The organism is Acidisoma cellulosilyticum, assembly GCF_020621385.1.
Lineage (GTDB): Bacteria > Pseudomonadota > Alphaproteobacteria > Acetobacterales > Acetobacteraceae > Acidisoma > Acidisoma cellulosilyticum.
This window is the reverse complement of record NZ_JAESVA010000008.1, coordinates 1-57,671: the sequence shown is the minus strand read 5'-3', so window position 1 is coordinate 57,671 and position 57,671 is coordinate 1. Positions and strand designations below refer to the sequence as shown.

The following is a 57,671-nucleotide window of genomic DNA, read 5'->3' as shown; positions in this document are numbered from 1 at the left end:
GATGAGCGAGGTGGATCTGTTGCTTTGCCCCGGCGCTTTCCATGTCGCGCCGTCAGCGGATGACGCGGAGCGGATCACGGCCTTTACGGCCGATACCGCCATGACGCCCTTCAATATGAGCGGACATCCGGCGATAACGCTTTGCAGCGGTTTCGACGGTGATGGTCTGCCGACGAATATTCAGCTTGTCGGACAATGGTTCGGTGAGGCCGCTTTGCTGCGCGCGGCCTATGCCTATGAACAGGCAACGCCCTGGCGAGCGCGCTTTCCGGAGGTGACATAATGGACCGCGATATCGTGCAAGTCGTTTTGCCGGAAGGGCTTTCGGAGGAGCAGAAGGCGCGCTACGCGGTGATTGCCGCCGTCGCGCGCCGCACGGCTGACCGTTTGCCGCGCGGCTTGGATGAGGCCATCGAACCCGCGCATAGCTTTACCCTTCATCTCAGGTGAAGTCCTGCGGCTCCCGCTTGCGGACGAGCTGTGACAGGGCAACGGCCAAAACCAGCGCGCCGCCATAGAACAGATTCTGCACGAAGGTCTGGATGCCGAGCATGGTGAGACCGGTAATGCCGATGACAAGGAAATAGACCGCGATAAGCGTGCCCCAGGCGTTGAAGCGCCCGGGGGTGATGCTGGTTGCACCCAGGAACGCCGCGGCGAAAGCTGGCAGCAGGAAGGTGGTGCCGGAATTCGGGTCCGCCGCGCCGATGGTGCCGGCATAGAGAATGCCGGTGGCTGAACTGATCACCCCTGAGGCGATCAGGCAAAGAAACCTGACGCGATCGACCCGGATGCCGGAGAGACGCGAGACCTCGCGATTGCGGCCGACGAACAGCAGCCTGCGTCCGGCGGTGGTATAGCCAAGAAAATACCAGATCGCGACGCAAAGGAGCAGGGCATAATAGAAGGCGAGCGGAATGCCGAAGATATGCCGCACGACGACCCAGGACACCAATCCGTCGTCGATGCCGCTGATCGTGTTCGCGCCACTGATCCACAGCACCACGCCACTGATGAATGTGCCGGTCCCCAGCGTCACGATCAGCGACGGAATGCGGAAATACAGGATGAAGCCGGCATTGATGACGCCGACCACAGCGCCAGTCACGATGGCGACGGCCATCGCCGCATAGATCGACCAGCCCAGTTGCGCGTTGAGCACTGCGATCAACATCGACGACAAAGTCAGCATCGATGCGATCGAAAGATCAAAATCACCCGCCGTGAGCGGAATGATGAGCGCCAGGCTCAAAACGACCAGCACGGCCTGCGAGCCGAGCATGGTCGAGACATTGGCCCAGGACAGGAAGGAATGCGGCATGAGGATGCCGAATACCGCCGCCAGCGCGATAGTGGCCGCGAGAAGTGCGAAGGATTCGGCGACACGCGCGATATTCATCTTGCGAAGGGCAGGGCCGGCTGAGCCGCCGGGCGAAATTCGGGCGCCGGCATCGGCTTGATTGGGGGCTTGGCTCATGCGGCGACCACCTCCGGAACATTGGAAAACGCGCTTGTGCCCAGGCTCAACAGACAGCGCTCGGCGATGGCGTCCTTGCTGATGGCGGCGCCCGCAAGCACGTCGACGACCTGGCCGCGGGCGAAGATAAGCACCCGATCACAGATCTGGGCAAGTTGCTCGTAATCGGTACTGGCGACCAGGATCGATGTGCCCTTACCCGCCGCGTGGTCGAGTGCCGCAAAAAGCTGCTGGCGCGCACCCACATCGACGCCCTGTGTCGGCTCATCCAGCATCAGCAGCAGCGGTGCCGTCTGCAGCCACTTCGCCATCAGCACTTTCTGCGCATTGCCGCCGCTGAGCGACGACAGGGTCTGGGCGGGTCGATTGGGCCGGACGTCATATTGCTTGCCGAGTTCGCTGGCGCGCCCGGACATCCGCGACCAGTCAAGCCGGAACCAGCGGACGAAGTCCTGCAGCACGGGCAGAAGCATATTCTCGGCGATGGTCAGGTTGCCGACGCCGGCCGCACCCAGCCGATCCGACGGGAGCAGCGCGAGCTTTGCCTCCAGCGCTGCCGGCGGCGACATTTTCGACAAGGGCTGAGACTTGCCAAGGATCTCGACCGTCCCCGCGCTTGCCGGCCGCGCACCGTAAAGCGCATAGGGCATTTCGTCGAAACCGGAGCCGATCAACCCGGTCAGCCCGAGGATTTCGCCGCGATGGATGTCGAAGGACACGTCGCGCAGGATCTCGCCGGTCACATTGCGGGCGGAAATGGCGACCGAAAGCGCCGTCACATCCCTGACGGCGGTCTTGTACAGGCTCACCCGCCGCCCGATGATAAGTTCGACGAATTCATCGGCCGTCGCATCGCGCGACGTCAGCGTGCCCGCCAGATTGCCGTCCCGCAAAACCGTGGCGCGATCCGTGATCTCGCGAATCTCGTCGATATCATGGGAGACGAAGATGACGGCCGTACCTTCCTTGACGATGGTGCGAACCAGATCGAACAGCTTGTCGACACCGAGTTTCGGCAGAAAAGGGGTCGGCTCGTCAAGGATGAGGACACCCTGGCCATGGCTTGAGGCGGTGCGGATATCCTCGAAAGCGCGAACGATTGCGACCAGCGCGCGTTCAACCTGCGGCAGGTCCGCGATGCGGGCGGTGGGATCGATGGTGAGACCAAAGCGCGCGAAGGTCTCGCGCGCGCGGGCGGCCTCACGACGCCAATCCACCCGCCAGCGATCTTCCGACGCGATTGCGCCGATGAGCAGATTTTCCAGCACGCTGAGCGACGGAACCAGACCGAGATGCTGGTGGACGAAGGCGATGCCGCGCTTGCGGGCGGCACCGGCCGGCATCGGCAAAGGGACGCTCTCGCCATACATGATCAGCTCCGCGCCCGGCTCCGGATCGTGGAAGCCGGCGAGGATCTTGATGAGCGTCGATTTTCCCGAGCCATTCTGGCCGAGCAGGCCATGCACTTCTCCCGGCATGACCTCCAGCGTCACGTCATTCAGGACCAGCGAAGAGCCGAAGCGCTTCGATAGATGCGTCATCGCAAGTGCGGGCGCTTCGCCAGGATAGCGTCGCGCAACAGCGCTCACTACTGCATTCCCCACAGTTTCGCGTAACCGGCGACATGCTTATCGCCATAGCCCCGGTCGAAGTCGGCCGGGATGCCGGCGTCCTTGGCATTGTCCTTGTCGAATATATAGAGCGGGACATAGAGCGTCTCGCCGATCGACGGCAGGCCGCACATGTTCCGCATCTCACCGTCGAGGATGGAGCGCGCAATCCAGCCGAGGCTTTCGCCGATATCCATCTCCACATCGCCGCGGCGTACCATGTCGATGATGAAGGGCGTTCCGTTGAAGGTCGCGATCTTCACGTTCTTGCGGTGGCCTGTCAGGGTCAAAGCCGGGATCACGAACTGCGACATGCTGTCATAGAGTGGCACGATATAGTTGATGGTCGGATCCGCGATCAGTGCGCCCTGAACGGTTGTCTGGATTTTAGTGGACCATGTCGGGACCGTCACCGTGACATAGCGATGCTTGCAGCCGGGCCCGCAGACCTTGTCGAGCGTCGCGCCGAGCATGTCCGCATAGGGCTTGCTCGGCAGGATGTCGCTGGAGCCGACGATCAGAACGTTGGCGTGTCCACCAGTTTTGAGCGTGATCCAATCGGCGATGATCTCTCCGACCTCGTGGAACGGGATGCGCAACGTGACGGCGACGGCGGGGTCGGCCGGCTGCGTCGTGTCCGAATAATGGGTTGCGAAGACCTTCACGCCAGCCTTATTGGCTGCGGCCACTTGCGGGGCGAGCGCGTTCGGGATGATGCCGCCCATCAGGTCGATGCCGGTGAATTTGTTGTCAATACCGAAGGCCATGCCCTGAACCCACTGGGTAGGCTGGCCTTGGTTCTTCCATTGCTGGAATTTGAACCCGACCTGTTTGGCGACGCTGCCCATGGAGTTTTCGATGCCGTCGACGAAGGGGATCGAGCTTGACGTCGGTATCGACAGCAGGCTTTTGCCGGCCATGCATTTGCGCGCGTCGAAGGGCGGGCCGGGCGGCACGAAATCGGGAATTTGGGAATGCGCGTTGATGACGGCTTGCGCCTGAGCGAGATCGGGTGTCGCAGCCTTTGCTTGGCTTCCCGCCAAGGCCACAAGCAAGCTGCCGAATACGGCGACCGAACCCACAGCAAATTTCCGCAATATCGCCTCCTCCAACCGGATTGGAATTCTGAAGCTCCAGCCGCATCATTCAGCCGATAGGCCGAAATATGCATATGTCCGTACTAGAATAGGGTAACATGGAGCGGTGGCGCCACTATTGTCAGACGCCGAGGCAAGCATTTTTTGAGCGTTTATGCCATAAGTGCATATAATTTCGGCAGATGTTGTTGCGATGCACAAAAAGAAAGCGAAGCTGATGTTTCCGGCACGGCTACATCCGTATGCCGACCTCCTGTATAGGCAGCGCCAGCGCCTGGTCGGCGGTGATTAGGATTAGGGAGCGAACTCGGTATGGCGGCGAAGCTTAAGGTTGAGCGGACGACCTTACCGACGGTCCTGGATGCGGTTGATGACCCTGATTTGCTGGCAAAGGGTTCTTCCGCGACACCGCGCTACCTGCTTCTTGCGCGCACGCTGTACAACGCTATCCAAAGCGGCGCGCATCCCGTCGGATCACTTCTGCCGACCGAACTCGACCTGGCATTGCAGCACGGGGTAAGCCGGCAGACTGTGCGTCAAGCCATGGCGCAGCTGCGTCAGCAGGGGCTGGTGAGTGCGCGCAAGGGTGTCGGTACAAGAATCGAAGCGAAGCAACCGCCCAGGCGGTTCAGCTACTCCGCCATGTCAGCCAGCGATCTTGTCGAGGTGGCCGAGGGAACCGAGCTGTCGATCCATGCCACCAAGATCGTCGCCGCGCGCGGCAAGCTTGCCAGCGAACTCGGGTGTCGCGCCAATCATCGTTGGCTTCATATCTCCTGCAGCCGCACGGTGGACGGCGAAAGCCGGCTCCTGTCCTGGATCAATGTCTATGTGGACGGTCGGGTCTCGTCTGCGCTGAAGCTGCCGTCGGTCCTGCGCGCCGCTCTGTTTGCCCTGGTGGAGAAACAGTCGGGCGAAACCTTTGTGGAAATCCAGCAGGAGATCCGGGCGACCAATCTCGATGCCGAATTGGCCAAGCGCCTGGACGCGGAGGAGGGAAGTGCTGCGCTGGAAATTACCCGCCGCTATTTCAGCACGGGGCGGCGCCTCATCATGATCTCAATCAACACGCTGCCATCGGATCGGTTTTTCTATTCCGTCGCCATGACGCGCGACTGAGGCTCTATTCAGCTTGCAGCCTAGGATACGATAGCTTATGTACGGACATATGGATTGCTTGTCCTTATGAGTTTTGCCGCCGGAGAGGCTGCTGCACGGCGCCCGAGCCTGTCCGCGACACTAGCAATCTGCACCGCCTCCCAAGCACTGGCCACCTCATCCATCCTTGCCTTGGCGGCCATTACGCCGATCGTTGCCCGCAGTCTTTCCATCTACAGCTATTGGATCGGCTATCAGGTCAGCCTGATCTATTTCGCTGGGATTTTCGCATCCGCCGTCTCCGGCAGCCTCATAAAACGGTGGGGGGCGGCGCGGGTCGGGCAGATCGGTTTGCTCTGCGCCGCTTTCGGATTGCTGGGGCTGGCCACCGGCAAGGTGCCGGCGATGATTGTGTCATCCTTGTTGCTTGGCGTCGGCTATGCCTGCAACAATCCCAGTTCGTCCCATATGCTGCAGCGACTGGCTCCATCGCGGCTGCGCAACGTGATCTTCTCGATCAAGCAGGCCGGCGTGCCCTTGGGTGGTGTCCTGGCCGCCCTTTCCATGCCGCCGCTGTCGGAAGCAGTGGGTTGGCAATGGGCTTTGATTATCGCGGCCATCCCTTGCCTGGTTCTAGGCATGACCTTTGGCCTGCTGCGAGAATGGTGGGACGATGACCGCAAGCCGCAAACCCTTGTGGGTGTTGGTGCGGTCTGGGAGGGCCAAAAACGCGTCTGGGCCCGTTCCGATCTGCGGCTGGTCTCGATGCTCGGGATGCTCTACGCGGCGGTTCAACTTAGCGTTTCGGCGTTCACGGTCACTATGCTGGTGAGTGAACTTGGTTGGACGACCGTGCAGGCAGGGGCGGTTGCGGCGGCGGTCCAGGTCTGCGGCGCCATCGGACGTGTGGTTTGGGGCGTGGTGGCTGACCTGCTGGGCGCGGGATTCCTGGTCCTGGCGCTGCTCGGCTTGATGATAGGGCTCTGCTGCATCGCTCTCCTCTGGAGCCATGGCCTGACCGTCCGCGCGGACATCGCTATTCTTTGCGTTTTGGGCGCCAGTGCCATCGGGTGGAACGGCGTCATGCTGGCCGAGACAGCGCGACTGAGCGCTCTGTCGGCAGCGGCCGGGTCCGGCACTCTGACCGGGGATGTCATGGTTTATACATTCATCGGCGTTGTCATCGGCCCCTCGGCCTTTGCCTTTGCCTACGGCCATATTGGAAGTTACACGATCAGCTTTGCGCTGTTCAGCATTCCGGCCTTGGTCGGCGGAGTAATAGCGTTGTGGGGCCATCTGCGATCGCAAAGCCTCGTGAGGAGGCGATCCTAATCAAGTGGTTTTCCAATGACTGTGTGGAATGGGGTCTGTCGCGAATTGTGTGAAATGATCATGCAGTAACCGGCAGCATTCTGGCGCGCAGGTGTCAATTTGCTCCTTGTCCGGATGTTTTCCTTGTAGGCGCTCGTTTACACCGAGAGTGAGTCAGAGTCTTAAATGCTTCGCTGCGGCAGCCTGCGAACCTGCTCTGTCGCTTCCAAGAACCCGGCGTCCATTACCCGCAGGAGACTCTTGACCGAGAGCCGCGCGTGCCTGCTCAACCTCGGCGCCCGTCACCCGCAGAGGCGCATAGGCAAGCGCTTCCCAGGTGAGGCAAGTATCGGGCTCGGTGATCCCTTTAGCCTCGAATAGCGGATGCAGTTGTATCGGGCTTCCGCCACCTGCAAAGGCCGTGCGATTGCCCACATCCAGGAAGGTCTCGGCCGCAAGTCCCTCGGCGAGAACGATATCATGCGTGGCAAGTTCGATGTGAAAATAGGTTACACTGGTCATGTCAACCTGCGTCACCCAAATTCCATCGATGAGATGCTTGATCGGTATCAGAACGCCATCGAAGAGAATCGCGTGGTCGGGCGACAGAAACAAGGGGCGCGCCGGCCTGTGAGGCCCGAAGGCATGTGCTGCGATGCGCACCGGCCGGATTTTATCTGGCGATGGGTGTCGCGCGATATCGACGCGACGATGGCCGATCCACTGGACTGGTCTTTGATTCCCGCTCGCCGTCGTTATCAGGTCATTGACGCGCAATGCTTCCACACGACATTCGCCGTGGGGCGTTGCCAACCGCGTGCCGGCGGCGAAACAGGCCAATTCCACCAGCGTGCCGCCGAGCCCATCCGACTGCACGACGAAAGCATTCTCTGCAAAGCTCCCTGACAGGTTCAGCATGATCGACGTCTCATGCGTTGTGATCGTCAGCGTGTCGGCATTCCACACGGCAGCGGTGGCATCCGTGCTCGCAAGCTCCAAAGCGTCGCCTAGCGTGAATCCAGAAATCGTCCCTTCGAAAGCCAGGACGTCATTCAATGTTGCGCGGGCGTCGTCGCCCAGCGTCAAGGTCTGGCCAGCGCTGACGGCGGCCTGAAGCGTAAGGTTCGCATCATTTTCGGCTGCCAGTGCGCCGATGCCGGTGATGGGTCCATATACCAGAAGCGATCCACCTGCGGCAGTAATGGCACCGTTGTTTGTGATGTCGCTCAGCATCACCGTTCGGTTGCCGCCGCCATCGCCGGACACCGTGCCGGCACCGGACAATGCAGCGCCGGTATCCAGCATGATCGCGCTCGCCCGCAGCGTCGCCGAGGAGCCGCCGAGCGCGACCGCGCCACTGGCCCCGACCGTGAGTGTGCCCAACAGCGCCAGCAGACCGGCATCGGTTGGGGTTTGGCCGATGACTACGGCTCCGGCGCCTGTGCTGCCGCCGATCGTACCGCTGCCATCGACCAGAAGCGACGCGCCGCCGCCGATCGCGACGAATCCGGACCCTCCGGTCATGCCCCCTACCGTCAGCTTGCCCGTATCGTCGATCAGGTCGGTGACGGGAGAGGCTCCGCCTTGGACCGGCGGTTCCACCACCATCGCTTCCGCGACGCCCACTGTCGCATTGCTGCCGTCGGTCAGGGTGAGCGTGCCGGTCCCTGCGCCGCCGACGGCAAGCGTGCTGGAGGCGGCGACCTCGTCGGCAATCAGCAGGTCCCCGCCGTTCAACGTGACCTTGCCCGCTCCCTCGCTCTGGGCGCCGATTGTCCCGTCATAGGCGGTCACTTGCCCGGTGATGCCGTTCGCCGCCCCGGTGACCGTTACCGACCCGGCGCCGGCATCGCCCACCGTCAATATCCCGTCCGTCGCCCATTCGCCGCCATCGACGGCGACATGGCCCGACGCGCTGGCGCTCTGCCCGATATCGGCCCCGCCGTCGGACACCGACGACGCGGCGCCGAGCAGTTTCAGGGTTCCATCACCGGCCATGCCCACGACGATCGTGCCATCGGCTTCGATCTGCTCGATATTCAACACCGTTCCCTGGCTATCGGCGTTCATGCCGATGATCAGAGAATTTTCTGACGGGCCGGCGGCGGTCATCGTCAGGGCCCCGTCCGCGATGGTCAGAACGCCGTCGCCCGATAGCCCGACGACCGTGGTGGCGCCGGCCGTCAAAACGGCTCCGGCGGCGAGGGTCAGGGCGCCATTGACGATCACGGCATAGCCCTGCCCGACGACGTTCTGATCAGTGAGACCTTGGGCCATGACGGCGCCCGTCAGCGTGAGCGACCCGTCGACGGTCATGCTGCCGATGGCACCATAGCCGCCGACCGTGAATGTTCCGGGGTTGAAGAGGACGCGATTGGCGCCACCGGGTGCGGTGATGCCACTTCCGCCCTGCCACGCGGCAGGGTTGCTGAAGACACCAGCGGCCCCGCCGCCCCATACGTATTCAGCACCCGTAGTGCCGTTGTTGGTGACGGCGATCAGCGCGGTCGCCGAGGTCCCGGCATAGTCCGATACCGTGATGCCGATACTGTCCGTAGGCGCCGCGCCGCCCTGATAGGACAGGCTTTGCAGGCTGGTTTCGACTGCCCCGAGGGAGCCGGCCAGGATCAGCGTTTGCGGGTTAATCTGCGTGATCGTGGTTTGCCCGTTATCCGAGCCGGCGGCGAGCGCACCGGTTTGGGCTGAAACCGTAACGATGATCGTGCTGTTGTCGCCGGGCGCGGCGGGCAGCGGCGTGGACAATGTGATGTTCGGGATCAGGACGGGCGATGCCGATGCGGAGGTGGCTTCAAGCGTGGGCGGTGCGATGACGCCCGGTGGGCCGCCCAGGGCGACCGCAACGAAGCTCACCGAGGTTGTGGTGGCCGTACCGGAACCGGTTACCGCGAGGGTCGGCGTGAGGCCGCTCAGATCGCCCTCAAGGGCAAAGGTAAGGGTCGTTGTGGTTGGGGCATCGGAGGCCTTGGACGGCGGAATGGTCCCATCCAGGGTGAGTGTGCCGTCGCTGTAGAAGACATTCGTGGCGGAAAAATCCTCGACCACCAGATCGTCGGCCCAGGAGAAGCCCGTGATCGCGGCATTGAAGCCGGCCGGCGTTTGTAGAATGAGCGAGGTCGGGGAATAGGGGTCATCGGAAAGCTGGTCTATGTCCGGCGGCGCGAAGGCGATTGTTTCAAACGGCCCGATCGATAAATCGAGAATCAACGTTGCCGCGGCGTCGATCAAAATTGTGCCGGTGCCTTCGACCGCGGAGGCGAGGGTCAGTTCCTGTGCGCCCACCGTTTGATCGGCCACAGCATCGATGGTGCCGTCATTCAGGATGCCGCTGCCGCCCTCGGCGGCCAGCGTGCCGTCGCCGCTGATCAGGCCACCGCTTGCCACGGTCACCCCATCCGGATCGAGCGCGCCGGTGAACCGTACGGCGCCCTGGCCCCAGACCTTGAGCGCCCCGCCGATGGTCAGGCCGGTTGTGCTGGAATTGTCGGGACTCAAAGCCGCGATGACAGTACCGGCGCCCCCGGCTGTTCCTGCGGTTCCGCCGACCGCGAGGTCGCCCGCGATGGCGAGCGTGGTGCCGACGCCGGCCAGCACGAGGACGCCCGTGATGCCGGCGGCATCCGCCACGTCGACGTCGCCCGTCCCTTGTTGGCCGACAGCGATGTCACTGTTCCCGGAAAGCACGAGTGTGTCGTCGACGGTGACCATGCCGGGGGTCCCGTCACCGGCCAAGGTCGTCGGCAGGGGCTGCCCGATGAATAGCGCGCTGGCGGTGATGCCGGGCGACCCGCCAGTGGGGAACCAATTGCCCGCGGCCGCGAACGAGGCGTCGGGTCCCTCTCCGGTCCAAAGAAAGGTCCCCCCGTTGGCCGAGGCCAAGGCTGGCGACGGAGGCGCCCCTTGCGGTGCGGCCGAGGGGTCGTTTGTTGGCAAGATGCCGACAGCCCGCGTTGTGCGGTCGCCGCTGCCGTCGGTCGCGGTGATGAGCAGGATGTCGGTGCCGGAACCCACGCTGTCGGTCAGGCTGGCCAGGATGGTATTCGCGAGGGCCAAAGACGTGGTGAAGGTCAGGCTCGGGCCGCTGACCATGCCACTCGCCAGTGTCAGCACTTCCTGGTCGGTGCCGAGGATGGTCACCGGGGTAGCGGGCAGGGCCGTATCCGCGGGCACGTCGATCGCGTCGAACACCGTCAGAGCGTTGCCGTCGACAGACGTTATCGTGATTGTATAGGTCCCCTCAGTCGCCGCACTTGCGAGCAACACGGCGTCCGTGCCGGTCAGGGCGATGACGCCTGCCGGCCCGCTGACCGATGCCGGCGCGATGAAACCGAGTTCCGCGCCGTCATCCGGCGCCGCGGTGACGGGCGCCACGCCGTTCGCCAGGCTTCCCGCGAGACCACCGACGAAACTCGATGTCTCCCCTGTAAATCCCGTAGTACCCGGTGCGTCCCATAGCTCGATGTCACCGGCGTTTGAGGTGACGCCTTCGGCGATCACCGAAGGCCAATTCGCGTAACTGCCGAGATTGACCGGGGATGCGGTCTGATAACTGGCCGGCACGGTGGCGGGGTCCAGCGCCGCATCGGCAGCAATTTGGGCGTAGACGAAGGAATCGGCCAGGTCCGGCGGATCGTTCAACGCATGATTGCCGGCCTGGACCGGACGGCTGGAATTCTCGGCTTCCTGCAGGACGGCAAGCGTGACATCGGCATCACCGACGACCGTTCCCCCATCCTCCAGATGGAATTCGTTCATCGTATAGTCGAGCGGCGTCGTCGACCATGCCGCGTAATCCGCGATGGCATTTCGCAGCGTCAGTTCTTCAGCTGCATCACGATAGCCGCCGGCTTCGAGTTCATCGACTTGGTCGGGATGCAACGGCACAAAGGGCTCGTCCGAGGCGGAAGCGCCTGCGGTATTGGAAATGCCCCGGATCAGCGAGTTGCCGTCATAGGTCTTGGCCAGCATCGTCTGGAAACTGGCCCAGGCATCGTTGTAATCCGCCGTCCAGAAACGGCCGAGCGTTTCGGTTACATCCTGATCGGGATCAATGGTGCCGGTGCCCGTGACGGTGATTGGTGGCCCGTCAATCGTTTTCGCCCAATCGGGGGCCGTATAGCCGCCCCAGACGCGCAGCTTGATGCCGACATCCGTGCCTTCGGCCGCGTTATAGACGTCCAGAGCCGCGATGGCATCGGTGATTGCCGAGAGGTCCAGCTGACCATTCTCCGTCGGCTCCAACTGTGCCCATGTGACGTTGAGGACAATTTCGCTGAACGAGCCTGCGAATTCGGTCAGATCGGTGATGTTGAAGGGTGGCGTGGGGTCGCTTGGGTCATTGTAGAATTCGATATCGCCCATGTCGACGAGGCCGCTTTGGGGCGACTTGTCCAGCACGCTCGTCTCCGACATTTGGCTGCCCTTCTTGTTTTTGTCTTGGTGCTAGCCGTTGGGAATTGGCCGCGCGGCCGTGGGTCTCCGCAGAAAAATAAACCGAACGCTGGGCCGCCAACATGGTCCAGGAAGCCATACAAAGCTATTTTCAGATAAAAACAAGACGCTATGCGGCAGCTATCCTCTGTTAACCAGCAGCGACGATAGTCAAACCGTCCAGATGAACGCGAGATGATGTCGGCTCTGCGTTCGTAGCGACCGGTGAGACGGCGAAACCGGGAGATCCAGGCGAACGTCTGCTCGACGAACCATCGGTGTTTTCCAAGATAGGCGCTGCTCTCGATGTCCTTTCCGGCGATGCGATGTTTGATGCCGCGGTGGCTGCAGGCCCGGCGGCTGAAGTCTGAAACTGACCGGCTGAAAGCAGCCGTGGGTTAAAGCGAGACCCGCAGATCCGGACTGCGGAAGACGATTTTCAAGCCAGGGGGCCGCGTATTTCCTGTATCTTAGATGCCTTCAATGAAGAAGGCTTTCGACTTCGATCCAGCATGACGGAACTTGGCGGCGGCCTGGTAGGCCGGACTGTCGTACCAGGCGCGCGCCTTATCCATGTCGGGGAATTGTAGGATGACGGCACCTTCGATAGCATCGCCTTCAAGCTGATCGAGCGCACCGTAGACGGCAAGCGGCTTCAAGGGATGGTTCTGAGCTGCCAAAGACGCCCTTGGCCCGTACTCCGCGAGTGATGCAGTGTCGGTGGTCTTTTCCCGGATCATTACAAAATATGTCGACATGTCGATTGCTTTCGAACGTTGCAGTGTTTTGAAATTGGCGCTGCCACAGTTTTGAGGTCCTTGGAAAGGACCAGCTTCACTTGCTTGCGAAGGGGGAAGCCTGGCCCCCCTCGACGCTCAATAAAATAGATCTGAGGGGGGGCTTTATCGAGACGACTCAAACCTGGGCCAAGCCGCCATCGACCGGAAGATCGATGCCAGTGATATAACTCGACTCATCCGACGCTAGAAAATATGCAGCGGCCGCAAGTTCTTCGGGGAGACCGAGACGGCCAAGCGGTGTTATCGAGGCGAACATGGTCTTTGCAGCGTCCGACGCTTCATCGCTATCAAACTGGCCGCGAATGATCGGGGTTTCCGTCGCTCCGGGGCTCAGCGTATTGACCCGGATACGCCTGTCTTTGAGTTCCTGAGTCCAAACGCGCACCAAAGCGCGCACGCCCGCTTTCGCGGCGGCGTAAGTGCCGTGGGCAGGAACACCTTTCACATTAATGATTGAAGATACAACAACAATGGACCCGCCACGGGTCATCAGCGGCAGAGCCTTCTGGACCGTGAAGACAACGCCTTTGACGTTGATGTCCATCGTCTTATCGTAATGGGCTTCGGATAGATCGAAAATTTGGGCGTGCTCGATGAAACCGGCATTTGCGACCACGATATCGACGACGCCCTTTTCAGCTTTGACGGTAGCGTAGAGCTGGTCCAAATCAGCCAGATTGGTCACGTCGCCCTGGACTGTCGTGACGTTTTTCCCAATCTCGGCCTTGGCATTATCCAGTTCGGACTGCCGTCGACCGGTGATGAAGACATAAGCCCCTTCATTGACGAAGCGCTTAGCCGTCGCAAGACCGATACCGCTCGATCCACCAGTAATAACGGCGACTTTTCCTTCTAGATTAGACATTCCGCGCTCCATCCTGCCACCACTGCTCAGGCGGCGTTCGTGTGATGAGCAGTCTCAACAACCTGAATTCCTGCTCGTGAGGAGGAGTATTGCTATTCCGGAGAATTGATGTCAGTCCTCACGAAGCCATAATGTTTATTCCTCCAGGGAATAACGGGCCGATTATTGCATTGCGTCGCCCAAAATGCTCCCGAGCACGGCTTCAGGGGCAAGGGAGTGTGGCGGGTTCAGCGGCATCAGCAAACCTGTCCTCATTGCCGCCCGATCGGGCGGCAATGAGGACAGGCGTTGCGAGGCAAACGACAAGTCCTGCCTCGCCGGGCAGATTAGGCAGGATGAATACCTCATCCAGGTGCCATTTATCCCTGGGGCTTTGGGCGGTGCAGCGGTTCAAGTCGATGCGCCAGGCGCGGCGTTTCCTATGCGCTCACGGCTGCATTCATGGTCACTTTCAGCTTCGCCGCCGTCTCATCTCCGCCAATCAATACCGCTCCCTCCGGGAGGCAGCGTTGCGCATCTGGCGAGATTTAGCCCGCCTCCCACCAACAGCATGATCTTACAACTCCAACTCAAAAAATCTGAGCTCTTCTGAACGACCTGACAACACCCGTGCGGTGCTTATTGGTTCGCGTTGATGAGCGCGCTGCTCAAAAGCTAGGCGCATTGAGCCAAGAAATTGGGCGGCCGACGGGACGCCCAATCGGTCATGTCCTCCAGCGCCGAGGCTGCGTCGAGGATGACATTTTCCGACAAGGGCGCGCCGGCAAATTGGATGCCCGTGGGAAGACCTTTGGCGCCGAAACCGTTGATGACCGAGATCGTCGGTGAGCCGGTCAGCACGCCCGCGAGGTTGAGCGGCCGTCGCCCCAACGCGCGCGGCAGGCCGAGCTCGAAATCGTCATGCAGACCGGTCGCGACTACGCCGAGGCTGGGTGCCAGCAGCGCATCGTAGCCGGCGGCAAGACCGGTGAACGCGCTCGCCAGAATATGGCGGATGCGTTGCGCCCGGATGTAGTCATGCGCTGGCAAAATCGACGCGGCAAGGCGATGGCCGGCCGATAAGGGCGAGCTGAGCTGAGCCAAGCCACCGGCAGCGATAAAATCGTCGAAAGCGGCATAAGCCTCGGCGGCGACGATCGTGCTGATCATTGGACCATAGGGGAAATCCGGGAGCTCTACGCTATCCAACGTCCCGATCTGCCGCAGCAGATCGAGCGTGGCCTCGAAATTTTCCTGAACCTCGGGCTCTATCCCCTCACAGCAGCCTTCGATGACGCCGAAGCGGAAGCCGCGCTTGCGTCTGGCACGGCCGCCGTAGCGATAGGGCTCACGCAGGCTCGCATGGTCGGCGGGGTCGTGACCGGCAATCGCATCCAGCACGAGCCCGCAGTCCTCGGCCGTGCGGGCCATTGGCCCCAGGCGATCGAGCGTCCAGCACAAGGTCATCGCACCATGGCGGCTGACACGGCCATAGGTCGCGCGGAGACCGGCGACGCCGGTGAAAGCTGCCGGGAAGAGGATGGATCCGCTGGTATCGCTGCCGATCGCAAAGGGCACGGCCCCAGCGGCGATTGCGGCACCCGGACCGCTGGAGGAGCCGCTGGTCCAACACCCTTCATCCCAAGGATTGGCAGTGGGGCCGGTAAAAGCGGCGGCGGGGTTCTTATAACCCATGCCGCCGGCGAGTTCGACGGTCGCAAGCTTCGTCACCAGCACTGCGCCCGCGCCACGGAGCTTCTTCGTGACCGTCGCTTCCTGCGCGAGGACCTGGTCTCGAAAGGGTGCGGCGCCCCAGCTCGTCGGCACGCCAGCGACGGCCACGATATCCTTCATGCCGTAAGGAATGCCGTGCAGAGGCCCGCGGTCGAGCCCGTTGCGCAGCTCCGCATCGGCGAGCGCCGCCTCGCGCAGCGCGATCTCAGGGGTGAGTGTGACGACGGCGTTGAGGCGGCGCCCGTCCCTCTCCAGCCGCGCGAGGCAGAGCTGCGCCAGCTCGACTGCGGAGACCTTGCCCGCCCGCAGCGCAGCACCGAGTTCCGGGATGGTGGCGAAGGCGAGATCCATGCCAGTCATCGTCCATCCCCGAGCGGCGCGCGAACGAAGGCTGGCTCATCCGCGTTCTGAAGCGGCACGCGGTGCAGCGCCTCGGCATGGCGTGTCTGGGTCTCGATGGCAGCGACGAGGTCCGCATGCTGGGCAGCGGTCAAGCGCCCCTGATGACGGAGGGCGACAACCTCGGCCAGCTTGGCATTGAGGGCTGCGATCTCTGCGGCATCAAGGGCCGGATATATCCAGGCACGCGGCGCGGTGCCGGTTTCTTCAGCAGTCTCGGCCATGATCTTAGGGCTTTCCACTGTTACAATTTCTTAGAACGCTTTCATGCAAGCGGCGCACCATCGACTGGTAAAACGAGGCATGATCCTTGCTTTGGACCATTGCGTTACAGCGATTGGAGCCGGGTCTTGTGTTCTAGTCCTGTAATACGGTGACGCTGCGAGCGTCTCGCCGCTGGACCTTTGGTGGGAGGATAGATTCGGTGCCGTCGCTGTGACGATGAGTTTCGCTCTCGACCGATCCCTCCCTGTGCTGCTGGGCGTGCAACTGCGCGGCCGTATCAAATACGGGATCGCCTGCGGGGAGTTGCGTCCCGGCGAGCGCCTGCCCTCGGTGCGGGAACTCGCGACGCAGATCGGTATCGCGCCGATGACCGTCGCGACAGTCTATCGCGAGCTAAAGGAGGTGGAACTGCTGGAAGGACGCGGCGGCTCCGGCACTTTCGTTGCGTGGAGCGGCGCGGAGGACAAAGCGCGGCGCAGCGGGTTGCAGCAGTTGCGCGCAAGGATCGACGCATTGCTGAGCGACGCGGAGGCGCTGGGTCTGGACCGACCGGACATTCTGGCGCTCGTCCAGACAAGGCTTCAAGCGCGGCCTTCCGACGGGTTGCGGCTAGTCTTCGTCGGCGTTTTCGCCACCGCCACGCGGGATTATGCCGCGGCCGTGGAGGCGCGATTGCCGCCCGGCGATCGGGTGACATCCGTGACGGTCGAGGCGCTGCGCTGCGACCCTGGCCTACGGCTGAAGGCGGCGGGCGCCGATCTTGTGCTGACCATCCCCGACCGGCGGCCCGAGGTCGCGGCGCTTCTTGGGCCCCAGGCGCCGGCGCTGGTCGCAATCGGGTTTCTGCCGGCTGAGCATGTGCGGGCAGCGCTGGCAGCGCTCGACCCCTTTGCCCGGGTGGCGGTCGTGTCTTTGTTCCCGGAGTGGCTGGTGATGATGAAGGCGGGCGTCGCGCGCTTTGCGCCACATGTCTCGCAAGTCGCGACGACCGTCCTGGATGCACCCGAACTCGGTGCCGTTTTGGCGAGCGCCGATGTCACTGTCTATGCCACAGGCGCGGAGGCGGTGCTGGAGCGCCTGCCCGAGGGCTTCCCTTCGCTCGAATACCGACATTCCCCCGATCCGGGTGACATCGAGCGCAGCGTGCTGCCGATGCTGCATGCGCTACGAACCAAGACGGCGATCACCGTACCACAGGAGGTCCTATGCGGTTGAGCGAAATGAACTGGATGCAGGTCGAGGCTTACCTGCGTGTCGATGACCGTTGCGTAGTCCCCTTGGGCAGCACGGAACAGCATGCCTATCTCAGCCTGTCCGTCGACAGCATCCTCAGCGAGCGCGTGGCGCTGGACGCGGCCGAGCCGCTCGGCGTGCCGGTGTTTCCGGTTCTTGCCTACGGCCTCACGCCCTATTTTCAGGAATTCCCAGGCACCGTCTCGCTGCGGCTGGAAACCTATGTCCATATCGTGCGCGATATTCTGGATGGGCTCCATCGCAGCGGCTTCCGTCGGATTATGCTGTGCAACGGCCATGGCGGTAACGCGCCGGCCGGCAGCCTCGCGATTGAATGGATGGCCGACCACCCCGGCACCACGGTGCGTTTCCATAGCTGGTGGAATTCGCCCAGGACTTGGGAGATGGTGCAGAAGACAGACCCGATCGCGTCTCATGCCTCCTGGATGGAAAACTTCCCCTGGACGAGGCTCGCGAATGTCCGCAGCCCGGAGGCGCAGAAGCCGATGATCGATCTCGACCGGCTGCGCCTGCATAATCCTGCCGGTGTGCGGAGCATGCTGGGAGACGGCAATTACGGCGGCGTCTATCAGCGCAGCGACGAGGATATGCTCGCCATCTGGGCCGTGGCCGTCGAGGAAACCCGTGCGCTAATTGAAGGACCTTGGGCGTGAAGGAAGACCCGCGCGAGACGATCCTGATCTGGGGAGCGGGCGCCATCGGCGGCACAATCGGGGCCTATCTGGTGCGCGCGGGCGAGGATGTGTTGTTCGTCGATAGTGCCGCCGATCATGTCGCCGCCATGAACAAGGACGGTCTGACCATCGAAGGGCCGATCGAGCAATTCTCGGTTCCGGTGCGGGCGGCTTTGCCACAGAATGTGGTGGGCCGGTTCTCCTGCATTTTGCTCTGCGTGAAGGCGCATCACACGGAGGCAGCATCTCTTGCGCTGCTGCCGCATCTGGCGGAGGGGGGCTACGTCGCGTCCTTCCAGAATGGGTTGAATGAATTTGTCATCGGCGACGTCATAGGCATCAGTCAGGTTATCGGTGCCTTCATCAATTTCGGCGCCGATTACCTGTCACCGGGCCTTATCCTCTACGGTGGCCGCGGTGCCTGCGTGTTGGGTGAGATCGATGGAAGCCGCACGCCGCGCGTCGAGGCGTTGCATCATCTGCTGACACTGTTCGAGCCTGGCGCGATCGTCACGGATGACATCCTCGGCTATCTCTGGGGCAAGCTCGGCTATGGCGCGCTGCTTTTCGCGACCGCCGTCACCGATGATTCGATTGCGGATGTGCTCGCCATGGAGGCGCACCGTCCGGTGCTGGCGGCAACCGCGCGGGAGACCATGGCCGTCGCGACCGCGAAAGGCATCCGGCCGCGCGGCTTCAACGGTTTCGACCCATTGGCCTTCGCACCCTGCGGCGCGGCAGGAGCCGTCGATGCGTCCATGGCCGAGATGGTCGCGCATAATCGCCGCTCGGCGAAATCCCATAGCGGCATATGGCGCGATCTTGCCGTCCGCCGGCGCAAGACAGAGGTCGACGCGCAGCTTGGGCCGATCTTGGTTGAAGGCGCCGCACTGGGGATCGCGACGCCGGTGACGGCGCGGCTCGTCGCGATGATCCATGAGATCGAAGATGGGGGCCGTGTGCTGGAGCGTGCAAATCTTGAGATACTTGCGCAATCCATGGCGGAGGGTGCGTGATGAAAATTGGCTTTGAGGGGCAGCGCGTCGTCGTGACCGGCGCCGGGCACGGCATCGGCCGCGGCATTGCCCGCGCCTTTGCGGAGCTCGGCGCGACGACGCTCGGACTCGACATCAACACGGCGGGTTTGAAAGAAACCGCGGCAGAGCAGAATGGTCTGGAAACCGCTCCGCTGGATGTCACGGATGCTTCCGCCGTACAGGCGGTGATCGCGGGCTTCGGACCTGTCGATATCCTGGTGCACAGCGCGGGCGGCGTTTGCGGCCAGGCCGGCAAGCCGGTGGAGGAGGTTACTCTTTCGGAATGGCAGGCGATCCTGGCGGTCAATCTGACAGGCGCCTTTCTCATGGCGCAGGCTGTTATTCCCGCCATGAAGGCCGCAGGCCATGGCCGCATTGTGACTATTTCCAGCGGTGCCGGCATCGGCGTAAGCCTGACCGGCATCCAGGCCTATGCTGCGGCCAAAGCCGGGGAGATCGGGCTGACCCGTCAACTGGCGCATGAACTTGGCCCCTTTGGCGTCACCGTGAATAGCGTCGCGCCTGGCTTCGTCCGCTCCAACCCGACATCGGAACGGCAATGGGAGGCCTATGGGTCGGACGGGCAAAAGCGTCTTGTCGAGACAATCGCGTTGCGGCGCCTCGGCACGGTCGCTGATATCACCAATGCCGTGCTGTTCTTCGCGAGTGACTATGCGGGCTGGATCAGCGGGCAGACGCTTAGTGTGGACGGCGGCAAGTGATCGCTGCGTTGTCGCAGCGTCGGACCGAGGCGCGGCAGGATAAGGCAACTATCATTGCTCAGACAACATAAAGGTAATTGCTAACGGTATAGGCATTCATCCGCCTTATTGGACTAGCCTCGCGCTTTCGGTCATCGGTCCGGAGCTTTGGTGACTTGCGCGTGACGATAGGATTACGATGCCTCTTTTATAGACGGATGCAGCAACTTTAATCAGGGCGCATTGGAAAATGGGCGGATCTTTGCGAAATGTCTGCTCATTGTGTTTGACACCGTTTAGCTGGTCCTTTTAGGCTAAAACCGAATTCGGGCCAGGACCCGACATGATCAATCGGGGCAGGCATCCATGAAGTCGTTGTTGCTAAGAACCGCTTTCGCATTTGGCACATTGTTCACGGTGCATGCCACCGCTTATGCCGACCCGGTCATGGGTGGCACGCTTCGGTTTGCGCGCAATACGGATTCCGAGATTCTTGATCCGGTATTGAATAACGCGAATGCTGATATCTGGATTTTGACCAACCTCTACAGCACGCTGATTTTACCGGCGCCGGATGGGAAGGGGCTTCTACCCGGCCTCGCCACGGCATGGAGCGCCTCGGCGGATGGCAAAAGCTATACGCTGAAGCTGCGCCAGGGCACGAAATTCGCCGACGGCAGCCCGGTGACGGTCGATGACGTGATCTGGTCGCTGAACCGGGCGCGCAACCCGAACATAGGCATCTGGAATTTTCTGCTCGCGTCCATCGCCAATGTCTCTGCGCCCGATGACAATACCATTCTTATCACGCTGAAAAATCCTGACCCCAGCATTCCGGCTGCACTTGCGACCTTCAACTCCGCCATCATGCCGCACAAGCTGTTCGAGGCCGCGAAGGGAGCGACCGATACCGAGAAGGCGAATAATTTTGCGCTGCACCCGATCGGCGACGGCCCTTTCGTGTTGAGTTCTTGGGAGCGCGGCAGCAAAATGGTGCTGAAGCGCAACCCCTATTACTTCGGCACGGATAAGGCGGGCCGCCATCTGCCTTATCTCGATGAGGTTGACCTTACGATCGTGCCCGATGATGCGACACGCATTCTGCAGTTGCAGGCCGGGCAGATCGATGCGACTGAGTTTATCCCCTATGTGCGGGTCAAGGAGTTGCAGGCCGACCCCAACCTGACGGTGGATCTGTTTCCTTCGACGCAGGTGACTTATCTGCAGCTTTCTGTTTTCCCCAAGCTGGCTGATGGCACGCCGAATCCGCTTTCGAACACGAAAGTGCGTCAGGCGCTGAACTACGCCATCAGCAAGGAAGCAATCATCAAAGTCGTGACGCACGATCTCGGCACGCCGATGCATTCATTCTTTTCGTCCACCACACCGCTTTATTACGGCGGGGACGGTCCAGCCTATCCCTTCAACATGGCGAAGGCCAAGGCGCTGCTGAAGGAAGCGGGTTACGACAAGGGCTTTGAACTGACGGCGCTGGCGCAGGCGGGCAAGGCGAACGATACGGCGACGCTGACGCTCGTTCAGCAGATGTGGTCGGCTCTGGGTGTTAAACTGAAAATCCAGCAAATGGATGAGACGACGCTGGACAACCACCGCAATGCCAGCAACTTCCAGGTTCTCTCTGCTTATTGGACAAATGACATCGCCGATCCGAACGAGATGACCGACTACTCCGCCTATTATCCCAACATCAAGAGCGCCTATAGCGGCTGGAACAATCCCACCGTCAACAAGCTTTTTGAACAAAGCCAGACCGAACTTGACCCTGCCAAGCGGGCCGCGGAATATAAACAGATCCAGCAGATTTACGTGGCCGAGGCGCCCGAGTTCTTCATGTACGAGACGCCCTTCGCGGTGGCGACGCGCAAGAATGTCGTCGGCTTCCAGCAAAGTCCCCTCGGCAACGATATCTTCGACATGGCATATTTCGAGAAATAAGGGGCGCCATTATGCTGGCGAGGCTTCCTGGCCGATTGTTGCAGATGATCCCGACTTTCGTCCTCATCGGGATCGTGGTGTTTGTGCTGATCCGGCTGCTGCCCGGTGATCCGGCGGCGGCCCTGCTCGGCATCCATGCGACGCCGGAGGCTCTCGCCCGTATCAACGCGCAGCTTGGCTTCAACCGGCCAGTTTGGGTGCAGTTCTTGCTCTTCGTCGGGCGCCTGCTGCATGGTGATCTCGGCATCTCAGTCAGCGAACGTATTCCGGTGACGGAGGTCATTGCTCGGCGCCTGCCGGTCACGCTCATCCTTGTTGTCATGGCCGCAATCTTCGCACTGATTCTCGCGCTACCGCTCGCCTTTGTCGCGGCACTGCACCAGAACCGTCTGACGGATGTCGCATTGCGCGGCATTTTCCAAGTGGGGCTTTCGACGCCGATCTTCTACATAGGGCTTCTGATGCTTGGCTTCCTTGGCGCTCGGCTGCATTGGTTTCCGGTCGGTGGTATCGGCAATGGCGTCGTCAGTGGCTTCTACCACCTCTTTCTCCCCGCGCTGACGCTCGGCATCGGTCTCTCGGCCATTCTCATGCGCAGCCTGCGCAGCACGGTGATCGGTGTGCTGCGCGCTGAGTATGTGGAATTCGCTCGTGCCAAGGGCATCGCGCCGTGGCGCGTGCTGACCGGCCACGTGCTGCGGAATTCGCTGATTACAACGCTGACACTGTTCGGCCTCAATGTCGGAACGCTGCTCGGCAATACCGTGATCGTCGAGAATGTTTTCGCGGTGCCCGGCATCGGTGGCCTTCTGGTGGAGGCCATCTTCGGCCGCGACTATCCGGTGGTGCAAGGTGTCACGCTTGTGCTCGCCGTCATGGTCTCGCTCGTCTTCCTGCTGACCGATATCGCCGAAAGCTGGCTGGATCCGAGATTGAACGGATGAGTGGCGCTCTACCGACGCTTGCGGAGGCCCCGACGGAGGCATCATTGCGTCGAAAGCGGTTGCGGATTTCGGTGCCGCTCACGCTTGGCATTATCATCACAGTGTTCTTTCTGGTCTGCGCGATCGTTCCGGGCTGGATTGCTCCCTATGATCCGCTATCCTTCGATTACAGCAACCTCCAGGTCGGGCCGAGCTGGATCCATCTGCTGGGCACCGACAATTTCGGACGTGACGAGCTGTCGCGCATCATCTGGGCGGCGCAGGTCGATATCCAGATCGCGCTCTTCTGCACGATCCCCCCGCTTATTGTCGGTACCATCATCGGCTCTCTCGTCGGCTATTACGGTGGTATCGCCGATATGATCTTCGGCCGGGTCGTCGATCTCGTCGTAACCTTTCCGTTTATGGTGCTGGTCATCGCGATCGTCGCCGTGCTCGGACCTGGTCTTGTCAACGTTTATATCGCCGTCTCCGCGGTTGGCTGGGTCTTCTATGCACGGTTGGTGCGGTCGGAAATCATGGTGTTGCGGCAGGCGGATTTTGCCGCGGCCGGGCGCGTGATGGGTTACAGCGATCTGCGGATCATCTTCCGCCATCTGCTGCCCAATGCTTTGATCGCGGTCGTCGTCTACTGGATGACCGATATGGCACTCGATATTCTGCTCGGGTCCAGCCTCGGCTACCTTGGCCTTGGCGCGCAGCCGCCCACCGCCGAATGGGGCGTGCTCGTGTCCGACGGCAAGAACTTCATGGATACGTCCTGGTGGATGTCGGTCTTCCCCGGTATCGCCATCGTGCTCTGCGGCACGGGGCTGAGCCTGCTTGGGGATGGCGTGGCTGATCTGCTCGCGGTGAAGCGATGACCACTCCACTGCTTTCTATACGCGGGCTGCGTACGACGCTCGCGACGGAGCGCGGCCAAGTGACGGTGGTTGACGGCGTCGATCTCGATGTGCAGCCAGGGGAAATCCTTGGACTCGTCGGCGAATCCGGTTCCGGCAAAAGCATGACGCTGCGCTCCATCCTGCGTCTTATCCGTGCGCCGGGGCGGGTGAGCGGCCAAGTGCTGTGGCGGGGCAGGGACCTTGTGCCGCTCCGCGAGGCCGAGATGCGCGCTATTCGGGGCCGAGAGATCGGCATGATCTTTCAGGAGCCGATGACGGCGCTTAATCCCGTTCTCAGCGTCGGCGCTCAGATTCTAGAGAATCTTGTGGCGCATACAGATCTTGGCCGTTCTGCCCGCCAAGCCCGCGCGGTGGAGTTGCTTGACCTTGTCGGCATTTCGGCCCCGGCGCAGCGCGTGAACGATTATCCGCATCAATTCTCAGGCGGCATGCGGCAGCGCGCAATGATAGCCATCGCGCTCGCCTCCAACCCGACGTTGCTGCTGGCGGATGAGCCGACAACGGCGCTGGATGTCACTATCCAGGACCAGATTTTGAAGCTTCTGATGCATCTGCGGGCGACGCTGAAGATGGCGGTGATTCTGGTAACCCATGACCTTGGCGTGGTTGCGCAAAGCTGCGATCGGGTGGCCGTGCTCTACGCTGGGCGTGTGGCCGAGTATGGTGCCGTCGGCCCGGTCTTTGCGGCCCCTCATCACGCTTATACGCTGGGCCTGCTGCGTTCGGTGCCGGATGCGCGGCACGCCCGGCAGCCGTTGCGGCCGATCGGCGGTGCGCCGCCTGCACCCGATACGGTGGGCGAGCGCTGTGCCTTCATGCCACGCTGCGCTTACGCTACTGCCGCTTGCGCCACGGCACGTCCGCCACTCGTCTCGTTGTCCGATGGTCGCCTCTCCGCCTGCGTCCATTGGGACCAGTTGGAGGCGAACGAATGGGCGGCAGTATGACGATGAGCGCCGTCGCTCAATCAACGGCCAACGCACCAGAGACGGGTTCCGCGCCGGGCGAGCCCTTGCTTGTGGTGCGGAAGCTCACCAAGACCTTCGCGCGCAGCCGAAGCCTGATGGATCTTGTGAAGGGCGAGCCGCGTCGCCGCGTCCATGCGCTGACGGAGGTCGATCTGTCCGTGCGGCGCGGGGAGACGCTCGGCATTGTCGGTGAAAGCGGCTGCGGCAAGTCGACGCTCGCGCGCTGCCTTGTGCGGCTGCACCGCGTCGATTCGGGCAGCGTCACCTATGACGGGCTCGATGTCGTCGCATTGCGCGGTGCTGCCTTGCGGCGCTTCAATCGGCGGGTGCAAATGGTGTTCCAGGATCCCTATGGTTCGCTTAACCCGCGCATGACCGTCCGTGCCACGATCGCGGAGGCGCTCTCCGTGCACCGCATCTGCCCGCGGCGAGAGATGCCGGCGCGGATCGCGGCGCTGATGGATCTTGTGCATCTGCCTCTCAGCGCAGCAGGCCGGCGTCCGCACGAGTTCAGCGGAGGCCAGCGTCAGCGCATTGGAATTGCCCGCGCCCTGGCTTTGGAGCCTGATTGCCTGATTGCCGATGAGCTGGTCTCAGCGCTAGACGTTTCCGTGCAGGCCCAGATGGTGAATCTGCTGCTGGAACTGCAGGAACGCCTGCATCTCACGGTCCTGTTCATCGCCCATGATCTGCGGCTGGTAAGGCATCTGTCGCATCGCGTCGCCGTTATGTATCTCGGCAGGGTCGTTGAACTGGCAGAGACCGAGGCGTTGTTTGCCCACCCACGTCATCCTTATACACGCGCGCTACTTGACGCGGCTCCGGAGCTTGACCCCAGCCGTCGGGGCAGTGCCGAGGCCGCTGTGAGGGGGGAGTTGCCGAGCCCGGTCAACCCGCCGCCCGGTTGCGCTTTTCACCCGCGCTGCCCGGTCGCGATCGAATACTGCCGCAGAGTGCGGCCCGAACTCGTGCGATTGCGGGATGGCCGTCTTGCCGCCTGCCATCTGGCGGCGACGGAAGACGGCCTAGTACAGAGCACCGAACTATGATACCGAATCGCAATAGAAGTTTCTGATGACTTTGTGGCGCTTGCATATAACAAGTTTTACGATCGATCATTTCTCGGAAACAAATGCTGATACTTTCAGCCGGATATTTGATTGGTCGTTCTGTTGGCGTTGATCAGCCTATCCCTCGATATCCTCCCCGAATTGAACAACAACATGTGTAAAGCCAAGTATAAATCTAAAACAGAGACAATAGGTTGCAGTCTCCGTCGAACTTGATCGGCGGCCGGCCATGAAAACCATCCTAGGGTAGGAGCCACACTATGACAGCGACGACAACCAATGTGGCTATCGGCATTCATGGGGGCTGCGGTGTCATGCCCCATGGTGAACGCAGCACGGCAGACTGGGCGTCGGCGCGGCAGGATCTGGTCCTGGCGTTGCAGGCGGGATGGGCGCTTCTGGTCAGGGGCGCCTCTGCCGTTGATGCCGTGGAGGCCGCAGTCGTCGTGATGGAAAATTCACCGCATTTCAATGCAGGATATGGTGCGGCGCTGAACTGCAACGGCCATGTCGCGCTAGATGCCTCGATCATGGATGGCTCGACACTCGGCTGCGGCGCGGTCAGTGCTGCCGAGCGCTGCCAGAACCCGGTGAGATTGGCGCGCCGGCTTATGGATGCTGGCGACGTTGTCATGCTGACCGGCCCGGCGGCGGATCGCTATGCCCAAGGTGCTGGCCTTGACGTGATGGAGCCTGCCCATTTCGTCACGGACCGTCAGCGACAGGCGCTTGCGCGCATGAAGGGGCTTTCTACTAAAGGGCTCGCTCGTGTGGCTTCCGAAAGTGAGAAACACGGCACGGTCGGTGCTGTTGCTATGGACCGCGATGGGCATCTTGCAGCGGCGACTTCGACCGGCGGCTATACCAACAAGCCAGAGGGGCGCGTTGGAGACTCACCGATCATCGGCGCCGGAACTTATGCCAGGAACGGTGCCTGTGCCGTTTCAGGAACCGGTGCGGGAGAGATGTTCATCCGCCGGGTTGTCGGACATGATGTCGCTAGTCGTATGGCTTATCTCGGGGAAAGTTTGGGCGCCGCCGCGGAGGCGGTGCTGGGGAACCTGACGGCGGACAAAGTCGGTGCTGGATTAGTCGCGATCGATTGCTCGGGGACCGTCATAGCTCCTTACAACACGGCGGGCATGTATCGCGGCTGGGTCACGACAGATGGCAATGTTCACGTTGCTACGCATGACGAGGTTTTCTTTGTCGCGACTTGGGACAGGGCCGGTTGATTCGCACGAAATGGGGTGCTGTCAGGTTGCTGGGGAGGCTCTGGCAAACTCTGCGCATGAGACGGCGCCTGTTTGTGCATGTTTACATCGTTGCTCTTCTTGTTCGTGCATGTTTAGCTTCGATCATGAACCTCCAGGTGGTCGGCGTAATTATCAGCGGCGGCAATGCAAACCCGGCGGTCTTCGCCCGCGCCGTCGGGCTCTGAGTGGCAACGCCGGCTGAAATCGCGGCGGCGTTCCACTGGCTGCTGGGCCGCGCCGCCACGGCGGATGAGGTGCGTGCCTGGGCGGCGGTGCCGGAAGCAGCACTTCGGGAACGGCTGATGGCGACCGAGGCCTTCGCGATAGCATTGCCATCTTCAGCCGTCCGCATGCGCGACGAGCGGCAGGCCATCGAATGGGATGTGTCGTCGGATATCGCGGCCGAGCTTCTGGCACGGGTGCAGGCGCATTGGACCCGGCTGGGTGAGACGATGCCGCATTGGTCGGTAGCGGGGAAGCCGGCGTTCATGCCCGACCAGATCGATGGCAATCGCGCCGCGTTCCTGGCATCCGGTGCGCAGGATGTGGCACATCTGGTAACGATTTTGGCCCGTCATGGCTGGCAGCCGGGTGATTTGCCGCGGGTGATGGATTTCGGCTGCGGCGTGGGGCGGATGACTGCGCCGATGGCGGATTGGTTTAGCGTGGTCGCAGGGTGTGACGTGTCGCCGAGCCATTTGGCGCTGGCGCGCGCAGCCTGTGGCAGCCGGGTGCAGTTCAGCTTGGTGAACGCGCTGGATTTCGGCATGGCGGCACCGTTCGATCTCTGGTTCAGCACTCGGACCTTGCAGCACAATCCGCCGCCGGTCACGGCGCTGATCCTGCGTCGGGCATTCAGCTTGCTGACACCGGGTGGCGTGGCGGTGTTCCAGGTGCCAACGGCTCGGGTCGGGTATTCCTATGACAGTGCAGCGGCGCTGTCGGATTCGAAGCCGTCGGAGACCCTGCCGATCCATGTGCTGCCGCAGGGCGCGGTATTCGCACTGGCGGCGGAAGCGGGGTGTATTCCGGTCGAAGTCCTGGAGGATTCAATGGTTTGGCCACCGACGCTGTGCCGTTCGAATAGCTTCGTGATCCGAAAGCCGCGGAGTTAGTTATCGGTCAAGCCCGCCCCTTGTCCAAAAATCTCAGCTTTCGTCAAATCTGTCCCGTATCGGAGTAGCGCGTATCACGAGATATCAGGATTGGTTCGCCTTCGTTTCAGAGTAACGAATATAAATGCCGGAATACCGCAGAGGGCCTCCCAAAAAAAGGGCAATCCGAGAACAAAGGGAATCAGCAAACCCAAAGCGGCGCCGATCGACAATTGCCGGGTTGCTGCCTGAGCGTGGTTCATCGAGCCATTTCTATCAAGCTAAAGATCGGCGAATTCTTTGTGGCACAGATCGTTCTGCGCGTTGTCCCGGAGGTCGTCGTCATCATAAGAATTCATGCCAAATGCCTCTCGGACCAATCCGCTGGTGGCTGGCTCTGACCGTCAGCTCTCAAGATAACTTACTTGTCCGAACAATGACTGCAAAGGGTTGAAATCGTGTGAATGTGTTGAACAAGGCTGCGGCCGAGTTCACAAGGGCGGATCGCCCGAACGGCTGCATGATCTCTCTTGCGGGCACCCATCTGCCGCCTAGCCTGGAGGCTGTTCGGACCGCCTTGTCTCGGGGTTTGGCCGTGCAGGCAAGAGACGGCGCGTCCAGGGGCCGCCTTATCGAGATTGTCGACGTGGCGATGAACGCCTGGCCCCCAGCTTAGACGCCAGAGCGTTTCCCGTTCGCTTACGCTCACGGATACCGCTCTAGATTATTGTTTTTGCGAGCATCTTCACACAGCCAGATGATTCCATCTGACTGTGATCTGCTCTAGGGAAGCAGGCCCGTGTTGCGGTAGGCGCGCATGGTTCAGTCATAGATGCCAATGCCGTATTGCTAAGCGCTCTGCTAAGGCTGGGCGGTCAAGTTTAACCCCACAGGCAGACGTATGGCCCGCAAACATTCGAAACATGATCCGGACGAAGATTTGCATCGTGAGGAGGACGCTCCGGTCGTGGCAGCGCTCTGCTGGCTCTGCGGCAGATCCACCGGCAAGTCTATCGTCTGGCACCATCCTGTGCCTAAAAGCCGAGGCGGGCGCGACGTCGTGCCCATGCATCCCATTTGCCAGGAGACGCTGATCGCCAATTTCACCAATTCCGAATTGCAGCGTTACGGGACGGATGTGGAGGGCCTGTTGGCCAACCCCAACCTGCGCAAATTTGTCGATTGGGTCGCGAACAAGGACCCCGATTTCACAGCGACGACTGCCAAAAAGCGACGCTGATCAGGCAGTGGCTTCGGCCCTCGACCGGTTCTTGCTAATCGTGACGTGATCGGCAAACGCGTGGCGCCGCTTGTTGGGAGGCCGTCATCTGCCCCGGTTCGCGCCTGCCGTCTCGCTGGCGAGAACCAGCCGCGCCACGTTTGGTGGGCAGCCGAGATCGCCATCAGCCAGATTTGTGAACATCACTACCGACCCACTTCAGCTCATCCAGACCCACGGTCCCGTTCTGGCTGGTAAAGGCTAAATCCTGCCCTTGGCTTTGCTGCTGCGAGACCCCGCTGATGTGGTGGTCTCCAGTATCGTAAGCGGTCAGATTCCCGTCCTTCTCTACCAGTAACCGGTGCTTTTCCGGGAAGAAGGCATAACGCATGGCATTCTGGCTGCCGCTCGTCGAAGGCTGACCCAAATCAGCTGGCCACCACGTCTCACCCTCTGGCATTGGTTTCATCGGCTCTATGGGAGCCATTGGCTTCATCGGTTCCATTGCTTCATCCTCGATCGTTCCACCGCGATAGGTGGAGGCGGTCGACCATGGCGACAAGGTGCCCCACCAACGGCTTGGGTGCTTTATCCCGAAGGATTGAGACCCGGCGCGCGCAGACAAATCCCATTTCTGAAAGGCGGCTTAGACCGCGATGGGGGTAGAAATGGCGGAAATTTTTGAATGGGTGACATGGTTAGGCTCATCATCGGTGGCCCGACTATGGCGGTGACCCATGGCGATGGTGCCTTTCATGAGGTCTGGCGCACTTGATCCGACGGCACAGGCATGCGCCGCGAAGGGTGTTGTCAGGCTGTGCAGACGAGCTCAGATTTTTTGAGTTGGAGTTGTAAGATCATGCTGTTGGTGGGAGGTGGGCTAAATCTCAAGTTGCGATACGCGAGATTTCAGCGCAAGCTTGCTCAAAGAAACGATGGATTTGTCGTCAGCCAAAGCTGACGCGGGAGCGGTGCTGATGGACTTAGGTTTAAGAGACAAGATTGTTCTGGTGACTGGTGGTTCAAAGGGCATTGGACTAGCCTGCGCAGCCGCTTTCCTGTCCGAGGGAGCAAAGGTTGCTATCGTTTCGCGTTCAGCCGACAATATTGCAAGGGCAAAACTCGAGCTCGGTAACGTTCTCGGATTAGTGGCTGATCTGGCGGATCCGCTGCAGGCGGCGCATATCGTGGAAACCGTCGAACGCGACTTGGGCGCGATCGACGTGCTGGTAAATTCCGCGGGGGCGGCAAAAAGAACGCCACCGGATGATTTGACGCCGGATGTGTGGCACGCGGCAATGAGCGCTAAATACTTTACCTACATCTATGTAATTGATCCGATGATTAAACTGATGGCGCGACGCAACGCCGGCGTAATCGTCAACGTCATTGGCAACGGGGGTAAGGTTGCTTCGCCAGTGCATCTTCCCGGGGGCTCGGCGAATGCCGCCTTGATGCTGGCTACGGCCGGTCTGGCCACAGCTTACGCACCCCGCGGTGTGCGAGTGGTCGGGGTCAACCCGGGACTGACCGAGACCAGTCGGGTTGCAGAAGGCTTTGCGGTGGATGCGAGGCTCAGTGGCATATCAGTGGAGGAGACGAGCGCCAGAGCGCTCGCTAAAATTCCAATCGGACGGATGGCTGAGCCGAAGGAAATCGCGGATGTCGTGGTTTTCCTTGCTTCCGCGCGAGCGAGTTATGTTTCCGGTGTCAATATCGCGATGGACGGTGTCGCCAACGCGGTGATTTGAAAAAGGACCCACGTTAGAACGCAGGGAAAGCTGCGAGGACCTCACATCCTTCGCGCCAACTGCAGCAATCGTTCTCCCAACCCCTTTTCTCCAATACCGCCTGAAATTTAAGCCTCGAGCAGATCACAGTCAGATGGAATCATCTGACTGTGTGAAGATGCTCACAAAAAACAACACCATCAGTCGCAGAGAGCGCAATTACTATTTTCTGAGCGCGATGGTGTTGCCGCTTTAAAAGGGCGGCCGACTGCGACCAAGTTCAATACCAGTTATGTCTTAAATGATCTGCCTAACCGCTGGCACGGCTTGGCGTCCCCTCCTATAGATAGGCTGATATAGCTGCCCGTTTATAATTAATAACAAGCAGCGGAGTGGGACGGATACGAGATGAGGATAGCCAATAATTCTTGGGAAAATCGCGTTAAATACGCTGGTTTTGCACGGTTTTATTTGTGCGGCCCGGTTTTATTTGACTGACCGCACGCTTTCCTGCGCGTAGGATCACGCCCGCAATCTGCCATCTCCAACAATAAAAATATAAGGCGATATTGCAGTGCAGAAAAATCTAGACTTGTCCCTGCAGTCACCACGGCGATTGTTTAAAGATGTTGTGTTGGCAGCGGCATCGGTCGCAGCGATCCTGTGCGGTATGACAAGTCTTTCGACACATGCGCAGGCGCAAAGCAGCACCAAACGCCTCGTCATCGGCTACTCGACCTATACGGTCGCCAATCCCGCTTTTGCTGGAATCATCATGGGCATGAAAACCGAATCCAAGAAATTTGGATACCGGTTTATTATGGCCAATTCCAATAATAGCCCTTCGCAGCAAATATCCGACGTCGAAAGCCTGATGTCGGAAGGCGCCAATTATATCGTCATCACGCCCTATGACGGTACGGCGGTCGCACCTGCCGTTGCGGCGGCGACGGCACATCATGTGCCCGTCATAGCCTTGGCGGATCACATCGTCACCCCCGTGACGGCCACCTATAGTATGGATCATGCGGAAGGCGGTAAGCTGGCGGCCGAACAGGTCGTCACATTCCTGACGAAGAAATACGGTGCCCCGAAGGGCAATGTGGTCGACCTTGAAGGGATCGCCGGTACCGTTGCGGCCGCGCTGCGCGAGAAGGGCTTTGCCGATACGCTCGCCAAATACCCCGATATCAAAATCGTCGCGCGGGCGGATGGCGGCTTCAATACCGACCAGGCCAATCAGGTCATGACCGCCATTCTGCAGGCCCATGCCAAGATCGACGCTGTCTACGGCGCCAATGACGCGGAGACCTTCGGCGCCATTGCCGCCATCAAGGCAGCCGGACGCTTCGCCCCCGTCGGTCAACCTGGCCATATCTACGCAATCGGGGTTGACGGGTCCGAACCCGCTATCGTCGGAATCCGCAACGGCTCGCAGGATGCGACGGTCAGCCAGGAATTCATCAAGATGGGTATCGAGATGACGGACAATATCCACGCGAAGGAAGCGGGGACGATCAGTACCATCCCCTCCGTGGTCTGGCCGCTGATGGTGATCGACACCGCCAATATCGATTCGCCTGAAGTCAAGGCCTATGGAATTTGGGCGGACCAAGTGAAGCAATGAGCGGCGCCGCGCTCGTCGAACTGTCCCATGTCACGAAGCGCTATCCGGGCGTCGTCGCCCTCAACGATGTCACGTTGACGCTGGAGGCCGGAACGATCACGGCGCTGGCGGGAGAGAACGGTGCTGGAAAATCGACCCTCATCAAGGTCCTGTCCGGCGCGGTCGTGCCCGACAGCGGTGAGGTGACGGTGGCGGGCAGGCATCTGCCGCCCGATCCGGGTCAGGTGATCCGCAGCGGTGTCAGCACGATCTATCAGGAGCTGACGGACGTGCCGGCCATGAACGTGCTGGATAATGTGCTTCTCGCCAGGCAGTCCAGCCGGCTCGGCGTGTTGGAGGGACAAGCCAACCGGGAGCGCGCGCGCGCCGCGCTGGAGCGGGTGGGCCTGCAGAATATAGACCTCAAGCGGAGCGCGGGGTCGCTGACGCCGGCACAACGTCAGTTGCTTGAGATTGCACGCTGCCTGGCGCGTGACGCGCGAGTGCTGATTTTTGATGAGCCAACATCGTCGCTGCCGGAAGGCGATGTCGAGACCCTGCTCGACATCATCCGACAATTGCGGCGTGAGGGTCTGGCCATTCTTTACGTCAGCCATCACCTCGATGAGCTGTTTGCGATCTCCGATACGATTGTCGTCATGCGCGATGGCGCGGTCGTCGCCCTCAAGCCGACAGGCGAGTGGGATCAGCCCGCCCTCGTCAAAGCGATGCTGGCGCGTGACCTGCAGAACGCCTATCCCTGGGTGGAGCGGCCCTTGGGTGACGTGGCGCTTGAGATCAAGGACCTTACCGCGCCGGGTGTCAGGTCCGCGACCATCACCGCGCGTTCCGGGGAAATCCTGGGTCTCGTCGGCCTCGACGGGGCCGGCCGCACCGAGCTGATGAAGGCCATGGCGGGTGCCACCAAGCCGACCTCGGGATCAATCGCGGTCGATGGCCGCACAATCCGTCTTGGCAATCTGACCCATGCGCGCGAACGCGGTATCGTCTATGCACCCGAGGATCGTAAGCGGGAGGGGTTGATCCTGACGGCGTCGATCCGCGACAATCTCGTTCTGGGCCTCTATGCGCTCATCAGCCGCCTTGGCCTGATCATGTCAGGGCGGCAGACCGGCCTGGCCGAGGCCAGCGTGCGCGGCTACGGCGTCAAGGCGGATTCCATCACGCAGCCCATCGGCACGCTGTCGGGCGGCAACCAGCAGAAGGTCATTCTGGCGCGGGTCGCGCTGGCCGGGGCCCGCGTCATCATGCTCGACGATCCCACCAGGGGCGTCGATGTGGGTGCCAAATCCAGCATCTATGAGCATGTCCTCAATCTCGCGGGCCAGGGTGCCGTCGTCTTGCTGACGAGTTCGGACACGGATGAAGTGCTGGCGACCTGCGACAGGGTCTATGTCTTGCGGGCTGGTCGGATTGTGGAGGAGGTCATGCGCGCCGATTTCGACCGCGAGCGTATTCTGACCTCGGCGTCGCTCGGTTGACGAAGCGCCCCTATAGCCAAGCGGAAGAGATCATGGCTCAGTCACTGAATATTCCCACACGCGGCAAGGAGGGCGCGATGCCCCCGCCCGGGCGGCCGCGCGAGCGTCCTTCGGCCAGCTTTGTCATGGGTCGTTTGTTCGGAAGCACGACAAGCGCCATTGCCGTGATACTCGTCATCATCTGCGCCCTTCTCAGTCAGCTCTCGGACAGCTTTCTGACGGCAAACAATATCTATGCGATATTGTCTCAGTCCTCTGTCGTCGGCATCACGGCGGTGGGCGGCACCTTCGTCGTGATCACGGGGGGTATCGATCTTTCGGTCGGCGCCGCCATCGGCCTTGCCGGGATGATCGGCGCTTTGCTGATGCAAGCGGGATTCGGCGCTTTGGGCGGTGCGATCGTCACCATGCTGATCGCGGTCGCGATCGGTGCCGTGAATGGCATTTCGGTAGCCGGCATAAAGCTTGCGCCCTTTATCGTAACCTTGGCGACGATGGGCATGGCCCAGGGTTTGACGCTTGAGGCCAATGGCGGCCAGAGCGTCTATACCCTGCCGGCGGCTTTCACCTATTTCGGAAGCGGCACCGTGCTGGGCGGCATCCCGATTTCCGTCATTGTCACCGTTATCGTCTTCATCGTCGGTGGCGTGCTTCTGACCAGGACGGCCTTCGGCAAAAGCGTGTTCGCGGTCGGCGGCAATCGTGAAGCCGCCCGGCTCGCCGGTATTCAGGTCAATCGCGTCACGTTTCTGGTCTATGTCATCGCTGGAATTTGCGTCGGCATCGCCTCCATCATCATCGTCGGGCGTGTAGGTGCTGCGACGCCAACCGGCGGTGTCGGCGTCGAGCTGCGGGTGATCGCGGCGATCGTCATCGGTGGCACAAGTCTGTTTGGCGGCAAGGGCAGCCTATGGGGAACCCTTGTCGGTGTGCTGCTGATCGGCGTGATCAATAATGGTCTGACGCTTCTGAATGTGGACCCCTTCCTGGTTCAGTTCATGCAGAGTGCGCTTATCTTTATTGCAGTCCTGTTCGACGCCGTTAACACGCGGCGGATAACGCGGGGCCGCCTGAAGGCACCGCGCTCCACGTGAGGTCGCGGCAGGCCCAAATTTTAATCTGAACGGAGTGAATTGAGATATGGATCGGTTGAAAGACAAGGTTGCACTCATCACCGGTGCCGCGCGCGGGCAGGGCCGTGCGATGGCCGAGCTTTTCATGCAGGAGGGCGCGCGCGCCGTCATTTCGGGTGACGTGCTCGATGCCGAGAATGCGGATACAAGTTCGGTCGAGTTTGTGCGCCTCGATGTCACCAAGGACGATCAATGGAAGGCCGTCATCGACAAGATCGTCGCCGATCACGGCAAGATCGACATCCTGATCAACAATGCCGCGATCTGCCTTTACCAGCCGATTTTGGAGACGACCAACGAGATCTATGACCGGGTGCTGGACGTCGATCTGAAAAGCATCTTCTTCGGCATGCGCGAAGTGCTGCCGCATATGATCGCCAGAAAGCAGGGTTCGATCATCAACGTCTCCTCAATCTGGGGTCTGGCCGGCGTCCCCAACTCCTATGCCTATCAGGCGGCGAAGGGCGCCATTCTCAACGTCAGCAAAAACGTGGCTGCGACGCATGGCGAAGACGGCGTGCGCTGCAATTCCCTGCATCCCGGGTATATTCTGTCGCCGATGAACGAACATCAGGCGCCTGACATCAATGCGGCGCTGATTGCGGGGACGGTTCTGAAGCGCGCCGGGCAGCCGATCGAGACCGCCTATGCGGCGCTTTTTCTGGCAAGCGACGAGGCGAGCTACGTGACCGGAACGTCGCTGGTCGTCGACGGCGGGTATCTGGCGCCGTGACTTGTCCACATCATCCATCGGAGAGAGCGACAGATGGTAGAGCGGCTTAGAGGCAAGGTCGCCCTTGTCACCGGCGGCGCGCGGGGACAGGGCCGCGAAATGGCGGAACTGTTCATGCGGGAAGGTGCGGCGGCGGTGATCGCCGGCGATATTCTGGAACCCGAGAATACGTCCGACAGTTCCGTCGACTTCGTCCAGCTTGACGTCACGCGTGACGACCAGTGGAAGGCGGTGATCGACCGGATCATCGCCGACCACGGCAAGATCGATATCCTGATCAATAATGCGGGGATCGTGATGTACGAGCCGATCCTGCAGACGACGAATGCGATGTGGGATCGCGTTCTGGATGTGGACCTTAAAAGCATCTTTCGCGGAATGCGTGAGGTGCTGCCGCATATGATCGCCAGAAAACAGGGGTCGATCGTCAATGTCGCGTCGATCTGGGGCCTGGCCGGTGTCCCGAGCGCCCATGCCTATCAGGCCGCGAAGGGGGCCATTCTCAATGTCAGCAAGAATGTCGCCGCAACCCATGGCCAGGATGGCATTCGCTGCAACTCCCTCCATCCCGGCTATATCGTGACGCCCATGAACAAGGATCAGGGCCCCGTGATAGAAGCGGCCTTGATCAATGGCAGCCTGCTCAAGCGTGCCGGGCAGCCGATCGAGACCGCCTATGCGGCTTTGTTTCTGGCCAGTGATGAGGCAAGCTACATTACGGGCACGTCGCTTGTCGTCGACGGTGGCTATCTCGCACCCTGACGAGACAGGATATCGGCACAGCAGCTATAGGTCCGGGCGATCCCGGCTATAGCTGCTATGTTCCGCCGCGCTATTCTCTCGACGCAGCGCCTTCGGGCAATCTTAGTGCAATAATAACACCAGGAGGATGAGTTCGCGGATATCCGTGCGCTCGATCATAATGTTCGAATCGCTGCATCCATGAAGATCGCCGCTCGTCGTGCAAAACTGACGCAAGAGGGCATCGTCTTTGCTTTGGCGGTCGTGCTGTTCGTCGCCTTTGCTGTCTCCCTGCATGGCTTCGTCACCTCGGGCAATATTGTCGCCCTCATCCGCAGTGTCTCCATCCTGGGAATGCTGGGTCTGGGCATGGGCCTTGTCGTCATCGGCCGTGGGATCGACCTCGCGATGATCGCGACGATGGTGGTGGCCGTGTCCTGGGCCTTCTCCCTGGCGCAGGCGGGCATGGGCTTCGGCTATGCGCTGCTGATCGGGGCGGGTTTCGTCATCCTTGTCGGTTGCATCACCGGAATCCTGGTCGCCTTCGCCGAGGTTCCCGCGATTTTCACGACGCTCGCGATGGGACTGGCCGTCTATGGCGTCGGCCGAGCCTATTTCTTCAAGATCGACGTCCAGAACGTGCCCGATAATGCCGGAGCCTTTTCATTCCTGGGCGTCGGTCATGTCTTCGGCGTGCCGATGCCGATCATCGCTTTCGCGGTCCTGGCCGTCATCGTCTGGCTGCTGTTGCGATGGACCCGCTTCGGTCGCTTTGTCTATGCCATGGGCGACAATCTGCTCGCCGCACGGGTGGCCGGCATACCGGTCGCCTTGCTAATCATCGCCCAATATGTCGTCTCGGGTCTCATCGCGTATGCGGCCGGGCTTGTTATGGCCGCATCCGTCGCGAGCATGAGCACGCGCATCTATAACTCGACAATGATCTATGACGTATTGCTTGTCGTCGTGCTGGGTGGCGTCAGCCTCAGCGGCGGGCGCGGCAATGTGCGCAGCATTCTTGTCGGCACACTTCTGGTCGGTGTCCTGCTTGATGGCATGACGATCATGGACGTTTCCTATACCGAGCAGAATCTGGTCAAAAGCATCGTGCTGCTGCTCGCTCTCGTCACCGATAGCCTGATCAATCCGCGCGACGAGCAGACGGCGCAGCAGCAGCAGGGTGATATCTGACGCCTGCTGCCTTGCGCCGCGCTCCAATCAAAAAACAAATGGGAGGGATTCAATGCTTCGCTTCATTGCCCTGATACTGACGGCGGTATTCGCCATTGGCACGGCCTATGCCCAGGATAGCGGTCTGTCGAATGCCGCGCGCCGCGCGCCGTATTATGACGGGCTCAAGGGCAAGAAGGTCGTCTTCGTGCCGCTCTCGATGGGTTTCGATCTCACTGAAGGCTGGGCCGCCATCATGCGCCGCCAGGCGGCCGATCTTGGTTATACATTCGAGATTCGTGACCCGAACTGGAGCACGGATGCCGGCACGCGGGCGCTGACCTCCCTGATCGCGCAGAAGCCGGATCTGGTGATCGTGCATAATCCGGACGTGCAGTCCTATGCGCGCCCCATCAAGCGGCTTGAGCAGGCCGGCATAAAGGTGCTTCAGGTCAATCTCGAATCCGCGCTGACCACGGATTCCTATGTCGGCGCCGATTGGGTGAAGGTCGGCTATGTCGAAGCCGATGCGCTGGTGAAGAAATGCGGCCCTGGCACATCCGGCAAGATCGCGATCATGCAGGGCGTGCCCACGGCGGCATCCAACCTTTATGAGCTTTACGCCTATCACGACACTTTCTCGAAACATCCCAATATCAAGATCGTCTCCGAACAGGCGGCGAATTACGACCCCGCCAAGGCGCGCGCGATCATGGAGACGGTGCTTCAGCAAAACCCCGATCTCTGCGGCGTTGTCGGCAATTGGGACAATCAGGATGTCGGTGCGGGCGCTGCCATCCAGCAGGCCGGCAAGACGGGCCAGGTCTATGTCGTGACCTCCGGTGGCGGTACCGCGGATGGATGCGAGAATATCCGCAAGGGCCTGCTCGATATGACGGTGAGCTACAACGTGCCTTTGCAGGGTGACATCCTCAACCAGCAGATCGTCGAATTGCTGCTGTCGCCTGCCAAGGCCGGCACGGTGAAGAATACCTATTACACGCCGCTGACGATCCTGACGAAGGACAATCTGACGCCGCGTAACTGCTGGTCCCTGAACGAGCTGAAATAGACCACACACCGATGGCTCAAAACGACACACTTGTTCGGCTGCGCTACCGCTTCCTCCCCGATCATCTGATCGGGGAGCTTTTGTCGAAGCGGTGGATTGACAATGCCATTCCCTTCATCGCTCTGGTCGCGGTGATTGCCGCTTTCGGTTCGATCACGCCGGATTTCTTCGCGCTGTCGAATCTTTCCGATCTCGGGCGGCAGGTGGCGGAATTCGGCCTTGTCGTGCTGGGCCTCGCGATTGTCGTCGTCTCGGGCGGTATCGATCTCTCGGTCGGCGCGGTCTTTTCTCTCGCGGTTCTCTTCGCGCTGCTCGGCGTCAATGTGCTGGCCTGGTCGATCCCGCTTGTGTTGGTGGTGACTTTGGCGCTTGGCGCCCTCTGCGGTGCCTTGAACGGCGTTCTGATCGGCTATCTGCGGCTCCGCGCCTTTCTGACGACGCTGGTGACGCTGATCATTTTCCGCTCGATCTACGAGATTGCCTTCCTCCATTTCTCGACGGCGCTGGTCTCGGGAAGCGTCGATTCCGATCTATGGGATTATCTCGGCGAAGGATCGGTCTTCGGTATCCCCTTCAGCCTGCTGCTCGCCGTGGTCATCGCCTTGATCTGGCATATGGTGCTGTCGCGGATGCGGCCGGGCTGGCGACTGACGGCGGTGGGCGGCGCCAGGCGCTCCGCCTATAATGCCGGCATCAATGTGCGCCGCACCGTCTTTTTCGCCTATGTCTGGTCGAGCGGGCTGGCCGCCCTGGCAGGGTTTCTGTTTGCCGCCCGTCTTGGCAGCACGGGGTCCGATACCGGCATCGGGCTTGAAGTTTCGGCCCTGACGGCGGTGGTACTGGGCGGCAATTCGCTCGGCGGCGGGCGCGGGTCGGTATCGAAAGCCGTCATGGGCGCGCTTCTCGTCCTCATCCTGACGAATAGCCTGATCAATTTCGGCGTCACCGGGCCGGTCACCTCCATGATTCTCGGCTGCGTGCTGATCGGCGCGGTCTTCGTCGATATGCGCTGGCTGAAGAACCGCGAGAAGCTGCTTTCGAAAGTCTATGTCTCGCCGACCTATCTGTCCTTGCCGCCCTTTCCCCGTACGTCCGATCCCGGCTCGCCCTATGCGCTGAACGACAAGCTGCGCACTGTCGACATCATCGGCCTCGGGCTGATCGAAGGTCCAGAGGATGTCATCCTCGACCGCGACGACAATCTCTATTGCGGCACCCGCCAGGGGGATATCGTTCGCTTCTTCGGGCCTGACCATACGCGGCATGAGATCTTTGCCCATATCGGCGGTCACCCGCTTGGCATGGCTTTCGATCGCGCGGGCAATCTGCTCGTCTGTATCGGCGGCATGGGACTTTATCAGGTCTCGCCAGACCGGCAGGTGACGAAACTGACGGATGAGACAAATCGCAGCCTGTTCTCGATTGTGGACGATTCACGCCTGCGTCTTGCCGATGATCTGGACGTCGCGCCCGACGGTCGCATCTATTTCAGCGAAGCCACCATTCGTTATGAGCAGGAGGATTGGGCAACCGATTCCGTGGAATGTCGCGGCAATGGCCGGGTGATTTGTTACGATCCGCGCACCGGCACGACGCGGACTGAAATCCATGACCTTGTGTTTGCCAATGGTGTCGTGCTGGCATCCGACGGCCAGTCCTTCCTCTTCGCCGAAGCCTGGACCTGCCGCATCAGCCGCTATTGGTTCGACGGACCGCGCAAGGGCGAGAGGGCGGCAGTGCTGACCAATCTTCCTGGCTACCCGGCCAATATCAATCGCTCATCGGACGGCAATTACTGGGCAGCCTTGCTGGGGATGCGGACACCCGCGCTGGATCTTGCGCAGTCGATGCCGGGCTTCCGACGTCGCATGGCCCGCCGTGTCGCGCCCGATCTGTGGCTTTATCCCAATATCAATACGGGCTGCGTGATCCGCTTCAATGAAAATGGTGAGATACTCGAAACGCTATGGGACCTCGGTGGCGTCAATCACCCCATGATCACCTCGATGCGTGAGCACAAGGGCTATCTCTATCTCGGCGGCATCTCCAACAATCGTATCGGCCGCTACAAGATTCCCGGAGCCGATCCGAATTGGTGCGCGGTCGACAGCTATTGGGGGAAGCCGGCATGATCGGGGCATTCCGTAGAGCCTATGCCTCCTTTCGCGGCTTCGACACGGCGGGCAGCGCGGTCCCCGCCATGGACGGTCCGCTGACGCCCAATACGCGGCTGGATGAGGCGAGGGTGATCGGGCAATTCGCCGGCATCGACAACCTTGTCGCGACACCGGGCGGGCTGGTCGGCTCCCAGGGGTCCGACATCCTGGCTTTGTCCGATACGGGGGCCGCGCGCATTCTGCGCAGCCTGGAGGCGCCGGTCAGTTGTCTGGCCGCAAGTGCGGATGGTACGCTGGCCGTGGGGTTGGACGGCAAGGGCGTGGTGCTGATCGGTGGCCGGCATGACGGCCAGAGGGTGACCGAGGCCGCCGGGCAGGCATTGATCTGTCCGACCAGCGCCGCTTTTGTCGATGCCGACACGCTTATCGTCACCAACGGATCGGCCAGTCTTCCCGCGGCCGCGTGGAAGCGCGACCTTATGACCGAAGGCGCGAGCGGCAGTGTATTCCGCCTGTCGCTGACGGGGGGCAAGGCCGTGCGGCTGGCGTTTGGCCTCGCCTATCCCAGCGGGATCGCACTGAGCGCCGAGGGCGATATTTTCGTCGCCGAGGCATGGCGCCATCGGGTGTTGTGCCTGCCTGCCACCAGCGCCGGCCTGCCCACTGTCCTATTGGGACAGTTGCCGGCCTATCCGGGCCGCATGTTGCGGCGGGCGGAGGGTGGCTTCTGGCTGGCGCTGTTCGCACCCCGCAACCAACTGGTCGAGTTCGTGCTTCGCGAGGACGCGTATCGCCGCCGGATGATCGAGACCATCGATCCCGATCTGTGGATCGCGCCGGCGCTGACCAGCGGCGTCACCTTCCTGGAACCCATCCAGGGCGGCGCGCGCAAAAAGCTCAATCAGTTGAAACCCTGGTCGCCGTCCTGGTCCTATGGCCTTGTGCTGCGCTGTGACGACCGGATGCGGCCGGTGGAGAGCTATCACAGCCGCGCCGACGGCCACGTTCATGGCGTGACGTCGCTGGCGGAATGGGACGGGCAATTGATGATCGGCGCCAAAGGATCGGGCGTGGTGGTCGGCCTCACGATCGGTCGGGCAAGGCAAGCGGCATGACCAAGGTTCTTGAACTGCGCCAGGCCACCAAGGCATTTCGTGGCGTGCCGGCGATCCGCAATATCGACTTCGATGTCGAGCGCGGTGAAATCCATGCGCTGGTCGGCGAGAACGGGGCCGGCAAATCGACGCTGACGAAAATCCTGGCAGGGGTCTATCAACTCACATCCGGTGAGATGCTGCTGGACGGTGCGCCCGTCACCCTGTCATCCCCTTCCGAGGCCAAGGGCCAAGGGATCGCGATGGTATTCCAGGAGACGAATCTGGTGCCGTCCATGACGGTCGCGCAGAACATCTATCTCGGCGAGGAGAAGATGTTCAACCGGTTGCGGGGGCTTTACATCCAGGCACAGCGCTTTCTGCTGTCGCTCAACTTCCATGTCGACCCTATGGCGCTGGTCTCCTCCCTCGGTGCCGCCAAGAAGCAGATGGTCGAGATCGCGCGGGCCGTTCATCATGAGGCGCGGCTGATCATTTTCGATGAGCCGACGGCGACGCTGACCCCGGAGGAAAAGTTTCATTTCTTCAATCTCGTCAGGCGTCTGAAGGAGAGCGGCGTCTCCATCATCTTCATCACGCACGCCCTGGAAGAAGTTCTGCTTTTGTCCGACCGCATCACCATCTTGCGTGACGGCGAGTTGGTGGTGACCGGCAGAACGAGCGATTTCGACCGGGAGCGCATCGTGCAAGGCATGGTCGGCCGCACGCTCTCGCATGAGTTGTATGACAAGGACAAACCGCGCGCCCGGCGCCCCTACGGCGAGCGGATTCTGAGCGTGCAGAACCTCTCGATGGGCAGCATCGTCCGCAATACTTCGTTCTCGGTCTATAGTGGTCAGATCACCGGCTTTTTCGGGCTGGTCGGCGCCGGCCGCACCGAGACGATGAAGATCGTGAGCGGCGTGCTGAAACGCGACTATTTCCACGGCGGCTCTATCGAGCTTGACGGGCGGCCTGTGCGTTACGAGGCACCGCGCGCCGCGATCCTGGACGGCATCGTCTATATCACCGAGGATCGCAAGATCGAGGGCTTCTTCGAGACCATGTCGATCGCCGAGAATATCTATCTGGGCCGTCTGGCGCGCGGCTTCAATCCACTGTCTATCGTGTCCATGACCCAGGCGCGGGCTTTGGCGGCCGAGTGGACAAGCAAACTGGGCGTGCGGGCGATCGACGCCAATGCCAAGATCATCGAATTGTCGGGCGGCAATCAACAGAAGGTCGTCATTGCCAAGGCGGCAGTGCAGGAACCGCGCATCCTGATTTTTGACGAGCCGACGCGCGGCGTCGATGTCGGGGCCATTGCCGAAATCCATCGCTTCATCAACGAGATTGCGGATCGTGGCATTGCGGTCGTGGTGATCTCCTCCTACCTGCCGGAAATCATGGCCCTGTCGGACCGCATCCTGGTTGCAAGGCAAGGCCGCGTGGTGGAAGAGTTGGACGTGAGTGAGGCGACGGAAGAGCGCATCATGTATGCGGCCGTGCATTAGAATGAAACAAAAGACGGGGGGAAACCATGGCGGATAAGACAGCGAAGCAGGTGCCGGGGATTTACAGACATCCGATCGGCGATGCGATGGTCACCGTGATCAATGACGGCTTCCTCGACATTCCCTTCGAGATTCTGCGCGGCGTGGAGCAGGAGGAGATGCATGCCTGCATGCGCGGTGCATTTTGGACAAAACCGCCGCGCCTGACCGTCAATGCCTTCGTCATCGAAACCGCCGGGCGCACCATATTGGTCGATGCCGGGGGCGGCAGCAGCACGATCTATTCCATGGGATTGCTGCCCGAGAATCTGAAGGCCGCCGGTTTTGCGCCGGAGGATTTCGATACCGTTTTGCTTTCCCATATCCATCCCGACCATTCCAATGGGCTGCTGGACCCTGACGGCAAGGCGATGTTTCCGCGCGCCGAGCTTGTCATTCACAAGGATGACGTCGCCTTCTGGTCCGACCCTGCGCTGCGGGACGGGCGCGTGCCGGCGGCGACCCCTTATCTCGACGCCGCGCAGGCGCTGCTCACCACCTATCGCGACCACATTCGGCTGATCGATGGCGGGGAGGTGTTGTCCGGTATCACGCAGCTGCCCTTGCCGGGTCATACGCCGGGGCATAGCGGCTACCGGCTGGACTCGGCCGGTGAAACCCTGGTGATCTGGGGCGATACCGTGCATGTGCCGGAGATCCAGATTCCCCACCCCGGCGTTACCAGCGAGTTCGATATCAATGAAGCGCTGGCTGCCGAAAATCGGCGCCGTATCTTTGAGACGGTCGCGACGGAGAGGCTTTTGGTGGCCGGCATGCATCTGCATCTGCCGGCCTTCGCGCATGTCGTGAAAAGCAATGGCAGCTACCGCTTGGTACCGGAAAACTGGGCCGTGGCGATCTGACGCGCCACAGCCCAGGATATTATTCGCCGGCGGTGTGGGTTGATCAGTCCTTCAGTTCAACCCACTGCTTTGACGCCGCATCATATTTCACCAGGGTCAGCTGCTCCGGCGTGATGGTGATGTGATTCTCGGGGCTGAAGCTCAGGCTGCCGGTGATGCCGTCGAAGTTCTTCGTATTGTTGAACTCCTTCTGCAGATCGACGGGCTTTGTGGAATTGGCTTTGGTGATGACCTGGGCGAGCATAAGGATGCTGTCATAGCTCGTCTCGGCGAAGGGCGTCGATTCCGTGTTGAATTTGGTCTTGTAGCTGTCCCGGAAGGCCAGCATCGCGGGGCTGGGATGCAGACCGGATGTCAGCACTGCGCTGATCGTCCCATCTGCATTGCTACCGGCAAGCTTGGCATAGGTATCATCGGCATTGGTTTCGTCATTGCCATAGGTGGTGACGGCGAAACCGAGCGAATGCGTATCCTGCGCGAAGGCGGCCTGGTCCTGCGGTGTCAACCAGACATCGGCGCAGGTGACGCCGGCCGCCTTGATGGCGCTGATCTGCGGCATCAGGCCTGTTGTCGCGCCCGTCGACCAGTTTTCCGTAATGGTCTCGTCGATCTTTACCTTCTGATTGGCCTTGCGATAGACGAGTTGGATGCCGTAATTGCCGCCCTCGCCATAAGTGCTCGGGTCGTGAAGAACGGCCAGTCCTTGCGGACAATTCTTCAAGGCATGTTCGGCAATCTTGGCGCCCCAGGCAAAGGTGTTGAGGCCGAAATCGAATACCCAGGGGTTGGGCGGGCTGTCCGGCCCATGCGGATTGACGGTGAGACCGCCATCATCCACGACGCCGATGGTGGGAATCTTGTAGCGCGTGGCAAGCTGAGCCGTGACGGGGCCGGTATCCGGCGACCCTGCAATCGCGACGGCGCCATTGCTGACGAGCTTCGCAAAAAGCTGTCCTGACAAGGTAGCCGAGGCATTGTCGTTATACCATTCCAGCTTCAGCGGGCGGCCGAGCACGCCGCCGGCGGCGTTGATCTTGTCGACCGCGAGTTGCGCGCCTTGGACGGTGGCCACGCCCGTTGTGCCGTAGGCACCGGTCGTGCCCGCGATCAGCCCGACGAGGATCGGCTTGTCGGTCGCGGCCGCATAGCTCACAGGACAGCCAAGTATCGCCGTTGCGGCGAAGATAGTGCTGGCGATAATAGCTCTCACTGGATTCTCGCTCCCGGTTGTTGGGCGGCTCGTCATGGACGATCACGCCTTATTGTTATCGTTGTTGTTGTCGTTCCGCGTCTCGCGCGGATTACTGCTAGGCCTATTGCCAATATCATGCGCGCGGTCGAACGATAAGAGAGACAGATGCGCACAAATTCCTATCGGCATAATAACAGTTATAGTCGCTATGAGATCTGACGCGGCCGGAGATTCCGGTTAGGCTTGATTCAATTGACTGTTTCAAACGGCTGAAGCGGCCCGAAGCCGCTCATAACGATAAAAAAAGGGAGCGGGCCAGCGTTGCTGCAATTCATCCTGAGTGGTCTTGCGATCGGCTCGGTCTACGGCCTCATCGGGATGGCCTTGGCGATCTCCTTTTATGTCACCCGCGTCATCAATTTTGCCCAGGGACAGATCATGATGGTGGCCATCATGATCACGGCGACAATTTCATCAGCCGGCTACTCGCCCTGGATCGCCGTTATTTTGGGATTGCTCAGTTCCTGCATCGTCGCGGTGCTGTCTTATGTCATCGCGGTGAAGCCGATCCTGGCTTTCAACCGCTTCAGCTTTGGCTGGCTTGTCAGCACACTCGGCTTCGCGGTGATGCTGGAGAATGCGGCCGCCTATCTGTGGGGGCCGACATCGCGGCCTTTCCCGGCCATCCTGAACGGGTACAGCATTCACATCGCGAATGCCGTGCTGACAGGTCAGCAAGTGCTGGCGATTGCCGTCGCTATCGTTTTTGCCGCGGCCTTCGAGCTTGTTCGCAAGCGCACGCTTTACGGTAAGCTCGGTGTCGCCGTCGCGACCGATCCGGATATGGCGTCAGCCATCGGCGGCAATACCACGGTCGTTGCCATCGCGGCCTTCGCGATCTCCGGTCTATTCGCGGGCGTCGCCGGTATTCTGATCGGGCCGAGCACCTTCGCAAATCCCTATCTCGGCAGCACCTATGGCATTTCCGGTTTCATCGCCATGATGATCGGCGGGGGCACCGAAAAGCCCCTATCCGCGATGTTCGGCGGTTTGCTGCTGGGCGTGCTGGCGAATGGTGCCAATGCGCTGATCGATTCTCAGGCTTCGGACTGGTTTCCCTTCCTTGTTCTCGTCATCATTCTCATCGTCACGCCACGCGGGCTGTTCAGTTCTGGAGGTTTTTCATTCCCCCGGCTGATGCGGCGGGCGCGGTAGGACCAGGCGATGACCAAGTCACCCTTCAATCGGCGGCTTCTGACCGTCGTCCTTCTCGTCGTCTATGTCATGGCGACCTGGCTTGCGGCCAATGCCAGCCTGAGCATTCAAAGCCTCGTTCTGGTGGCAGGGGTATTCGGTATCCTGGCGATCAGTCTTGACCTCGTGGCCGGCATGCTCGGCCTCTATTCGCTTGGCCAAGGCGGATTCTTCGGCATCGGCTCCTATGTCACCGCCATCGCGGTGGCCGATCTCAATGTCAGCCCCTTTCTGTTGCTGCCGGTCGTGATCGTGGTGAGCGGCCTGTGTGGCGTCATCATCGGTGCGATGTCGCTGCGGGTCAGCGGCCTGTATTTCGCGATCACCACCTTCATCTTTACCTTGGTGCTGACGGTGATGGCGACGGATATGCAGATCACCGGCGGGACCCAGGGGCTTTTGGGGCCGGCCTTTCCCGACTTTCCGACCGGCCTTGCCTGGCTGGGTGCGCCGGTTGCCTGGTGCATATTGCTGGCCCTTTTGGCCGCGGCCGCTCTGGTCTGGAATATCCGCCGCTCGCCGCTTTACCCTGTGCTGCTGTCCATCCGCGACGCGGAACCTTTCGCGGAAGCGGCGGGCGTTCGAACCTCGGCCATCAAAATCGGCATCTTCGGGCTGTCGGCGGCCATGGCGGGAACGGCCGGCTGGCTGTTCTCCTTCCTCGGTGTTGTTTCTCCCGGACAGTTCGATTGGTCGGTATCCCTCAATGTCCTGGTCATGGTGCTGGTCGGCGGTATCAATACCACGCTCGGTCCGCTGGTCGGCGCTGCCTTCGTTTCGATGTTTCCCGCTGTCGTCGACATCAATCCCTGGTTGGAGGAAGTGCTGTATGGGGCCTTGTCCATCCTCGCGATCACGGTCTTCCCGGAAGGTGTCGTCGGCCTGATCCGGCGGCAATTCGGCAAGACGGTTCAATCGCCGGTCATTTCCGAAGACGCCGGTGCTGTCGCGCCATCTGCCGTGCCACCGACGCGCGCGACGGACATGGCGGGTGGCGACATTGCCGTCGAATGCCGGGGCATCGAATTCAGCTATGCCGTCGGGCCGAAAGTGCTGCGGGATGTCAATGTCGTCGTGCGGCGGGGCCATATCCACGGTCTCATCGGGCCGAACGGTTCCGGCAAAAGCACATTGGCGAATGTCATCGCGGGTCGTTTGCGGCCGGTCGCGGGGGCGATCTTCGTCAAAGGTCAGCAGGTCAACGGTGTATCGCCCAGTGGCCGCGCAAGGCTGGGTCTGCGCCGCACATTCCAGGCCGCGCAACTGGTGCGGGAGTTGACCACGAGCCAGAATGTCTCGGTCGGTCTCTACACCAAGATTCCGGGCATCGTGCGCAGGGCCGCCATCTGGCCGCTGCTGCCGTCAGGGCAGCGTGACCTCGGCTGGATGACCACACAGGCTGTGGCAGCGCTGCAATCGGTGGGGGCCACCAATTGGACCGAGCGCCGGATCGGCGATGTTCCGCACGGCGTGGAACAGCTGACGCAGTTGGCGTCCGTCTGTGTCGCAGCGCCGGACATCATCATTCTGGATGAGCCGGCGACGGGATTGTCGAGCGGCGAGGTCGATCATCTCGCTAGAATCCTTAGCCAGCTCAAAGCCCAGGGCGTCACCATGATCATTATCGAACATCAGACGCGGTTTTTGCTGCCGCTTTGCGATCGGGTCACAGTGCTGAATGCGGGCGAGGTGGTGCTGACGGCGACCGCCGATGAGGTCCGTGCCCATCCCATCGTCCGGCAGGTGTATCTCGGCGAATGAGCCCCTTATCCAATCCAGCTCTTGAGATTTCCGCGCTCTCGGCCGGTTACGGCCGCTTCGACGTCATTCGCGACGTGGCCTTGCGTGTCGGCAAGGGGGAAGCGGTGGCGCTGCTCGGCCCCAATGGCGCGGGCAAGACCACGGTGCTGCGGGCCATCATGAGCCTGATCAAGAACCGCCGTGGCAGCATCCGCATCGGCGATACCGATGTCTCGGATTTTCCGCCGCATCGCGTCGCCAGCGGCTATGCCGCCATCGCCCCGGAAGGGCGGCGCCTGTTCACCGAGTTGACGGTGGAAGATAATCTCGTCCTCGGCGCCTTTCATCTGCGACATGAGAAGGCGCGCGTGGCGGCTTTGCTCGCCTCCGTCTATGAGCTGTTTCCGGTTCTGCTGAACTACCGTCAACGGCGATCATCCTTTCTCAGCGGCGGCGAGCAGCAGATGGTCGCCATCGGGCGCATGTTGATGAGCGACCCGGAGATTCTGTTGCTCGATGAGCCGTCGATCGCATTGTCGCCCGTCGCTGTCGGCATCGTCGTCAAGGCTTTGCTTGAGCTTCGCCGCAGGGGCGCTTCGCTGCTGCTGGTAGAGCAGCGCGTTGATATAGCGACGCAGGTCTGCGATCGGCTTTACATCATGACCCATGGTGAGATTGTCGAGGAGATGACCCCCGACGACATCAGGCGTCAGGGTTTTGATATCATCAACAAGTATCTTGGCTAGACGCGTTCCGAAGCGACACCGATCACTCATAAAGCCCCCCGGACGGCGCAGGCTGTTATGTCGATGACAGCCATGGCGAAGCCGGGGAGAGGCGAATAATCCGATGCAGAATGCATCGCAGGAGGTCTTATGTCAGGTAAGCAGATCGGTTTTGTGGGTGTGGGGCGCATGGGCGGTTTCATGACCCAGCGTCTGCTGGCGGCGGGTCATAGCGTTGTCGTCACCGATCCGAGTGCGGAGGCGGTGGCCGCGCTGGTCGCCGAAGGTGCCACCAGCGCGGGGTCGCCGGCCGAAGTGGCATCCCTGTCGGATATCGTCTTCGCCAGCCTGCCGTCACCGGCGGTGGTCGAGACGGTGGCGCTTGGTGCGAATGGCGTGGCAGACGGCGGCCGGGCGAAGATCTTCGTGGATCTTTCAACGACCGGTTCGCGGGTTGCGGCGAAGGTCGCCGAAGGCCTGACGGCCAAGGGTGTCGTGGCGGTGGATTGTCCGGTCAGCGGCGGTCTGGCCGGCGCCAAAAACGGCACGCTGGCGGTGATGGTCTCCTGCCCTGCCGAGACCTATGCGGATATCGAGCCGATTTTGAAGATCTTCGGCAAGCTGTTTTATGTGGGTGAGAAGCCGGGTTCGGCGCAGACGCTGAAACTGGTCAACAATCTGCTGGCCGCCTGCGCGATGGCGATTTCGGCGGAAGGCATGGTGATGGGGATGAAGGCGGGTCTGGACCCCAAGGTCATGATCGACGTCATCAATGTCAGCAGCGGCCGCAACAGCGCCATTCAGGACAAGTTTCCGCGTTCGGTTCTGCCGGGCACGTTTGATTTCGGCTTCATGACCGGGCTGTCCTACAAGGACGTGCGGCTTTGCCTGGATGAGGCGGAGGCGATGGGCATTCCCATGGTCGTCGGCAGTGCCGTGCGGCAGATGCTGGCCATGACCAATGCGGTCTACGGACCGGACTCGGATTTCACCTCCATGGTCCGCAATGTCGAGACCTGGGCAGGCGTCGAGGTGCGCGGCTGAAGCTCAAGGCGCCGGCGTCCAACACAGGTCAGATACCTGATCGCGAATGAGTTTGATCACCAGCCGCGTCGCGGCCGTCATCGGCCGCTGTGTCGCGGTCGCCAGCATAAGCTGGCGTGTCAGATGCGGCGCCTCGATGGGCCACCAGCGCAGGCGGCCGGCAGCGATGTGGGGCTGTGTGGCGGCATAGCAGAGGATGGTATAGCCGACCCCGGCCTCGACCAGGCCGAGGGTGGACGCCATGGCATCCATCTCATGCTCGATCCGCAGCGTGACACCGATGCGCGTCATGGCGTGGTCCACTTGCATGCGCAGGCCATGCGGCCGCGCCGGCATGATCAAAGGCACCTCCGCCAGCCGCTCGGCAGTGATCGGCCCGTCGCCGACACCTGCCGGGTCGCCGGGGGGGCCGAGCAGAATCAGGTCCTCCTCCAATAGCGGCTCGGTCAGCAAAGTCGGATGGCGCGGCGCGTTGTAGACAACACCGATATCGACGCGACCGGTTGCCAGCCATTCCAGAACATGGCCGCTGAACCCTTCGACCGCGTGAAGGGATATCTCCGGATATTGCGCGCGGCACCGCTGCACGAGCGGCACGGTGAGAACCCAGCCGATGGATGGCGGCATGGCGATGACGACTTTGCCGCTGGGTGTGGCGCGGCGCGCCGCCATTTCGCCGGTAATGCGGTCCGCGATATCCACCATGTCTCGGGCATGGGTCGCCAAAATCTGGCCGGCGGCCGAAAGAACGATGCCGCGACCGTTGCGATAAAATAATTCCTCGCCCAATTCCTCCTCCAGGAACTTGACCTGTCGGCTGAGTACAGGTTGGGTCAGGGCGAGCGAGACTGCGGCTTTCGAGAAGCTTCCAGCTTCCGCGACGCAGAGAAAATACTTGAGCTGTTTAAGTTCCAATCGTCCGTCCCCGGTCGGCCACAGCTTTGAGCGCTGGCACCTTTCACCACAATTATAGCTGCTATAGCGGCTGTGTCATCTGGCACCGCTTGGCGCATGGGTCTAGCTTCGAAAATCGAAGATACGGGCCGTCAACAAGGTCCGGAGGAAAGCGGCCTTGTCATGTTGCCATGCAGCAAAATGGCGAACATGGATTCCCGTGATTCTGACCGCAGTGTTTTATTGGTCAATCGAACGTCTCCGACCGGAGCGCATAGGGTGTCTTGGATAGGATAAGCCGCCAAAAACGGCGCGAAAGGGATGTGGATGCGCGTTGCAATAACAGGGGCCGGTAGCGGTATTGGCGCGGCAACGGCCCGGCTGATGATCGCGAAAGGCTGGCAGGTCGTGTGCCTTGATCGCGATGTGGCGGCGGCGCAAGCGGTCGCGGGCGACCATCTGGCGCTTGCGGTCGATGTCGCGGATGAAGCCGCCGTCGTCTCAATCTTTAAAGAGATCGCGCAGAAAATCGGCGGTTTGGATGCCTTGGCGACATGCGCCGGCATTTACGAGACGACACCGTTTTTCGAGACGACGGCCGCGCAGTTCCGTCGCGTTCATGACGTGAACGTTGTCGGCACCTTCGTTTGCATGCGGGAGGCCGCGCTGATCATGCCGCCGGGCAGCCGCATATGTACGGTCGCGAGCGTGGCCGGGCTGCGCGGCGGCGGTCTTGCCGGCACGGTGTCCTACGCGTCCAGCAAGGGCGCCATTCTGTCGGTCACCAAAAATGCCGCGCGCGCCTTGGCGGAGCGCGGAATCGCGGTGAACACGGTCGCACCGGGGATGATCGAGACGCCTTTCGCGGCGGCGCCGCTCGCAGACCCGGATATTCGCGCGCGTATCGAAGGCATGGCGGTTCAAAAACGCCTAGGCACACCGGAAGAGATCGCCGAGGCGATTGCGTGGTTGTTGTCACCGCAAGCGTCCTATTGCAATGGCATGACGCTGGTGGCGGATGGCGGAATGGTGATGCACTGACCGTCAGGCGCGACGGCGTAGCGGCGCGGGCAGGGGCAGATAAGAGATTGGTGCGTCGGGCGAATAGCTTGGCACAAAGGCGCCAAAAGGGGATGCAATGGCAGGAAGAACTCTAGGTTTTGTGGGTGTGGGGCGCATGGGCGGTTTCATGACCCAGCGTCTGCTGGCGGCGGGTCATAGCGTTGTCGTCACCGATCCGAGTGCGGAGGCGGTGGCAGCGCTGGTCGCTGAAGGTGCCACCAGCGCGGGGTCGCCGGCCGAAGTGGCGTCCCTGTCGGATATCGTCTTCGCCAGCCTGCCGTCACCGGCGGTGGTCGAGACGGTGGCGCTCGGTGCGAAGGGCGTGGCAGACGGCGGCCGGGCGAAGATCTTCGTGGATCTTTCAACGACCGGTTCGCGGGTTGCGGCGAAGGTCGCCGAAGGCCTGACGGCCAAGGGTGTCGTGGCGGTGGATTGTCCGGTCAGCGGCGGTCTGGCCGGCGCCAAAAACGGCACGCTGGCGGTGATGGTCTCCTGCCCTGCCGAGACCTATGCGGATATCGAGCCGATTTTGAAGATCTTCGGCAAGCTGTTTTATGTGGGTGAGAAGCCGGGTTCGGCGCAGACGCTGAAACTGGTCAACAATCTGCTGGCCGCCTGCGCGATGGCGATTTCGGCGGAAGGCATGGTGATGGGGATGAAGGCGGGTCTGGACCCCAAGGTCATGATCGACGTCATCAATGTCAGCAGCGGCCGCAACAGCGCCATTCAGGACAAGTTTCCGCGTTCGGTTCTGCCGGGCACGTTTGATTTCGGCTTCATGACCGGGCTGTCCTACAAGGACGTGCGGCTTTGCCTGGATGAGGCGGAGGCGATGGGCATTCCCATGGTCGTCGGCAGTGCCGTGCGGCAGATGCTGGCCATGACCAATGCGGTCTACGGACCGGACTCGGATTTCACCTCCATGGTCCGCAATGTCGAGACCTGGGCAGGCGTCGAGGTGCGCGGATGATGGACGGAACAACGATCGGTACTGCGGACATGGCGCTGTGTCGCGGCATCGCACAGGCGGCGCTCACCGCCGCCATTCCGCGTGAGGCCGAGGCGGTCGAGAAGCTGCGCATCTGCCTGCTGGACTTTTTGACCTGTGCGCTTGAATCGCGCGATCTGCCGATTTCGGGCCAGGCCATCCGGTTCGCGGCGCTGGAGCAGGGCAAGGCGCCCGTGCTTTTTACCCAACACCTTGTGCCGGTGCCGCAGGCCGCCTTCGCGAATGCGGTGATGGGTCATGGCCTGGTGCGCGAGGATATGCATACCGGCAGCGTCAGCCATATGGGTGTCGTCATCATGCCGACGCTGCTGGCCCTTGCCGCGCGTCGGCCGATCAGCGGGCGCGACTTCATCCAGGCGGCTATTCTTGGCTATGAGGCCGGTGGTCGCTTCGGGCGTTCGCTGATCAACGCGGACTTCGCGCGTTTCTTCCGGCCGACGGGCTTTGCCGGCCCGGTCGCCGGCGCCATCGCCGGCGGCAGGCTTATGGGTTTGACCGAAGATGAGCTGACCAGCGCCCTCTCGCTCGCGGTCAATACGATGAGCGGGCTGAATGAATGGCCGGCGACGGGCAGTGACGAAATGTTCTTCCATCCGGGCTTTGCGGCACGCAATGCCGTGACGGCGGTGGAACTGGCGGCATTCGGTGCGCGGTCATCCGAGCGGGCGCTCGACGGGGCTGCCGGTCTGTTCGCTGCCTATCGGCCCGGCCAGCCGGTGCCCGCGATTACACTTTTCGCGGACGGCACGCCGGAACTTCTCACCGTCTATAACAAGCCTGTTCCGGCCTGCAATTATGCGCAGACGCCCTGCCAGGCGATGCTGACGCTGGTGCGGGAGGAAGCTATCCGCCCTGATGACGTGACGGCCATTTTGGTGCGTGGCACGCGCGCGATGAAGCTCTATCCCGGCTGCGACTATGCCGGCCCCTTCGGTCGAATCCTGCAGGCCAAGATGAGCATTCAATTCGGCGTGGCGGCGGCTTTGGTGCATGGCGGTGTCTCGGAGCAAAATTACCGCCTGCTCGATGATCCGGCGATCATGCGACTGGCGCAATGCCTGACGGTCGAAGAAGGGGCCGAGTTCAACGCGGCCTATCCGGCGCAGCAGGGCGCCTCGGTCGAGGTGACGCTCAAGGATGGCAGCAAACGCTCACGCAGTCTGGCGGATGTCGTGCCTGCAACGCCGGACGGCGTGCGCGACCGCTTCCGCGAGGCCGCCACCAAGATGCTGGGCGCGGACCGCTCGGCGGCACTGGAAGACGCCGTCGCGCGGCTGGAGACCCTCGAGGATGTCGGTATCCTTGCGGTGATGACACAGAATTAATTCATGGAGAGAGTGATGAACAAGGACATGTTCGAGAAGGGTCTTGAGATCCGCAAGTCCGTGCTGGGGGCTGAGTTCGTCGAGAACTCCATCAAGACCGCCGACGACTTCAACATGCCGATGCAGGAGCTCACGACGGAATATTGCTGGGGCGCGGTCTGGGGGCGGGAAGGCCTGCCCCGCAAGACGCGGAGCATGCTCAACATCGCCATGCTCAGCGCCCTGAATCGGCCGCATGAGTTGAAGATGCATCTTAAAGGTGCGCTTAAGAACGGCGTGACCAAGGATGAGATCCGCGAGATTCTTCTGCAAGTCGCGATCTATTGCGGCATTCCCGCCGGTGTCGATTCCTTCCGCGTCGCGCGTGAGGCTTTCGCCGATGTTGCCAAGGCGGCCGAATAATCGAGCAAGATCGGAAACCCTGTCGCTGCCTGCGTGGCAGGGTTTCCGCAAACTATTCCACCACGAGGCGTATTGATGCCCGACGATCTGCCGAATTACGAGCTTTACGCCATCCGCTATGCGACGCGCGAGGGACGACGGGCTGACAACTTCATCGGCGGCGATCCGCATGACGGTCCCATGCGCATGGATTATTTCATGTGGGTTGCGATCGGGCCGGAGCGCAGTTTCATCATCGACTCGGGCTTTACGGCTGAGATGGCGATCAAGCGCAAGAGAGAATATCTGCGTTGCCCTGTGGACGCCCTCTCGCTGTTGGGCCTTTCAGCGGAGAATGCACATGATGTGGTGCTGACCCATCTGCATTATGATCATGTCGGCAATTTCGCCAAATTCCCGGTGGCACAGTTCCATTTGCAGGAACCCGAAATCCATTTTGCAACCGGCCGCTATATGCGCCATCACTGCATCAATCATTCCTTCGAAGTTGACGATGTCGTTGGCATCGTCCGTCTCAACTATGGCGGCCGGGTCACCTTCTATCGCGGCAATGAGGAACTGGCCCCCGGCATCACGCTCCATCTTGCCGGCGGACATTCCGGCGGTCTGCAGTTTCTGCGTATCCACACGCAGCGCGGCTGGGTTGTTCTGGCCTCCGACGTTCTGCATTTCTTCGAGAATATGGATAGCGACAGGCCTTTCACGACTGTTTTCAATATCGGCGATGCGGCTGAGGCATTTGACCTTGTGCGCAAGCAGGCACCAAGCCGCGATCACATCATTCCGGGCCATGATCCGCTGGTGATGGACATGTATCCGCCGCCACGGCCGGACCTGGCCGGTATCATCGTGCGGCTGGATGTGCCGCCGATCAAACGGGGCTAAAAAAGAAAAAATAAGGAAGCGTTGCGTGTCATTTTCCCAGACTTTTCCGGTCGGGGCCGCCGATCAGACGATGGACGAGAAGAGACGAAGTGCCATCAAAGGTGCCTTCTTCTCCGAGTTTATCGACATGTTCGATATCTATCTTCCCGTCGTTGTGCTGTCGCCGGTTCTGTTCTTTTTCCAGCCCGCGCATCTCTCTGCCGGGGTTGAGGCCATCCTTGCCTCACTCGTCTTTATCACGACGCTGCTCGGCCGTCCGGTCGGCGCATTGTTGTTCGGAATGGTCGCCGATCGCATCGGGCGCAGAATGGCATCGATCTATTCCGTATCGGGTTTTGGCGTCATCACGCTGCTGATCGCGCTGTTGCCCGGCTACAATACCATCGGCATCGGCTCCTATCTTCTTCTTGTGGCACTGCGTTTCCTTGATGGCATCTGCCTTGGCGGTGGCTATACGGGTGCCATGCCGCTCGCCATCGAGTATTCACGCAAGCATCAGCGGGGATTTGTCGGCGGCTTCATCATCGCGGGCTTTCCGGCGGCCTATGTGACCATCAATTTGGTCGCGATGTTGATGTTCGTTCTGTTTCCGCTGCACGGTGCCGATTCACCCTATACGCATTGGGGCTGGCGCATTCCCTTCATCATTGGCGCGGTACTCGCCGGTTGTCTGGCGCTCTATTATATCTTCAAGGTCTCCGAATCCGAAATCTGGAAGTCCGAAATCGGCGAGCGCCCGGAGAAGGTGCCGTTCACGGATCTTCTGCGCGGCAAAAGCGGACGCAACCTGCTGCAAGTGCTCATCATGATGAGCGGTTTCTGGCTGACCCAGAATATCATAACGATTTTCTTGCCCACGACCCTGCTCAGCCGGTTTCTGCACTTGTCGCATTTTCAGCTGACCTCGACGCTTCTGATTTCCTATGCGGTGCTGTTTTTCAGCTATATCGGCGCCGGATTGATCGGGCAGCGGATCGGGCGTCGTCGTTTCTTTGCCATCATCGGTCCGGTCATCGCCACGATCGGCGCCGCGATCCTTTATGTGCTGGCGAATGTCGACGGGCTGACCCTGCCGGTGATCATGCTGCTGGTCTGCGTGCTGTCCGTCATCGTCACGTCGCCCTGGGGCGTGATCGTTACCTATATCAATGAGCGGTTTGTGACGGATGTCAGGGCAACGGGCTTCGGCGTGGGGTTCAGTCTTTCCGTCATCATCCCGTCCTTCTACGCCTTTTATATGAACTGGCTCAGCGCCATCATGCCGTTTCATGTGACGCCCGTGGTTTTGCTTTGCCTCGGCGGTCTGATCGGTATGGTCGGCGCCCTGATGGGACCGGAGACCAAGGACGTCGATTTCTAAGTTTGCGCTATCGGCCCTCGCATGCGGCCCGAACGAGCGTGAGACAAGTGAAGGACAGATCATGCTTGAGACAGTATCCACGCTACCGCTGAAGGACGCTTCGCTTCTACGACAAGCCAATCTGCTCGACGGCAAATGGGTTCAGGCCGACAGCGGCAAGACGATCGCCGTCACCAATCCGGCGACCGGAGCGGTGATCGGTCATATACCCGCGATGGAGACGGCCGAGACCACACGCGCGATCGACGCCGCTTATCGCGCGCAGAAGGCCTGGGGCGCGATGCTGGCCAAGGATCGCAGCGCCATCCTGCGCCGTCTGTTCAATCTGATGATGGAGAACCAGG

General features: G+C 61.1%; 50 protein-coding genes and 2 pseudogenes (1 of these 52 running past the window's edge). 40 read left to right on the top strand and 12 right to left on the bottom strand.

Annotation, left to right across the window (positions count from 1 at the left end; genetic code table 11):
• Window positions 1-283, top strand: partial view of an amidase gene (locus ACELLULO517_RS20260; RefSeq protein ID WP_227309247.1) — the final stretch only. It extends 1,118 nt beyond the left edge of the window; the window shows 283 of its 1,401 coding nt (coding positions 1,119-1,401); the start codon falls outside the window, past its left edge; the stop codon is at window positions 281-283.
• Complete coding sequence (locus ACELLULO517_RS20255; protein ID WP_227309246.1) at window positions 283-450, top strand: hypothetical protein; 168 nt, start codon at window positions 283-285, stop codon at window positions 448-450. Before ACELLULO517_RS20260 ends, ACELLULO517_RS20255 begins: the two co-directional genes overlap by 1 nt.
• On the opposite strand, the gene ACELLULO517_RS20250 is transcribed toward ACELLULO517_RS20255, so the two are convergent.
• The 3 genes from ACELLULO517_RS20250 to ACELLULO517_RS20240 are packed head-to-tail and all read right to left on the bottom strand — an operon-like array spanning window position 443 to window position 4,184.
• Complete coding sequence (locus tag ACELLULO517_RS20250) at window positions 443-1,477, bottom strand: ABC transporter permease (protein ID WP_227309245.1); 1,035 nt, start codon at window positions 1,475-1,477, stop codon at window positions 443-445. The two genes, ACELLULO517_RS20255 and ACELLULO517_RS20250, sit on opposite strands and share 8 nt — an antisense overlap.
• Entirely contained in the window at window positions 1,474-3,066 is a 1,593-nt protein-coding gene (locus tag ACELLULO517_RS20245) for a sugar ABC transporter ATP-binding protein (RefSeq protein WP_227309244.1), read from the bottom strand. The genes ACELLULO517_RS20250 and ACELLULO517_RS20245 overlap by 4 nt, the downstream gene beginning before the upstream one ends.
• Window positions 3,066-4,184, bottom strand: a complete 1,119-nt coding sequence (locus tag ACELLULO517_RS20240; protein ID WP_227309243.1) for a sugar ABC transporter substrate-binding protein — start codon at window positions 4,182-4,184, stop codon at window positions 3,066-3,068. The genes ACELLULO517_RS20245 and ACELLULO517_RS20240 overlap by 1 nt, the downstream gene beginning before the upstream one ends.
• 312 nt (window positions 4,185-4,496) lie before the next feature.
• On the opposite strand from ACELLULO517_RS20240, the gene ACELLULO517_RS20235 reads away from it, so the two are divergent.
• On the top strand, window positions 4,497-5,303 hold the full coding sequence (locus tag ACELLULO517_RS20235) for a GntR family transcriptional regulator (protein WP_227309242.1): 807 nt from the start codon (window positions 4,497-4,499) through the stop codon (window positions 5,301-5,303).
• Between the two features lie 66 nt (window positions 5,304-5,369).
• Window positions 5,370-6,614, top strand: coding sequence for an MFS transporter (locus ACELLULO517_RS20230; RefSeq protein ID WP_227309241.1), 1,245 nt, complete (start codon window positions 5,370-5,372; stop codon window positions 6,612-6,614).
• Window positions 6,615-6,767: 153 nt separating this feature from the next.
• On the opposite strand, the gene ACELLULO517_RS20225 is transcribed toward ACELLULO517_RS20230, so the two are convergent.
• The 6 genes and pseudogenes from ACELLULO517_RS20225 to ACELLULO517_RS20200 form a co-directional block, all read right to left on the bottom strand.
• The gene (locus ACELLULO517_RS20225) at window positions 6,768-12,023 is read right to left on the bottom strand and encodes a Hint domain-containing protein (RefSeq protein ID WP_227309240.1); all 5,256 of its coding nucleotides are present in this window, start codon (window positions 12,021-12,023) and stop codon (window positions 6,768-6,770) included.
• A gap of 215 nt (window positions 12,024-12,238) precedes the next feature.
• A pseudogene (locus ACELLULO517_RS20220) lies at window positions 12,239-12,400 on the bottom strand (IS5/IS1182 family transposase); the annotation flags it as partial.
• A gap of 111 nt (window positions 12,401-12,511) precedes the next feature.
• On the bottom strand, window positions 12,512-12,799 hold the full coding sequence (locus ACELLULO517_RS20215) for a DUF1330 domain-containing protein (RefSeq protein WP_227309239.1): 288 nt from the start codon (window positions 12,797-12,799) through the stop codon (window positions 12,512-12,514).
• A gap of 157 nt (window positions 12,800-12,956) precedes the next feature.
• Complete coding sequence (locus ACELLULO517_RS20210; protein ID WP_227309238.1) at window positions 12,957-13,706, bottom strand: SDR family NAD(P)-dependent oxidoreductase; 750 nt, start codon at window positions 13,704-13,706, stop codon at window positions 12,957-12,959.
• A 654-nt stretch (window positions 13,707-14,360) separates the two neighbouring features.
• On the bottom strand, window positions 14,361-15,779 hold the full coding sequence (locus ACELLULO517_RS20205) for an amidase (RefSeq protein ID WP_227309237.1): 1,419 nt from the start codon (window positions 15,777-15,779) through the stop codon (window positions 14,361-14,363).
• On the bottom strand, window positions 15,776-16,042 hold the full coding sequence (locus ACELLULO517_RS20200; protein ID WP_227309236.1) for a hypothetical protein: 267 nt from the start codon (window positions 16,040-16,042) through the stop codon (window positions 15,776-15,778). The genes ACELLULO517_RS20205 and ACELLULO517_RS20200 overlap by 4 nt, the downstream gene beginning before the upstream one ends.
• A 217-nt stretch (window positions 16,043-16,259) precedes the next feature.
• Between ACELLULO517_RS20200 and ACELLULO517_RS20195 the strand changes: the two genes are divergently transcribed.
• The 12 genes from ACELLULO517_RS20195 (at window position 16,260) to ACELLULO517_RS20140 (ending at window position 29,142) form a co-directional block, all read left to right on the top strand.
• Window positions 16,260-17,258, top strand: a complete 999-nt coding sequence (locus ACELLULO517_RS20195; protein ID WP_227309380.1) for a GntR family transcriptional regulator — start codon at window positions 16,260-16,262, stop codon at window positions 17,256-17,258.
• Entirely contained in the window at window positions 17,249-17,950 is a 702-nt protein-coding gene (locus tag ACELLULO517_RS20190) for a creatininase family protein (protein WP_227309235.1), read from the top strand. The genes ACELLULO517_RS20195 and ACELLULO517_RS20190 overlap by 10 nt, the downstream gene beginning before the upstream one ends.
• Complete coding sequence (locus tag ACELLULO517_RS20185; protein WP_227309234.1) at window positions 17,947-18,987, top strand: ketopantoate reductase family protein; 1,041 nt, start codon at window positions 17,947-17,949, stop codon at window positions 18,985-18,987. The genes ACELLULO517_RS20190 and ACELLULO517_RS20185 overlap by 4 nt, the downstream gene beginning before the upstream one ends.
• A complete protein-coding gene (locus ACELLULO517_RS20180; protein WP_227309233.1) occupies window positions 18,987-19,730 on the top strand; it encodes an SDR family NAD(P)-dependent oxidoreductase in 744 nt (247 codons plus the stop codon). The genes ACELLULO517_RS20185 and ACELLULO517_RS20180 overlap by 1 nt, the downstream gene beginning before the upstream one ends.
• A 345-nt stretch (window positions 19,731-20,075) precedes the next feature.
• Window positions 20,076-21,665, top strand: a complete 1,590-nt coding sequence (locus ACELLULO517_RS20175) for an ABC transporter substrate-binding protein (protein WP_227309232.1) — start codon at window positions 20,076-20,078, stop codon at window positions 21,663-21,665.
• 11 nt (window positions 21,666-21,676) lie between these two features.
• Window positions 21,677-22,609 carry an ABC transporter permease gene (locus tag ACELLULO517_RS20170; protein WP_227309231.1) on the top strand — a complete coding sequence of 311 codons (933 nt, stop codon included), beginning with the start codon at window positions 21,677-21,679 and terminating at the stop codon, window positions 22,607-22,609.
• Window positions 22,606-23,472: an ABC transporter permease gene (locus ACELLULO517_RS20165; RefSeq protein WP_227309230.1), complete on the top strand. Its 867-nt coding sequence runs from the start codon at window positions 22,606-22,608 to the stop codon at window positions 23,470-23,472. Before ACELLULO517_RS20170 ends, ACELLULO517_RS20165 begins: the two co-directional genes overlap by 4 nt.
• Window positions 23,469-24,461 (top strand): ABC transporter ATP-binding protein, encoded by a 993-nt coding sequence (locus ACELLULO517_RS20160; protein WP_227309229.1) that lies wholly within the window; start codon window positions 23,469-23,471, stop codon window positions 24,459-24,461. Before ACELLULO517_RS20165 ends, ACELLULO517_RS20160 begins: the two co-directional genes overlap by 4 nt.
• A complete protein-coding gene (locus ACELLULO517_RS20155) occupies window positions 24,446-25,531 on the top strand; it encodes an ABC transporter ATP-binding protein (RefSeq protein ID WP_227309228.1) in 1,086 nt (361 codons plus the stop codon). Before ACELLULO517_RS20160 ends, ACELLULO517_RS20155 begins: the two co-directional genes overlap by 16 nt.
• Window positions 25,532-25,812: 281 nt before the next feature.
• The gene (locus tag ACELLULO517_RS20150) at window positions 25,813-26,787 is read left to right on the top strand and encodes an isoaspartyl peptidase/L-asparaginase family protein (RefSeq protein WP_227309227.1); all 975 of its coding nucleotides are present in this window, start codon (window positions 25,813-25,815) and stop codon (window positions 26,785-26,787) included.
• A 206-nt stretch (window positions 26,788-26,993) separates the two neighbouring features.
• Window positions 26,994-27,923 carry an SAM-dependent methyltransferase gene (locus ACELLULO517_RS28955; protein WP_227309226.1) on the top strand — a complete coding sequence of 310 codons (930 nt, stop codon included), beginning with the start codon at window positions 26,994-26,996 and terminating at the stop codon, window positions 27,921-27,923.
• An 880-nt stretch (window positions 27,924-28,803) separates the two neighbouring features.
• Complete coding sequence (locus ACELLULO517_RS20140) at window positions 28,804-29,142, top strand: HNH endonuclease (RefSeq protein ID WP_227309225.1); 339 nt, start codon at window positions 28,804-28,806, stop codon at window positions 29,140-29,142.
• Between the two features lie 163 nt (window positions 29,143-29,305).
• On the opposite strand, the gene ACELLULO517_RS20135 is transcribed toward ACELLULO517_RS20140, so the two are convergent.
• Window positions 29,306-29,626, bottom strand: coding sequence for a hypothetical protein (locus tag ACELLULO517_RS20135; RefSeq protein WP_227309224.1), 321 nt, complete (start codon window positions 29,624-29,626; stop codon window positions 29,306-29,308).
• A 415-nt stretch (window positions 29,627-30,041) separates the two neighbouring features.
• Here ACELLULO517_RS20135 and ACELLULO517_RS20130 point away from each other — a divergent pair, with 415 nt between their 5' ends.
• From ACELLULO517_RS20130 to ACELLULO517_RS20075, 12 genes are all read left to right on the top strand, one after another.
• Window positions 30,042-30,872 (top strand): SDR family oxidoreductase, encoded by an 831-nt coding sequence (locus ACELLULO517_RS20130; protein ID WP_227309223.1) that lies wholly within the window; start codon window positions 30,042-30,044, stop codon window positions 30,870-30,872.
• A gap of 613 nt (window positions 30,873-31,485) precedes the next feature.
• The gene (locus ACELLULO517_RS20125; RefSeq protein ID WP_227309222.1) at window positions 31,486-32,478 is read left to right on the top strand and encodes a sugar ABC transporter substrate-binding protein; all 993 of its coding nucleotides are present in this window, start codon (window positions 31,486-31,488) and stop codon (window positions 32,476-32,478) included.
• A complete protein-coding gene (locus tag ACELLULO517_RS20120) occupies window positions 32,475-33,959 on the top strand; it encodes a sugar ABC transporter ATP-binding protein (RefSeq protein WP_227309221.1) in 1,485 nt (494 codons plus the stop codon). The genes ACELLULO517_RS20125 and ACELLULO517_RS20120 overlap by 4 nt, the downstream gene beginning before the upstream one ends.
• Before the next feature lie 32 nt (window positions 33,960-33,991).
• Complete coding sequence (locus ACELLULO517_RS20115; protein ID WP_227309220.1) at window positions 33,992-35,053, top strand: ABC transporter permease; 1,062 nt, start codon at window positions 33,992-33,994, stop codon at window positions 35,051-35,053.
• 46 nt (window positions 35,054-35,099) lie between these two features.
• Window positions 35,100-35,825, top strand: a complete 726-nt coding sequence (locus ACELLULO517_RS20110) for an SDR family NAD(P)-dependent oxidoreductase (protein ID WP_227309219.1) — start codon at window positions 35,100-35,102, stop codon at window positions 35,823-35,825.
• A 33-nt stretch (window positions 35,826-35,858) separates the two neighbouring features.
• Window positions 35,859-36,587 carry an SDR family NAD(P)-dependent oxidoreductase gene (locus ACELLULO517_RS20105; RefSeq protein ID WP_227309218.1) on the top strand — a complete coding sequence of 243 codons (729 nt, stop codon included), beginning with the start codon at window positions 35,859-35,861 and terminating at the stop codon, window positions 36,585-36,587.
• A gap of 180 nt (window positions 36,588-36,767) precedes the next feature.
• Window positions 36,768-37,757: an ABC transporter permease gene (locus ACELLULO517_RS20100; protein ID WP_227309217.1), complete on the top strand. Its 990-nt coding sequence runs from the start codon at window positions 36,768-36,770 to the stop codon at window positions 37,755-37,757.
• Window positions 37,758-37,809: 52 nt separating this feature from the next.
• A complete protein-coding gene (locus ACELLULO517_RS20095; RefSeq protein WP_227309216.1) occupies window positions 37,810-38,808 on the top strand; it encodes a sugar ABC transporter substrate-binding protein in 999 nt (332 codons plus the stop codon).
• A gap of 11 nt (window positions 38,809-38,819) precedes the next feature.
• Entirely contained in the window at window positions 38,820-40,940 is a 2,121-nt protein-coding gene (locus tag ACELLULO517_RS20090) for an ABC transporter permease (protein WP_227309215.1), read from the top strand.
• Window positions 40,937-42,040 (top strand): SMP-30/gluconolactonase/LRE family protein, encoded by a 1,104-nt coding sequence (locus tag ACELLULO517_RS20085; protein ID WP_227309214.1) that lies wholly within the window; start codon window positions 40,937-40,939, stop codon window positions 42,038-42,040. Before ACELLULO517_RS20090 ends, ACELLULO517_RS20085 begins: the two co-directional genes overlap by 4 nt.
• Window positions 42,037-43,533: a sugar ABC transporter ATP-binding protein gene (locus ACELLULO517_RS20080; protein ID WP_227309213.1), complete on the top strand. Its 1,497-nt coding sequence runs from the start codon at window positions 42,037-42,039 to the stop codon at window positions 43,531-43,533. Before ACELLULO517_RS20085 ends, ACELLULO517_RS20080 begins: the two co-directional genes overlap by 4 nt.
• A 26-nt stretch (window positions 43,534-43,559) precedes the next feature.
• Entirely contained in the window at window positions 43,560-44,435 is an 876-nt protein-coding gene (locus ACELLULO517_RS20075) for an MBL fold metallo-hydrolase (protein ID WP_227309212.1), read from the top strand.
• Window positions 44,436-44,478: 43 nt separating this feature from the next.
• Here the strand turns inward: ACELLULO517_RS20075 and ACELLULO517_RS20070 are convergent, their stop codons facing one another.
• On the bottom strand, window positions 44,479-45,645 hold the full coding sequence (locus ACELLULO517_RS20070; protein WP_227309211.1) for an ABC transporter substrate-binding protein: 1,167 nt from the start codon (window positions 45,643-45,645) through the stop codon (window positions 44,479-44,481).
• Between the two features lie 303 nt (window positions 45,646-45,948).
• On the opposite strand from ACELLULO517_RS20070, the gene ACELLULO517_RS20065 reads away from it, so the two are divergent.
• The 4 genes from ACELLULO517_RS20065 to ACELLULO517_RS20050 all read left to right on the top strand — a co-directional run bounded on the left by ACELLULO517_RS20065 (window position 45,949) and on the right by ACELLULO517_RS20050 (window position 50,390).
• Entirely contained in the window at window positions 45,949-46,842 is an 894-nt protein-coding gene (locus tag ACELLULO517_RS20065) for a branched-chain amino acid ABC transporter permease (protein ID WP_227309210.1), read from the top strand.
• Window positions 46,843-46,851: 9 nt separating this feature from the next.
• Window positions 46,852-48,642, top strand: a complete 1,791-nt coding sequence (locus ACELLULO517_RS20060; RefSeq protein WP_227309209.1) for a branched-chain amino acid ABC transporter ATP-binding protein/permease — start codon at window positions 46,852-46,854, stop codon at window positions 48,640-48,642.
• A complete protein-coding gene (locus ACELLULO517_RS20055; protein ID WP_227309208.1) occupies window positions 48,639-49,367 on the top strand; it encodes an ABC transporter ATP-binding protein in 729 nt (242 codons plus the stop codon). Before ACELLULO517_RS20060 ends, ACELLULO517_RS20055 begins: the two co-directional genes overlap by 4 nt.
• 129 nt (window positions 49,368-49,496) lie before the next feature.
• Window positions 49,497-50,390 (top strand): NAD(P)-dependent oxidoreductase, encoded by an 894-nt coding sequence (locus ACELLULO517_RS20050; RefSeq protein WP_227309207.1) that lies wholly within the window; start codon window positions 49,497-49,499, stop codon window positions 50,388-50,390.
• Window positions 50,391-50,393: 3 nt separating this feature from the next.
• On the opposite strand, the gene ACELLULO517_RS20045 is transcribed toward ACELLULO517_RS20050, so the two are convergent.
• Complete coding sequence (locus tag ACELLULO517_RS20045; protein WP_227309206.1) at window positions 50,394-51,305, bottom strand: LysR family transcriptional regulator; 912 nt, start codon at window positions 51,303-51,305, stop codon at window positions 50,394-50,396.
• A gap of 306 nt (window positions 51,306-51,611) precedes the next feature.
• Here ACELLULO517_RS20045 and ACELLULO517_RS20040 point away from each other — a divergent pair, with 306 nt between their 5' ends.
• From ACELLULO517_RS20040 to ACELLULO517_RS20010, 8 genes and pseudogenes are all read left to right on the top strand, one after another.
• Complete coding sequence (locus tag ACELLULO517_RS20040; RefSeq protein WP_227309205.1) at window positions 51,612-52,325, top strand: SDR family NAD(P)-dependent oxidoreductase; 714 nt, start codon at window positions 51,612-51,614, stop codon at window positions 52,323-52,325.
• Between the two features lie 91 nt (window positions 52,326-52,416).
• Window positions 52,417-52,887, top strand: a pseudogene (locus tag ACELLULO517_RS28725) (NAD(P)-dependent oxidoreductase); the annotation flags it as partial.
• 15 nt (window positions 52,888-52,902) lie between these two features.
• Entirely contained in the window at window positions 52,903-53,316 is a 414-nt protein-coding gene (locus ACELLULO517_RS28720) for an NAD-binding protein (protein WP_319796445.1), read from the top strand.
• Window positions 53,313-54,680: an MmgE/PrpD family protein gene (locus tag ACELLULO517_RS20030; RefSeq protein WP_227309203.1), complete on the top strand. Its 1,368-nt coding sequence runs from the start codon at window positions 53,313-53,315 to the stop codon at window positions 54,678-54,680. Before ACELLULO517_RS28720 ends, ACELLULO517_RS20030 begins: the two co-directional genes overlap by 4 nt.
• Window positions 54,681-54,695: 15 nt before the next feature.
• Window positions 54,696-55,082, top strand: a complete 387-nt coding sequence (locus tag ACELLULO517_RS20025; protein WP_227309202.1) for a carboxymuconolactone decarboxylase family protein — start codon at window positions 54,696-54,698, stop codon at window positions 55,080-55,082.
• A 75-nt stretch (window positions 55,083-55,157) separates the two neighbouring features.
• On the top strand, window positions 55,158-55,967 hold the full coding sequence (locus tag ACELLULO517_RS20020) for an N-acyl homoserine lactonase family protein (protein ID WP_227309201.1): 810 nt from the start codon (window positions 55,158-55,160) through the stop codon (window positions 55,965-55,967).
• A 25-nt stretch (window positions 55,968-55,992) separates the two neighbouring features.
• A complete protein-coding gene (locus ACELLULO517_RS20015; RefSeq protein ID WP_227309200.1) occupies window positions 55,993-57,327 on the top strand; it encodes an MFS transporter in 1,335 nt (444 codons plus the stop codon).
• A 61-nt stretch (window positions 57,328-57,388) separates the two neighbouring features.
• Window positions 57,389-57,671 (top strand): aldehyde dehydrogenase family protein (locus ACELLULO517_RS20010; protein ID WP_227309199.1); only part of this gene is annotated, 283 nt, incomplete at its 3' end.

Excerpts from the sequence above, each read along its gene's own strand:
- ACELLULO517_RS20255 (WP_227309246.1), top strand. The coding sequence starts at position 283 with ATGGACCGCGATATCGTGCAAGTCGTTTTGCCGGAAGGGCTTTCGGAG.
- ACELLULO517_RS20250 (WP_227309245.1), bottom strand. The coding sequence starts at position 1,477 with ATGAGCCAAGCCCCCAATCAAGCCGATGCCGGCGCCCGAATTTCGCCC.
- ACELLULO517_RS20235 (WP_227309242.1), top strand. The coding sequence starts at position 4,497 with ATGGCGGCGAAGCTTAAGGTTGAGCGGACGACCTTACCGACGGTCCTG.
- ACELLULO517_RS20230 (WP_227309241.1), top strand. The coding sequence starts at position 5,370 with ATGAGTTTTGCCGCCGGAGAGGCTGCTGCACGGCGCCCGAGCCTGTCC.
- ACELLULO517_RS20225 (WP_227309240.1), bottom strand. The coding sequence starts at position 12,023 with ATGTCGGAGACGAGCGTGCTGGACAAGTCGCCCCAAAGCGGCCTCGTC.
- ACELLULO517_RS20215 (WP_227309239.1), bottom strand. The coding sequence starts at position 12,799 with ATGTCGACATATTTTGTAATGATCCGGGAAAAGACCACCGACACTGCA.
- ACELLULO517_RS20210 (WP_227309238.1), bottom strand. The coding sequence starts at position 13,706 with ATGTCTAATCTAGAAGGAAAAGTCGCCGTTATTACTGGTGGATCGAGC.
- ACELLULO517_RS20205 (WP_227309237.1), bottom strand. The coding sequence starts at position 15,779 with ATGACTGGCATGGATCTCGCCTTCGCCACCATCCCGGAACTCGGTGCT.
- ACELLULO517_RS20200 (WP_227309236.1), bottom strand. The coding sequence starts at position 16,042 with ATGGCCGAGACTGCTGAAGAAACCGGCACCGCGCCGCGTGCCTGGATA.
- ACELLULO517_RS20195 (WP_227309380.1), top strand. The coding sequence starts at position 16,260 with ATGAGTTTCGCTCTCGACCGATCCCTCCCTGTGCTGCTGGGCGTGCAA.
- ACELLULO517_RS20190 (WP_227309235.1), top strand. The coding sequence starts at position 17,249 with ATGCGGTTGAGCGAAATGAACTGGATGCAGGTCGAGGCTTACCTGCGT.
- ACELLULO517_RS20180 (WP_227309233.1), top strand. The coding sequence starts at position 18,987 with ATGAAAATTGGCTTTGAGGGGCAGCGCGTCGTCGTGACCGGCGCCGGG.
- ACELLULO517_RS20175 (WP_227309232.1), top strand. The coding sequence starts at position 20,076 with ATGAAGTCGTTGTTGCTAAGAACCGCTTTCGCATTTGGCACATTGTTC.
- ACELLULO517_RS20170 (WP_227309231.1), top strand. The coding sequence starts at position 21,677 with ATGCTGGCGAGGCTTCCTGGCCGATTGTTGCAGATGATCCCGACTTTC.
- ACELLULO517_RS20165 (WP_227309230.1), top strand. The coding sequence starts at position 22,606 with ATGAGTGGCGCTCTACCGACGCTTGCGGAGGCCCCGACGGAGGCATCA.
- ACELLULO517_RS20160 (WP_227309229.1), top strand. The coding sequence starts at position 23,469 with ATGACCACTCCACTGCTTTCTATACGCGGGCTGCGTACGACGCTCGCG.
- ACELLULO517_RS20155 (WP_227309228.1), top strand. The coding sequence starts at position 24,446 with ATGGGCGGCAGTATGACGATGAGCGCCGTCGCTCAATCAACGGCCAAC.
- ACELLULO517_RS20150 (WP_227309227.1), top strand. The coding sequence starts at position 25,813 with ATGACAGCGACGACAACCAATGTGGCTATCGGCATTCATGGGGGCTGC.
- ACELLULO517_RS20140 (WP_227309225.1), top strand. The coding sequence starts at position 28,804 with ATGGCCCGCAAACATTCGAAACATGATCCGGACGAAGATTTGCATCGT.
- ACELLULO517_RS20135 (WP_227309224.1), bottom strand. The coding sequence starts at position 29,626 with ATGGAACCGATGAAGCCAATGGCTCCCATAGAGCCGATGAAACCAATG.
- ACELLULO517_RS20120 (WP_227309221.1), top strand. The coding sequence starts at position 32,475 with ATGAGCGGCGCCGCGCTCGTCGAACTGTCCCATGTCACGAAGCGCTAT.
- ACELLULO517_RS20115 (WP_227309220.1), top strand. The coding sequence starts at position 33,992 with ATGGCTCAGTCACTGAATATTCCCACACGCGGCAAGGAGGGCGCGATG.
- ACELLULO517_RS20110 (WP_227309219.1), top strand. The coding sequence starts at position 35,100 with ATGGATCGGTTGAAAGACAAGGTTGCACTCATCACCGGTGCCGCGCGC.
- ACELLULO517_RS20105 (WP_227309218.1), top strand. The coding sequence starts at position 35,859 with ATGGTAGAGCGGCTTAGAGGCAAGGTCGCCCTTGTCACCGGCGGCGCG.
- ACELLULO517_RS20100 (WP_227309217.1), top strand. The coding sequence starts at position 36,768 with ATGAAGATCGCCGCTCGTCGTGCAAAACTGACGCAAGAGGGCATCGTC.
- ACELLULO517_RS20095 (WP_227309216.1), top strand. The coding sequence starts at position 37,810 with ATGCTTCGCTTCATTGCCCTGATACTGACGGCGGTATTCGCCATTGGC.
- ACELLULO517_RS20090 (WP_227309215.1), top strand. The coding sequence starts at position 38,820 with ATGGCTCAAAACGACACACTTGTTCGGCTGCGCTACCGCTTCCTCCCC.
- ACELLULO517_RS20085 (WP_227309214.1), top strand. The coding sequence starts at position 40,937 with ATGATCGGGGCATTCCGTAGAGCCTATGCCTCCTTTCGCGGCTTCGAC.
- ACELLULO517_RS20080 (WP_227309213.1), top strand. The coding sequence starts at position 42,037 with ATGACCAAGGTTCTTGAACTGCGCCAGGCCACCAAGGCATTTCGTGGC.
- ACELLULO517_RS20075 (WP_227309212.1), top strand. The coding sequence starts at position 43,560 with ATGGCGGATAAGACAGCGAAGCAGGTGCCGGGGATTTACAGACATCCG.
- ACELLULO517_RS20060 (WP_227309209.1), top strand. The coding sequence starts at position 46,852 with ATGACCAAGTCACCCTTCAATCGGCGGCTTCTGACCGTCGTCCTTCTC.
- ACELLULO517_RS20055 (WP_227309208.1), top strand. The coding sequence starts at position 48,639 with ATGAGCCCCTTATCCAATCCAGCTCTTGAGATTTCCGCGCTCTCGGCC.
- ACELLULO517_RS20050 (WP_227309207.1), top strand. The coding sequence starts at position 49,497 with ATGTCAGGTAAGCAGATCGGTTTTGTGGGTGTGGGGCGCATGGGCGGT.
- ACELLULO517_RS20040 (WP_227309205.1), top strand. The coding sequence starts at position 51,612 with ATGCGCGTTGCAATAACAGGGGCCGGTAGCGGTATTGGCGCGGCAACG.
- ACELLULO517_RS20030 (WP_227309203.1), top strand. The coding sequence starts at position 53,313 with ATGATGGACGGAACAACGATCGGTACTGCGGACATGGCGCTGTGTCGC.
- ACELLULO517_RS20025 (WP_227309202.1), top strand. The coding sequence starts at position 54,696 with ATGAACAAGGACATGTTCGAGAAGGGTCTTGAGATCCGCAAGTCCGTG.
- ACELLULO517_RS20020 (WP_227309201.1), top strand. The coding sequence starts at position 55,158 with ATGCCCGACGATCTGCCGAATTACGAGCTTTACGCCATCCGCTATGCG.